We start from the raw sequence: 57671 nt of genomic DNA on the forward strand, positions 1-57671 counted from the left end.
GCCCCAGCAGCTCAAAACCGCCCTGCCAGCTGCCATTCAGCCCGGCCAGCACCCACAGCAAGGAGGACTTGCCGCAGCCGGAAGGCCCCACCAGCCCGAAACACTCACCCGGTTCGATGTGCAGGTTAACCTCATGCACCACGGTGCGCAGCTCGTAGCCCTGGCGGTGACTGACGCTCAGGTTCTCCAGTGCAATTACGCTCATTTCAACGTCTCCAACAGCGCGCGGTCCAGCACCGGCAGCGGTTTGCCGCGCGTCTCGCGGCTCGGCCGGCACGCCCACAGCGTGCGAGTATAAGGATGCGTGGCCTGCGCCAGCTCTGCTGCCGGCAGTTGATCCAACAGCTCGCCTTTGTACATCACCAGCACCCGCTCGCAGTGGTGCGCCACCTGCTGCAAATCGTGGCTGATCAGGATCAGCCCCATGTTGCGTTGCGCCACCAGATTGTCTATCAGTTGCAGCACCTGATCGCGCATTTGGTGATCCAGCGCCGAAGTCGGTTCATCGGCAATCAACAGCTGCGGATCGTTGATCAACGCAATGGCCAGCATCACCCGCTGCCCCATGCCGCCGGAGAGCTGATGCGGATAACGGCCGCACAGCGCCGCCGGATCGGGCAATCCCACCGCCGCCAGCATCTCCAGCACTTTTTCACGCCGCTCGGCGCGGCTCAGCTTGGCATGCAACACCAGCGGTTCCTCCACCTGACGGCCGATCGGCTGATTGGGATTCAACGCATGCTTGGGATCTTGCATCACCATCGCCACCCGGTCGCCGCGCAGGCGGCTCCACTGGCGCTCGCTCAGGCGCGTCAAGTCTTCGTCGCCCAGCGTCAGGCGCTGCGCCTGCAGCTGCAACGGCGGCGGCAATAGCCCCATCAGCGCGCGCGCGGTCAACGATTTGCCGGAGCCGGACTCGCCGACCAGCGCCAGCCGCTCCCGCCCCATGCTGAACGAGATATTCTTCACCAGCGCCGCCGGCTGCGGCCCCGGCACGCCGATCGCCAGCCGTTCAACGGTCAATAACGTGTTATCAGTGCCCATGACGAGGATCCATTTTGTCGCGCAGGCCATCGCCCAGCAGGTTAAACGCCAGGCTGGCGAACAGGATCGCCCCGCCTGGTGCGGCGGCGACCCACCATTGGTCGAAAATCACTTTACTGCCTTCGGCCACCATCGACCCCCATTCGGCGGTCGGCGGCGCGACGCCCATGCCGAGGAACCCCAGACCGGCGGCGGACAGGATGATGCCGCCCAGGCTCAGCGCCGCACGCACCACCGCGCTCGGCAGGCATAAAGGCAAAATGTGGCCGACCATCAGCCGCAACCCGTTGATGCCCTGCATGCGCGCCGCCGCCAGGTAGTCACTGCGGCGCAGCGCCAGGGTTTCGGCCCGCGCCTGGCGGGCAAAGGCCGGCCAGCTGGTCAATGCCAGCGCCAGCGCGCCGTTCATCAGCCCCGGTCCCATGACCGCCACGAACGCCAGCGCGATCACCAGACTCGGCAGCGACAGGAAAATGTCGGTCAGACGCATCAAAATGCGCTCGACCCAGCCGCCGAGGTAACCGGCGCAAATGCCGACCAGCAGGCCGATGGGAATGGTCAACACCAGAATCAGCGACACCAGGATCAGCGTCGGCCGCGCGCCGTAAATCACGCGGGAGAGCAAATCGCGGCCAAAGCCGTCGGTGCCCAGCCAATGTGCAGCCGAAGGCGGCAGTAACCGCAGCTCGATATGCTGCAGATTGGGATCGAAAGGCGCCAGCCACGGAGCCAGCAGCGCGGTGACGATCAGGATCGCCACCAGCGCCGCGCCCAGCGTCAGCGTGGTCAGACGTCGACCGCGGCGGTAACCGACGGCCGGCTCGCTTTGCGGTTCGTGTTCAGAGAGATATTGGCTCATCGGGTTCGCGGATCCACTAAATAGGTCAAGGCGTCGGCCAGCGCATTCAACAGCACGAAACAGGTGCCGATCAGCAGCGTGGCGCCGAGGATCGCCGGCGTGTCGGCGGCAAACAGCGCCGAGGTCAGGTAACGCCCGACGCCGGGCCAGGCGAACACCGTTTCGGTCAATACCGCGCCCTCCAGCAGGCTGGCGTAGGAGAGAGACAGTACGGTGATCAGCGTGCCCAACACGTTGGGGAACACATGGCGCAGCAGAATGCGCAGGCGGCCAGCGCCCTTGGAACGCGCCAGCGTCACGTATTCCTTGTTGCACTCTTCCAGCATCGCCGCCCGCAGCAGCCGGGTGATGCCCGCCATCGACAGCAGCGCCAACGCCACCACCGGCAGCCACAGGTGGCCGATGGTGTCGTAGAACATTTCACGATCGCCGGACAGCCAGCTGTCGATCAACACGAAACCGCTGCGCGGCTCCATGCTGTACAAGTAAATGTCGTCCAGCCGCCCCGGCCCCGCCGACCAATGCAGCGTGGCGTAGAACAGCAACAGCCCGAGCAGGCTCAGCCAGAAAATCGGCACCGAATAACCGATCAGCGACAGCAGACGCGCCGCGTTATCCAGCCAGCTGCCCGGTTTGAGCACCGCCAGAAACGCCAGCGTAATGCCGCCGAGGGCGCCGAGGATAATGGCGCAGGTGGCCAGCTCCACCGTCGCCGGGAAGGTGCGCAACAGATCGCTCAACACCGGCTGCGCGGTAATACGCGAAATGCCCAAATCGCCGTGCGCCAGGTGCACCAGGTAACGCCAAAATTGCACCGGCAGCGGCTGATCCAACCCCAGCTCGTGCCGCACCTGTGCATAGGTGGCTTCGCTGGCGTGATCGCCCGCCACCTGCAGCGCCGGATCGATCGGCGCCAGGTGCGACAGCATGAAGGTGAACAGCAGCAGGCCAAGCAACGTCAGCGCCAGAGACAGCGCGCCGCCGAGCAGCCGCCCGCCCCAGCGCCAATACCGCCGGGCCGCCCCGGCGGACAGGTCAGCGGCCATTACTTGCTGACCTTGCTGTAGAACACCATGTCAGGGTTGATGCCCTGCACATAGCCCTTGAGGTTGTCACGCACCGCAATCAGGCTGCGCGCCTGCAGGCCGATGACAAACGGCGAGCTTTGCTGCACCTGTTTTTGCAGTTGCTGGTAGTCTGCCACCCGTTTGGCGGTGTCATTTTCCGCGGTGGCGGCCAGCGTCAGCTTGCTCAGCGCCGGGATCTGCCAGTTGGCGCGCCAGGCCAGCGTCTTGCTGCCGTCTTCCGGGTTGTAGGCGAAGGCGGCGGCGTTGGTGTTAGGGTCGAAGTAATCCGGCCCCCAGGAGGTCAGCGTCGCATCGTAGTTAAGCGCTTTCACCTTGGTGGAGACCTGCGAACTGATGCCCGGCACCAGTTCGACCTTCACGCCGCCTTGGGCAAAACTGGCCTGCAGCGCCTGGGCGATATCCAGATACGGCGGCTGGTTGTTGACGTCCAGGCGGAAACTGACGTTGCTCAGCCCCGCTTTGGCCAGTATTTCTTTGGCTTTCTGCGGATTGAAGCTGTACGGCTGATCCTTGAGCGCGCCCAGATAACCGTCCGGCAGGAATGCCTGATGGCTCTGGAATTGCCCTTTCAGCAGATCGTCAGCGATGCCTTGGTAATCGAACAGCCAGCGCGCCGCCTCCCAGAACGCCGGATTGCCGAGCGCCGGCGACGCCTTGGCGTTGAACTGCAGGAAATAAAGCGAGGCGTAAGGAATGGCCAACGGTTTGACGCCCGGCTTGCCCTTCAGGGCCGCCATCTGGTCCGCCCCCAGGTTGCGGGCGATATCGGCATCGCCCTGCTCGATCAGCAAACGCCGCGCCGCCGGATCGGGCACGTTTTTGATCAGGATGGTTTTCAGCGTCGGCGCCCCTTCCGGCGAGCCGGGATTGGCGTCCAGCACCACCACTTCATGCGGCACATAGGTGCGGATTTTGTAAGGGCCGCTGCCGGCGGAGTGGCTGTTCAACCATTGGTGCCCCAGATCGTCGCCCTGCTGGTGCGCCAGCGCCTCTTTGGCGTCGACGATCGAGGATACCGGCGCCGACAGCAGGCTGAGCACGAAGGCCGGGCTGACGTTCTCACTCCAGCTGATTTTTACCGTGTGCTCGTCCACCTTGCTCAGGTGTTGCTCCACGTTCTTCGCGTTCCAGCCCAGCTGCGTCAGGATAAACGACGGTTCGAGATTGAGTTTAACCACCCGTGAAAGCGAGAAGATCACGTCTTCCGGCCGCAGCGGATTGCCGCTGGCGAACGTGGCGTCCGGGCGCAGGCTGAAAGTCAGGCTGCGGTCGTCGGCGCCGGCCTGCCAGCTGCTGGCCAGGGTTGGTTTAAGATCGATGGGATTGTGCGGATCTGACTGGATCAGACGTTGATACAGGCTGTTGAACGACTGCACCGTGGTTAACTCAAATCCCTGGGCCGGGTCAAAGCTGACCACGTCATCGATAGATTGCGCGATCACCAGCGTGTTGGCCGGCGTCGCCGCCTGTGCGTTTACGCTGGCCGCCACGGCCAAAAACAGCAAAGAAGGAACGAGCGCTTTCATCTGAAACTCTCCAAGCGGATGGAATTTATAATAATTTTGCGAGTGTATGCGAGCACGATCGGCAGCTGAAGGTACTTAAATCACTATAGATATTCTTTTTATGTATATAGATGGGATTTTGATTATTAGGCAGGCGATGCAGCATGTGCGGCAGGCATTGCCTGCCGCTATCGATTAAATCTGGTAGTCAATCACCGCATCCAGCTGCGACGAGAAGACCTTGTCTTTGATTTCGGTCAGCGACAACGTCGGGTTGCACAGCTGAATAAAGCGCCAGGCATAGTTGCGCTGCAGCTGGCTGCGTTTCAGGCCCAGCCAGACCGTATTGGGTTCAAACAAATGCTCGGCGTTGAGGCTGACCAAGCCGCGATCGCGCTCTTTTTCATACGACATGTCCGCCAGCACGCCCACGCCCAACCCCAGCTCGACATAGGTTTTAATCACGTCGGAATCTTGCGCGCTGAGCGCGATGTCCGGCGTCAGGCCCGCCGATTTGAACGCCGCATCCAGCTTCGCGCGGCCGGTAATGCCCTGGCGGTAAGTGATCAGCGGCAAGGTGCTGAGCATCTCCAGCGTCACCTGCGGCTGCCGCGTCAACTCGTGCCCTTCCGGCACCAGAATGGTGTGATGCCAGCGGTAGTAAGGGAACGCCGCCAGCGACTCGTCGCTCATCAGCCGTTCGCTGGCAATGCCGATATCGGCTTCACCGGCGGCCAGCATCGAGACGATCTCCTCCGGGCTACCCTGATTGAGCACCACCCGCACCCGTGGGTAAAGCGCGCGAAACTCTTTGATCACCCCCGGCAGGCTATAGCGCGCCTGGGTGTGCGTCGTCGCGATATGCAGCTGCCCCGAATCGTTGCTGCTGAAGACATCCGCCAGGCGACGGATGTTGTTCGCGTCGTTAAGAATGCGCTCCGCCACCACCAGCAGCTCTTTGCCGGGCTCGGTCATGCCCAGCAGCCGTTTGCCGCGGCGAATGAATATTTCGATGCCCAGCTCTTCTTCCAACTCGCGAATATGCCGGCTAACGCCGGACTGCGAAGTAAATAAGGTATTGGCGACCTCGGTCAGGTTGTAGTTGCAGCGCGCCGATTCGCGAATAATTTTTAATTGTTGAAAGTTCATCCCCGTCTCCCTGTTTCTTGCAGTAGCGTCTGCCATATTGATACGGAGTCCTGCGGGGCTGAACAAATAAGAAATAACCTTTACTTATGCAATTTAATACTAAGTGAATTATTTATCGTGGCTCTCGGGGGATGAGGACGGGGGAAAATGATGAATGGCTTTAAAAATAAAGAGATAAATAACCACACAAATAAAGCAACTTAAGTCATCATGCAGAATAAAGTTATTAAATAGAGGCATTAGATATAAAAAAGGGCCCAGCATGCTGAGCCCCTCACCGTTCGCATTCCCGCAGCAGCCTCAGGCGGTGGCCTCGCTGCCGATGCCGCCGGTGCGGTTCTGCTGCAACCATTGCTGTACATAGCACACCAGATCGCCGATGCAATCATCCTGCATGCCGTGGTGCTTCAGCTCGTTATCCAGCGCAAACAGGTATTGCGCGTTGGTGCCCAGCGGGCCGCTGGCGCTGGCGATCAATGGCGCGATCACCTGGTGGCTGGTGTCTGCTTCAAACAGCGGGTGCTGCGCGTTCATCACGAACACCAGCGCCGTGACGGTCTCTCCGCCATCCAACTGCAGTTCACACCAGGTCGGCACGTAGCAATCGGTCACCATTTCGCGCTTCCAAAGCAGCTCCAGCTCTTCTCGCAGCTTGCCTTCCGGCAGACGAAACGCCAATCCGGTGGTCTGGCCGCCCTCTTTCAGCGCCAGCATGCGCCCCGGCTGATGCAGCGTGCCGCGCCCGGCGGTCAAACGCATGCAGAACGCCCGATGCCAGCCCTGCAGCATGGCGGGCCGCACTTCTTCAGATTCGAAAACCGGATTCCACATCAGCGAACCGTAACCGAATACCCATACCGGGCTGTGATCCGGCCGGCGCGATAGCGTGCATTCCAACGAGGCTGCGCGCTGTTCAGGCGTCAGCAACAGCGACTCCTCAATAGCGCCAAAGGCGGTTTTGCAATCCGCTTTTTGCAGAAAATCTCGCGTTAACACTGTTACAACCTCCCGGGAATACGATTTCTCGTCCTCCCTCGCCACTACTGAACCTTTGCAATTTTATTTTTTGGTGCGGAATTTTATTAATTCAATAACCGCGCCGATTAATAATGACCATATTCTTTTCCCGCCGCGCAATCAAGTTGCAAAGCGGCGTTAACGTGGAAAAGTATTTGTACTGAGCAGCAACAATATTAATTGCCGAGGTCAGCATAACGTCTGCGCGATTCTTACCGGGGCATAGAGGCGTTACTTTTTATGCCAGCGTTCGTCGTCGCCCTTGCGATAGCTTTGCTTGACCGCCGCCCAGGCCACTTTGTGCGCCGTCTCCTCCCGGCTGTCGTCACCACGCCGATCGTCGGGATCCCGGTATTGTTGCCAGGCGCTGTTAAACGCTTCTTTATAGATCGCCTGCGCATGTTCCGGCAGCACATGCTTCACATTGTCCGGCAAGTCGTTCGTGTCTTGGTATGGCATCACATCCTCCCGTGCGTATTGCGTGAACCTTAAGCCTAGCCCACACGCGGTTACGCCTCAATGAGCAAACAATTCTCATTATCAAACGGCATGGTATACTCACCGCCAAACGACCTATAAGGAGATCCCCGTGACTACCGAAGCCCCTCGCTCACGCGCCCCCTACCTGATCGCCGTCAGCGCCGTACAGGACATTACGCCGCACCTGCGCCGCATCACCTTTACCGCGCCCGATCTGCGCTACTACCCGGCCAACGCCGCCGCCGCGCACATCAAGGTCTTTTTGCCGCTCGCCGGCCAAACGCAGCCGGATCTGCCGACGCTGACCGAAAACGGCCCGCGCTGGGCTGCCGATGCCGTGCGCCCGATCGTGCGCACCTATTCCATTCGCGCCGTGCGCCCGGAACAGGCGGAAGTGGACATCGAATTCGCCATTCACGATCACCAGGGACCGGCGGTCGACTTCGCGCGCCAGGCGAAAATCGGCGATAAAATCGGCATCAGCAATCCAGGCGGCCCCAAACCGATGCTGCCGGCCGCCGACTTCTACTGCCTGGCGGGCGATCCTTCTTCGCTGCCGGCGTTGGCCGCGCTGCTGGAAAACCTGCCGCCGCACGGCGCCGGGCGCGCTTTCGTCCGCGTCGATAGCACTGCCGACGTGATTGACCTGAAAAAGCCTGCCGGCGTTGAGGTGAATTGGGTCGTCGGCGGCACAGAGAAAACCGACGAATTGGTCGCTCGGTTCCGCGCGCAGTCCGTGCCGCAGGGTGAAGCGCATTTCTGGCTCGCCGGTGAAGATCGCCTGGTAGTAGAGTTGCGCCGTTACCTACGGCGCGAACGTCAATGCGATCGTAATCGTCTTTATGCCGTGCCTTACTGGCGTGAGGGGCTAAATGAAGAGGGTTACCACAATAAACGGCATGAAATCATGGATAATATTGACGACTGACCGTCTCATTCTCCTTGATTAACCGAGCAGTAAACAAGTAAACACGACTTTTCTCAAATCTAACGTTAAAAATTAGCGTTATTGCGTAAAAGTAAGTAAATAAAACCGCACCCCGTGCGGTTTTTTTGTTACCCTGATCACATAAAGCAAGCAATTGCTTTCTCAGATAAAAACAACATCACACCGGCGCCGCGGGTGTATCCTAATATAAAATACCTACTGGAAACGCAGAGTTGCCGCATCACGGCGACCGGCGCTGACGGGCTACGCTGTTTGAGAAGGAGTGCCACCCTCATGAAGTCGCAACACGATCCTGGCCGATCCACCAAGTCTCGCCACACCGAATACTCGCTGATCTTCCCCATCGCCGCGCTGGTGGTGTTGAATTTATGGGGCAGCACCGCTAACTTTCCGCTGATTGTCGGCATCAATATTCTCGCGCTGGTGGGGATCCTCAGCAGCGCCTTCAGCGTGGTGCGCCACGCCGACGTGCTGGCCCACCGATTGGGCGAACCCTACGGCTCGCTGATCCTCAGCCTGTCGGTGGTGATCCTCGAAGTCAGCCTGATCTCGGCGTTGATGGCCACCGGCGACGCCGCGCCGGCGCTGATGCGCGACACGCTGTACTCCATCATCATGATCGTTTCCGCCGGCCTGGTCGGCTTCGCGCTGCTGCTCGGCGGGCGCAAGTTCGCCACCCAGTACGTCAACCTGGGCGGCATCAAACAGTATCTGATGGCGATTTTCCCGCTGGCGGTGATCGTGCTGGTGTTCCCGAGCGCGCTGCCAGGCGGCAACTTCAGCACCGGGCAAGCACTGCTGGTGGCGCTGATTTCCGCCGCCATGTATGGCGTGTTCCTGGTGATCCAGACCAAAACCCACCAGAGCCTGTTCGTGTACGAGCATGAAGACGACGATGGCGACCCGCACCACGGCAAGCCTTCTTCGCACAGCAGCGCCTGGCACGCCGCCTGGCTCATCGTGCACCTGATCGCGGTTATCGCCGTCACCAAGTTCAATGCCAATCCGCTGGAAGGCCTGCTGACCAAGATGAATGCGCCGGCGCAGTTCACCGGTTTCCTGGTGGCGCTGCTTATCCTGTCGCCGGAAGGGTTGGGCGCGCTGCGCGCCGTGTTGAACAATCAGGTGCAACGCGCCATGAACCTGTTCTTCGGTTCGGTGCTGGCGACCATCTCCCTGACGGTGCCGGCGGTGACCATCATCGCTACCCTGACCGGGCAGACGCTGATCTTCGGCCTGCAAACGCCGCATATCGTGGTGATGTTGACGGTGTTGCTGCTGTGCCAGCTGTCGTTCTCGACCGGCCGCACCAACGTGCTGAACGGCACCGCCCACCTGGCGCTGTTCGCCGCCTACATGATGACGATCTTCGCCTGATCAAAAAGGGGCGCACTCTGTGCGCCCCTGCCTGCGTTATACCGAGAAGAATATCGCCGCGGCGATCCCCCCGAACAAAATCCACTTGATGATGTAATAACCGGTGCGGTTCCAGGCCTTCAGGCGTTTCCCCACCCGGCGTATCGCATAGATGTATTTGAACATCTTGTTGACGCCGCCGGTGCGATCGCCCTCTTCATTCGGCGCGGTGGCGGCGCTCATCAGATTGCGCCCCAGCCAGTGGTTAACCGCCTGCGCCCAGCGGTAGCGCATCGGCCGTTCGATATCGCAGAACAGGATCAGGCGATTCTGCCCGCTCTGGTTTTCCGCATAGTGCAGATAGGTTTCATCGAACATCACCCCTTCACCGTCACGCCAGCTGTAGCGCTCACCGTCCACCTCAATGAAGCAGCGGTCATCATTGGGGGTAATCAGCCCCAGGTGATAACGCAGCGAACCGGCGTAAGGGTCACGGTGGCGCGGCAACCGGCTGCCGTCCGGCAGTTCGGCGAACATCGCCGCCTTGACCGAAGGCAAGCTGCGCAGCAGTTCCGTGGTCTGCGGGCACAGGGTCATGGCGGAGGGATGGCTGTCCTCATACCATTTCAGATAAAAGCGTTTCCAACCGGTCTTGAAAAACGAGTTGAAGCCGGCGTCGTTGAATTGATCGGACGCCTTGATCTGCTGGATCTCCATCAGCTTCTGTCCTTCGTCGCGGATGGTTTCCCAGTTCTCCCGCAGTACCGCCAGCTCAGGAAACTGCTCCGGCTTCAGGTACGGCGTGGTCGGCACACGGGAAAACAGATACATGAAGACGTTCAGCGGTGCGGTAAAGGTGGAATGGTCAGACAGCTGACGCCACACGTTGTAGCGCACCCGCCCGCGGTAATGCACATAGACGACGCATAAAATAAGCAAAAGCAGAATGATGTATTTCATGTTTGAATCGCATCAAGGAACCCACACGCTATGCGCCGCGCGGCGCACACCCCAGAGAATGTCCTTTTGGCGGCACAGGCAAATTGCGCGCCAATCTGGAACCCATTAATCATTAACGCTAACTCAACGAAAATCTATACAGAAAACCACAATAATTTACACAAAGGTTAAACGAGAGGGGAAATTGCGGAGATAAAAAAGGCCGCCGAAGCGGCCTTTCCATTAGCGGATAGGTTAACTGTAAGCGTTGAGCGTGCGCTGGCACAGAGCGGAACGCACGCAGTCCTGTTTTTCAAAGCGGATAACGCCAATCATCTCGTCCTCCTCGAAGCGCTCCAGGGCATCGCTGAGGCCGGATTTCACGCCGCGCGGCAGGTCGCACTGGGTCACATCACCGTTAACGATAACCGTCACGTTTTCTCCCAGGCGGGTCAGGAACATTTTCATCTGGCTGGCGGTCACGTTCTGGGCTTCATCCAGGATAACGACCGCATTTTCGAAGGTGCGCCCGCGCATGTAAGCGAACGGCGCAATCTCTACCTTGCCGATTTCCGGGCGCAGGCAGTACTGCATAAAGGAAGATCCTAAACGGCGCACCAGAATGTCATACACCGGGCGGAAATAAGGCGCGAACTTCTCGGAGATATCCCCCGGCAAGAAACCGAGGTCTTCATCCGCCTGCAAAACAGGACGGGTAACGATAATCCGATCCACCTCTTTATGGATCAGCGCCTCCGCCGCCTTGGCGGCGCTGATAAATGTTTTGCCGCAGCCGGCTTCGCCAGTGGCGAAGATCAGCTGCTTATTCTCTATGGCTGATAAGTAATGACCCTGAGCTTCGGTTCTAGCCTCGATGGGTGAGCTATCGCGCTTGTCTCGCGCCATGCCGATAGACTCGACTCCCCCCATTTGCACCAGCGAGGTCACAGACTCTTCTTCCAGCTGGCGATGACTACGAGCGTCACGACGAATAACGCGTTTCGCTTCACGACGTGCTTTGATCACTGCTTTCTGTCTACCCATAGTGGCACCTTACAGTTTGTTTCACCTACCGCAACGGCCAGGCCGCGCGATTATGTTTCACACACGTATTAGGTTTTGGCCTCCTCCGAGCCAATAAGAGCCAAGGGACAAAGTGAATCGACGGCAACGCTTAAGCGCCGTGTCTTCACGGGACAACGCGGACTGCATCAATAAACGTGGAGTAAAAAGCGATGAGATTCGGTAGCGATAAGAGTGCGGAGTTGCCGGTAAAAGAGAGTCGGAGAGAGAACCCTCGTTACAACGAGAAATCAGGGGAGATGTGTTATTTTTTCTTTCCAGCCCAACCAAGGACTTTACCATTAGCGATCCCCGCAGTGATATTTACAGCTTCAAGCTGTGCACCGTGTGAAAACTACCGCCAGATGATTACAGTATAATGACATTCAATCCCACGGCGTTACTAAAATGTAAAAAAATTTAATATTTTTTGTTTTCAGTTAACGCAAAAACACTATATCACGCCCAAGACGTCATTCCATAGAAAATTATAATCAATAAATATCAATGTATTACAATTAAAACCCGCGAATGACACTTTGGTTTCCCGATTAAATTTTGCGCAATCAAAAACAGCATGACTGCGTGTTTTTTAATCTACCGGCAAAGCATTGAATTGCGTTTCATCGTTCACTGCCCCCTGCAGCGGGTAAGACAAACGTAAAACGAGGCGGAAGATCCCGCCTCGTCATTCCTGCTTCAGGCCTTGAGCAGGCCGCTGGCCAGATAATCGCCGCCCTCTTTCACGCCCGGCAACACGAAGAAATACCCGCCGCCAATCGGCTTGATGTATTCCTCCAGCGCTTCGCCGTTCAGCCTTTTTTGCACCGTCAGGAAGCCTTTCTCCAGATCGGCCTGATAGCAGACGAACAGCAGCCCCATTTCCAGCTGCCCGGCATTGGAGACGCCAAGGGAATAACTGTAGCCGCGCCGCAGCATCAGGTTGCTTTGGCTTTCCGGCGTGCGAGGGTTAGCCAGCCGGATGTGCGCATCCATCGGGATCACCTTGCCGTCGGGATCGTTCGCGTAGTCCGGCTCGTCATGTTCATGCTTCATGCCCAGCGGCGCCCCGCTGTGCTTCTCGCGGCCGAAGATGGTTTCCTGCTCCTGCAGCGGCGTGCGATCCCAAAACTCGACGCGAAAACGAATAATGCGCGCCGCCTGATAGCTGCCGCCGGCCGTCCACGCCGGCTCGCCGACGTTGTCGCCGACCCACACCACCTTATCCATCAGCGGTTTGTCGTCGGTTTTCGGGTTGGCGGTGCCGTCTTTGAAACCCAACAGGTTGATCGGCGTCTCTTTGCCTTTGCTGCGCGCCGCGTGCGCGGAGATGAACCCCTCCCGCTTCCAGCGCACGCTGAGCAGATCCGGCGAATGCTTAATGATGTCGCGCAGCGCGTGAATCACCGTTTCGTTGGTGTTGGCGCAGATCTGCAACAGCAGGTCGCCGTGGCAAAGCGCGGCGTCCAACGCATCGTTGGGGAAGCGGGTCATTTTCTGCAACCGCAGCGGTTTTTGCGCCTGCAGACCAAAGCGTTCATCGAACAGCGATGCGCCGACCGAGACGGTGATGGTCAGGTTGTCCGGGTAAATCTCCGGCCCCATGATGCCGGAATCGAGCGGCGGCAGCTTGGCGTCCACCTCCGGCGCCTTGCCACCGTGAGTCAGGAAGGCGATGCGATCGGTCAGCAGCCGGAACAGGCGCTCCAGCCCCGCTTTGTCGGTCGCCAGCACATCGAACGCCACCAGCATCATCGCCGCCTGTTGCGGCGTCAGCACCCCAGCCTGATGGCGGCCATAAAACGGCTGTTTCTGCCAGCGCTCATCCTGCGGCGTCGCCAACGGCTCCGCCGCGTTGCCCGCCGCCTGCGCCAGGCGGCTGCCGCCCAGCGCCAGCGCGCCCAGCCCCAGCCCTTGCAGCAAACGGCGTCGCGAAGGCGATGCCGCCCCCTGCGATTGCGGATGCGGCCCGTTATGCGGGCCTGCCTTGTTGCTCATAACCGTATGCCTCAGTCCAGACCCAATACGCCGCGCAGCTGGGAAAGATCTTCCGCCAGCGTGGTGATCGGCCCTTTCAACGCATTGCGATCGGCATCGGTCAGCTTCTCATAGGACTCATAACCCTCTTTGGTTTGGTACTTCGCCAAAATGGTGTCCACGGTTTTGAAGTTGGCGTCGATCTTGTCCAGCAGCGGCTTATTGGCCTTAACCAGCAGCGGGCGCAGCAGATTGATTATCTTTTGCGCGCCGTCGACGTTGGCCTGGAAGTCCCACAAATCGGTGCGGCTGTAACGGTCTTCTTCACCGCTGATCTTGCTGGCCGCCACTTCTTCGATCAGCCCGGCTGCGCCGCCCACCACCTTGCTCGGCGGGAAGGTCAGTTCACTCACGCGTTTTTGCAGCTCAACGGTGTCGTGATACAGACGATCGGCATATTTGCCCATGTCTTTGGTCGAGTTGTCGGCAAACAGCGCCTTCTCCAGACGGTGGAAGCCGGTGAAGTTCGGGTCCGCCGCTTTCTTCTCGTAGTCGTCTTCGCGGGCGTCGATGCTGCCGTCCAGATCGGAGAACAGCTCGGCGATCGGCTCGATGCGCTCATAGTGCTGGCGGGTCGGCGCATACAGCTTGCGCGCCTGCTCCACGTTGCCGGCCTTCACCGCGTCGGTAAACAGCTTGGTCTGTTTCACCAACCCATCGACTTCTTTGGTGACGTAAACCTTGTATTCGGCGATCGGGCCAACCAAGTCCAGCGCGTTCGGCTTGCCGTCGGTGGCGCCGTTGGCCGCTGCGGTGACGATCAGTTTGCCTTTCGGATTGCTCAGCAGCCCGCAGGTCATGTCATATTCGCCCGCTTCCAGCGTGGCGGTCATTTTCTGAGTAAAGCCCGGCGCGATGTTCTCGCGCTCTTCCACCACCATCACCCCTTTCAGGATTTCCCATTCGACGTTTTTCTGGCTGGTGTTGTGCACCACAAACTGCGTCTTGCCGGCCGGGACCGTCAGCTGCATCGGTTCGCACTGCTTGTCGTTAACCGTAACCTTGACCTGCGGCACGTCCGCCGCCAAGGCGTCGAGGCTCAGCGCAAACGCCGGGATAGCCAGTAATGCTGCGTGCAACGCCTTGCGGCGAAATAACGGAGTAGACATACGAGATTCCCTATTAAACATTAATGATTGATTTTACGTTGCGCCGGGGCCGCTGCCGGCTCCGCGCGCTGCGGCAGGAAAAAGAAAATCAGCGCCGGGATCAGATACAGGAAGTAGACCGCCACTTCGCTGACCGTCGGCGCTTCCTGGTAACCGAGAATGCCTTCCAGCAGGGTGCCGAACAGCGAATGGGTCGACAGGGTGCTGCTGAAATCGAAGGCGATGTCCTGGAAGTGGTTCCATAGACCGGCTTCGTGGAAGGCGCGGATCGCCCCGGCGGCCAGGCCGGCGGCGACGAACAGAATGAACAGGCTGGTCCATTTGAAGAATTTGGCCAGGTGCAACTTCACCCCGCCCCAGTAAATCATCATGCCCAGCACGATGGCGGCCACCAGGCCGAGCACCGCGCCGATCGGCGCCGCGGCGCCCACGTCTTGCTGAAACGCCGCCAGCAGGAAGAACACCGACTCCAGCCCTTCGCGCGCCACGGCGAAGAACACCATCGCCACCAGCGCCCATCCCTGCCCTTTACCGGCGCTGAGCGCCTGATCGATAGCCCCTTCCAGATGCACCTTGACCGATTTGGACACCTTACGCATCCAGAACACCATATAGGTGAGGATCAGCACCGCCACCACCGCCACGATGCCTTCGAACAGCTCCTGCTGCTTCTGCGGGAACTCGCCGGTGGTTTCATTGATGAAGATGCCGAGCGCCAGACACAGCGCCGCAGCGACAATTACGCCGATCCACACCGCGCCCAGCCATTGGCTGCGCTGCGTGCGCTTCAGGTAGCTGGCGATCAGGCTGACGATCAGCGCGGCCTCCAACCCCTCACGGAACATGATAAGAAAGGGAACGAACATAACTAATCACCCCTGAAAAGACCGCGGCGGCAGAGCAAACCGGCTCGAAATGAGCCGCGGCGAGTATGTAAAGAAACGTAAAATACAACGAGAGTGATTATCATTCTGGCAAAAAGAAATACAAGAGGCGCAAGCGTGATTTTTTCTAATCAAATGTCGCCAGGTGTTACAGCCGAATGACGGGCAAACAGGCAAAAAGAAGGGGCGCTCTGCGCGCCCCTTGCCGACTGACATCGAACGGCGTTATACCGTTTTGTATTCGGCTTCCGCCTGATCGAAACGTTCGGTCATGGTTGAGGATGGCTGGCGGCCCATCAGGCTCACCACCACGATAGCCAGGCAACCCAGGATGAAGCCAGGGATGATTTCGTACAGGCCCAACCATTCGTACTGTTTCCAGACGATCACCGTCACCGCACCGACCAGCATACCGGCCAACGCGCCGTTGCGGGTCATGCGCGACCACATTACCGAGATCAGCACAACCGGGCCGAAGGCGGCGCCGAAACCGGCCCAGGCATAGCTCACCAGGCCCAGTACGCGGTTCTCCGGGTTGGCCGCCAAGGCGATGGCGATCAACGCCACCACCAGCACCATCACGCGGCCGACCCACACCAGCTCACGCTGGCTGGCGCCCTTGCGCAGGAACGCCTTGTACAGGTCTTCGGTGATCGCGCTGGAGCACACCAGCAGTTGGCAGCTCAGGGTGCTCATGACCGCCGCCAGAATCGCCGACAGCAGCACGCCCGCCACCCATGGGTTGAACAGCAACATCGCCAGTTCGATGAACACGCGTTCGCCGTTCTGCGACACGTTGCCGGCCTGATCCGGGTTATTGGCGAAGTAAGCGATGCCGAAGAAACCGACGGCGATGGTCCCGGCCAGACACAGGATCATCCAGGTCATGCTGATGCGGCGCGCGCTGCGGATGGTGCGGTGAGAATCCGCCGCCATGAAGCGCGCCAGGATGTGCGGCTGGCCGAAGTAGCCCAGGCCCCAACCCAGCAGCGACAGGATGGCGACGAAGTTCAGCCCCTTCAGCATATCGAGGTTGGCCGGGTTCTTCGCCTGGATCACCAGCATCGACGTATCGATGCCGCCGACGGCGAAGATCACGATCACCGGCGTCAGGATCAGCGCGAAAATCATCAGGCTGGCCTGTACGGTGTCGGTCCAGCTCACCGCCAGGAAACCGCCGATAAAGGTATACAGGATGGTCGCCGCGGCGCCGGCCCACCGGGCGGTTTCGTAGCTCATGCCGAAGGTGCTTTCGAACAGGCGCGCGCCGGCCACGATGCCGGAGGCGCAGTAAATGGTGAAGAACACCAGAATGACGATGGCCGAGATCACCCGCAGCAGCTTGCTGTTGTCTTCAAAACGGCTGGTGAAATAGTCCGGCAGCGTCAGGGCGTTATTGTTGGCTTCGGTATGCACGCGCAGCCTTCCTGCCACCAGCTTCCAGTTCAGGTAAGCGCCGATGGTCAGGCCGATGGCGATCCAGCTTTCAGAGATGCCGGAGAGGAAGATGGCGCCCGGAAGGCCCATCAGCAACCAGCCGCTCATGTCGGAAGCGCCGGCGGACAGCGCGGTCACCACGCTGCCCAAACTGCGGCCGCCGAGAATATAGTCATCAAAGTTATTGGTTGCCCGGTAGGCAAGCAGGCCGATCAGCACCATCCCGAAAATGTACACCAGGAAGGTCACCAGCATAGGTGTGCTCATTGTCATTTAATTCTCCACTTTCATTATTATTCGCGTTTCGCTCCGGCCATGCCGGCGCCGGTAAACCCACGCGCAATGCATTTCACTGGCCGCCGCGCCGGAACGTGGCGCAGCCTGCTAGCGAGTGCAGGTAAAATAGTTTCTGCCCGTAATTGTTGACCGTCGGTTATCCTAGATGAGCCTTTCATCAACCAACAAGATATTTAACAACAAAGTTACACAAAGTTTACCCTGCGTCACATTTACCGGGCTCAAAGGTTGCACTCACGACAAGCAAAATGAGTTGCACCTTGCTATTACCCTTATATACCGCAAGGTAAAGCGCCTGCGGCATCATAAACCCCGCCGCATTCGCTCAATAACGCAACATTCATGCCAACTGCCCGTGTTAAAAAATCGATGAAACTCACACTTCGCTCATCAGCCTGATTTAACAAGGTTGCACAAAGTTGCAACATGCAGGATATTGTCTGCATTCTTAACCCACACATCTCACGAACCTATCCCAACAGGCTTTCCGGCCTGCTGTTTGTCTAGCCTGATGGGATAGGTTCTAAACACAGGAGTTGGACAGGCATGGGCACTACCACAATGGGCGTGAAACTCGACGAGGCAACACGCGACCGGATCAAGAGCGCCGCGCAGCGCATCGATCGCACGCCGCACTGGCTCATCAAGCAGGCCATCTTTAATTACCTCGAGCGTCTCGAGAGCGGTACCGATATTCCTGAAATTCCAGCGCTGGCCGCAGCGGGCCAGCCTGAAGCGGACGACATTATGCCGCAAGCGCAGGAAGAGTCACACCAGCCATTCCTCGATTTCGCCGAACAAATTCTGCCTCAGTCGGTGACCCGCGCCGCCATCACCGCCGCCTATCGCCGCCCAGAGACCGAAGCGGTGCCGATGTTGCTCGAACAGGCGCGATTACCCGCCGATCTTGCGCAGGCCACTCACAAAATGGCCTATGGCATCGCCGAGAAATTGCGTAACCAAAAAAGTGCAAACGGCCGCGCCGGCATGGTGCAAGGCCTGCTGCAAGAGTTCTCCCTCTCCTCGCAGGAAGGCGTGGCGCTGATGTGCCTGGCGGAAGCGCTGCTGCGCATTCCGGACAAACCGACCCGCGATGCCCTGATCCGCGACAAGATCAGCAACGGCAACTGGCATTCGCACCTGGGGCGCAGCCCGTCGCTGTTCGTCAACGCCGCGACCTGGGGTCTGCTGTTTACCGGCAAGCTGGTGTCCACGCATAACGAAGCCAATCTGTCCCGTTCGCTGAACCGCATTATCAGCAAGAGCGGCGAACCGCTGATCCGCAAAGGCGTGGACATGGCGATGCGCCTGATGGGTGAGCAGTTCGTGACCGGCGAAACCATCGCCGAAGCGCTGGCCAACGCGCGCAAGCTGGAAGAAAAAGGGTTCCGCTATTCCTACGACATGCTGGGCGAAGCCGCCCTGACCGAAGCCGACGCGCAGGCCTACCTGGTTTCCTACCAGCAGGCGATCCACGCCATCGGCAAAGCCTCCAACGGCCGCGGCATCTATGAAGGCCCCGGCATCTCCATCAAGCTGTCCGCCCTGCACCCGCGCTACAGCCGCGCGCAGTACGAACGCGTGATGGAAGAGCTTTATCCGCGCCTGCTGTCGCTGACCCTGCAAGCACGCCAGTATGATATCGGCATCAACATCGACGCCGAAGAGGCCGACCGCCTGGAAATCTCGCTCGATCTGCTGGAGAAGCTGTGCTTCGAGCCGCAGTTGGCCGGCTGGAACGGCATCGGCTTCGTGATCCAGGCCTATCAGAAACGTTGCCCGTTCGCCATCGACGCGGTGATCGACATGGCGCAACGCAGCCGCCGCCGCCTGATGATCCGTCTGGTGAAAGGCGCCTACTGGGACAGCGAAATCAAACGCGCCCAGATGGACGGCCTGGAAGGTTATCCGGTTTACACCCGCAAGGTGTACACCGACGTTTCCTACCTGGCCTGCGCCCGCAAACTGCTGTCGGTGCCGAACCTGATCTATCCGCAGTTCGCGACCCACAACGCCCATACCCTGAGCGCCATCTATCACCTGGCCGGCAACAACTACTACCCTGGCCAGTATGAATTCCAGTGCCTGCACGGCATGGGTGAGCCGTTGTACGAACAGGTGGTGGGTAAAGTGGCCGACGGCAAACTGAACCGCCCTTGCCGCATCTACGCACCGGTCGGCACCCATGAAACGCTGCTGGCTTACCTGGTGCGCCGCCTGCTGGAAAACGGCGCCAACACCTCGTTCGTCAACCGCATCGCCGACGCCACCCTGCCGCTCGACGAACTGGTGGCCGATCCGGTCAGCGCCGTGGAAGCGCTGGCGGCCAACGAAGGCCAGATTGGCCTGCCGCATCCGCGCATCCCGCTGCCGCGCGAGCTGTACGGCGAGAAACGCGTTAACTCCAGCGGTCTGGATCTGTCCAACGAACAGCGTCTGGCCTCGCTCTCCAGCGCCCTGCTCACCAGCGCCAGCCATCCGTGGCGCGCGGAACCGATTATCGACGCCGAATTGGATCAGGGCGTGGAGCAGCCGGTGATCAACCCGGCCGAGCCGGGCGATGTGGTCGGCTACGTGCGTGAAGCCACCGAAGGCGAAGTCAGCCGCGCGCTCGACGCCGCCGCGGCCGCCGGCCCAATTTGGTTCGCTACGCCGCCGACGGAACGCGCCGCGATCCTCGAACGCGCCGCCGAACTGATGGAAAGCCAGCTGCAAAGCCTGCTGGGCATTCTGGTGCGTGAAGCGGGTAAAACCTTCAACAACGCCATCGCCGAAGTGCGTGAAGCGGTCGACTTCCTGCACTACTACGCCGGCCAGGTGCGCGACGACTTCGCCAACGACAGCCACCGCCCGCTGGGCCCGGTGGTCTGCATCAGCCCGTGGAACTTCCCGCTGGCGATCTTCACCGGCCAAATCGCCGCCGCGCTGGCGGCGGGCAACAGCGTGCTGGCCAAACCGGCCGAGCAAACGCCGCTGGTGGCCGCGCAGGCGGTGCGCATCCTGCTGGAGGCCGGCATTCCGCAAGGCGTGCTGCAGCTGCTGCCGGGCCAGGGTGAAACCGTCGGCTCGACGCTGGTCAACGACGCCCGCGTCCGCGGCGTGATGTTCACCGGCTCCACCGACGTCGCCGGCATTCTGCAGCGCAGCATCGCCGGTCGTCTCGATCCGCAAGGCCGGCCGACGCCGCTGATCGCCGAAACCGGCGGCCTGAACGCCATGATCGTCGACTCTTCCGCCCTGACCGAACAGGTGGTGACCGATGTGGTGGCTTCCGCCTTCGACAGCGCCGGGCAGCGTTGCTCCGCGCTGCGTATCCTGTGCATTCAGGAAGACGTGGCCGAGCACACGCTGCAAATGCTGCGCGGCGCGATGGCCGAATGCCGCATGGGCAACCCGGAGCGCCTGTCCACCGACGTGGGCCCGGTGATCGACGCCGAAGCCAAAACCGGCATCGAACGCCACATCCAGGCAATGCGCGCCAAAGGCCGCAAGGTGTACCAGGCCGCCAAAGGCAGCGCGCAGGATGAAAAAGAGTGGGCGCGCGGCACCTTCATCAAGCCGACGCTGATCGAGCTCGACAGCTTCGACGAGCTGCAGAAAGAGATCTTCGGGCCGGTGCTGCACGTGGTGCGCTTCCAGCGCAACAATCTGGACGCGCTGGTCGATCAGATCAACGCCGCCGGTTACGGCCTGACGCTGGGCATTCACACCCGTATCGATGAAACCATCGCCCGGGTGACCGAACGCGCCAAGGTCGGCAACCTGTACGTCAACCGCAACATGGTCGGCGCAGTGGTCGGCGTGCAGCCGTTCGGCGGCGAAGGCCTGTCGGGCACCGGCCCGAAAGCCGGCGGCCCGCTGTACCTGTACCGTCTGCTGGCCAACCGTCCGGACGACGCGCTGCAACGTACGCTGCACCGCCAGGACGAAGAGCGCCCGATGGAAGCCACCGCGCGGCCGCAGCTGCTGGGCGCGTTGCAATCGCTGGAGAAGTGGGCGGTCACCAGCCAGCACGGCGAACTGGCGGCATTGGCGCAACGTTATGCGGAACTGGGCCAGGGCGGCACCGTACGTCCGCTGCCGGGCCCGACCGGCGAGCGCAACACCTATGCCCTGCTGCCGCGTGAACGCGTGCTGTGCCTGGCGGATAACGAAACCGACGCGCTGATCCAGCTGGCCGCCGTGCTGGCGGTTGGCAGCTGCGCGCTGTGGCCGGAAGCGGAACTGCAACGCAATCTGTTCCGCCGCTTGCCGAACGATGTGCAGGCGCGCATCGCCTTCAGCAAAGACTGGCAGCAGGACAAGGTCGAGTTCGACGCCGCCATCTACCACGGTGATGCCGACCAGTTGCGCACCCTGTGCGAGCAGATCGCGCAGCGCGGCGGCGCCATCGTCTCGGTGCAGGGCTTCGCCCACGGTGAAACCAACATTCTGTTGGAACGCCTGCTGATCGAACGTTCGCTGAGCGTCAACACCGCCGCCGCCGGCGGTAACGCCAGCCTGATGACCATCGGTTAACGCATCCTCAAGGCTGCACGCGTTGCAGCCTGATGGGCTTACCGCTACGCAAACCCTGCACGAGTGCAGGGTTTTTTATTGTCCGCAGGCCGATCGGCCGTTAGCGCCTTATTATCCTTACAGGGTGGGGCGTCGCTCATGGACGATAACAACATAGACGGATTACTCTGCTTGAAAGCCGCGTCAGAGCGCTACGAGACGTATTGACTTTCGGGTTCGGTAATATCCGGGATACGGCAGCCGCAGCGGATTTCTCGCCGCCGCCGCGCGCAATGAATTGTTGAAAGCGCAGTGAATGCGGTCGGGGGAAACGCCCCCGACGCCTTATTGATTCCGGAACTTATCGAGGAATTGCTGGGTACGCTGATGCTGCGGATTGGCGAACAGCGCTTTGGCCGGGCCCTGTTCGACGATGCGGCCGTGATCCATAAAGATAACCCGATCGGCCACGTCGCGAGCGAAGCTCATCTCATGGGTGACGATCACCATGGTGCGTTTCTCTTCCGCCAGTGAACGCATGGTATTGAGCACTTCCCCCACCAGCTCGGGATCGAGCGCCGACGTCGGCTCATCGAACAAAATCACCTCCGGCTGCATCGCCAGCGCGCGCGCGATCGCCACCCGCTGCTGCTGCCCGCCGGACAGCCGACGCGGATAAGCCGCCTCTTTGCCGCTCAGCCCCACCTTGGCCAGCAACGCACGAGCGCGCTGTTCGGCGCTGGCTTTCGCCTCGCCTTTAACGATAACCGGCCCTTCGATGATGTTTTCCAGCACCGAACGGTGCGGAAACAGGTTGAAGTTCTGGAACACGAAACCGACCTGCTGGCGCAGCGCGCGCACCTGACTTTTCTGTTTGCTCAGCGGCTTGCTGCCGTCGATCAGGATATCGCCAACGCGAATGGTGCCGGAATCCGGCTCCTCCAGCAGGTTGATGCAGCGCAACAAGGTGGTTTTCCCGGAACCGCTCGGGCCGATGATCGCCACCACTTCACCGGCGTCCACCGCCAGATCGATCCCATGCAGCACCGTCTGACCTTTGAACTGCTTGGTCAATTGCTTAACTTCAATGGCACTCATGCGTTACTCCTGATCCTGGCGATTAACGTGGGCTTCCAGACGGTTTTGCAGTGCGGAAAGCAGGGTCGCCATCACCCAGTAAATCAGCGATGCCGCCAGGTACATGGTGAACACTTCCAGCGTGCGCGAGGTGATGAGCTGCGCCTGGCGGAACAGTTCCGGCACCTGAATGGTGGCGGCCAGCGAGGTGTCCTTCACCAGGCCGATAAAACTGTTGCCCAGCGGCGGCAAGGCGGTGCGCGCCGCCTGCGGCAGGATCACCCGGCGCAGGGTTTGCCAACGGGTCATGCCGATGCTGGCGGCGGCTTCCCACTGCCCTTTGTCGATCGACGAAATCGCCGCGCGCAGCGTTTCTGAGGTGTAGGCGGCGGTATTGAGCGACAGGCCAATCAGCGCCGCCGGGAAGGGATCGAATTCAACGCCGAACTGCGGCAGACCGTAGTAGATCATAAACAGCTGGGCGATCAACGGCGTGCCGCGGAACAGCGACACGTAAATGCGCGACAGCCACGACAGCGGCCACAGCGGCGAAAGGCGCATCAGCGCCAACAGAAAACCGAGCAACAAGCCTAGCGCCATACCGCCCAGGCTAAGCTGCAGCGTCAGTATGGCGCCCTTCAATAAAAATGGCGCTGAATCCAGCGCCAGTTGAATACTTTCGTGCATTATTTAGTTACGTCCGCGCCAAACCATTTTTCGGAGATCTTCGCCAGCGTGCCGTCTTTTTGCATCTCGGCGATCGCCTGGTCAATCGCGGCCAGCAGTTCTGGGTTATTTTTGCGCAGCGCCACACCGGACTCCTGGCGGGAGAATGCCGGGCCGGCCACCGCCAGCGTATCGCCGGTTTTCTTCACCAGATCCAACGCCGCCAGGCGATCCACCAGGATGGCATTGATGCGGCCGACGCGCAGATCCTGATACTTTGTCGGGTCGTCGTCGTAGGTACGCACGTCCACGCCCTGCACATTCTCGCGCAGCCATTGCTCATAGTTGGTGCCCAGGCCAACGCCGACCTTTTTGCCCTTCAGGTCTTCCGGCTTGGTAATGGTGCCTTCGTTGCCTTTTTTCACCAGCGCCTGAATACCGGAAACGGTGTAAGGGGTGGAGAAGTCATATTTCTTCTTGCGCTCATCGGAGAGCGTCACCTGATTGATGACCACGTCGATGCGCTTCGAATCCAGCGAAGCCAGCATACCGTCCCACTTGGTCGGGTTCAGCTTGGCTTTCACGCCCAGATGTTCCGCCAGCGCGTTGGCGAAATCCACTTCGAAACCGGTCAATTTACCGTCTTCCCCCTGGAAACTGAACGGCGGATAGGTGCCTTCCAGCCCGACGATCAGCGTGCCGCGCTGCTTCACCTGCTGCAGCAGATTGTCGGCGGCGTAGGTTTGAGTCGTCAAACCGGCGGCCAACGCAACGCCCACCACGCCCAACAACCATTGGCGACGAACTTTTGCAAACATCATAAACACCCCTGTATGTTGTTTATCTTTTTTGATATCAGCACTTTAACAGTGCAACCGCCCGCATAAAGGAATATAACCTTATAAATATAGTTCAAAATGGAATAACAAGCGGTATTTACACCTGCGGATGGTAGGCGAACAGCGCCGGCGCACCGCCGGTGTGAACGAACAGGATGGGCCCTTCGTCGCGGAAACGCCGCTGGGCAATGCCGTCGATCAAACCGGCCATCGCTTTGCCGGTGTATACCGGATCCAGCAACACGCCCTCCTGCTGCGCCAGCAGCTGCACCGCCGCCATGCCCTCTTCGTTCGGCATGCCGTACTGCGGCGCGAAATAATCGTCCCACAGCGCGATCGGCGCCAGTTCGTCGATATTCAGCGAACAGGCCAGGGCTTTCTGGATCTGCTCCACCTTCGGCAGTTGATCGATCACGGTGCGCGAGACCGTCACGCCAATCAGCTCGGTTTCCGGCAGCAGCTGTTGCAGCCCCACCGCCAGCCCAGCGTGAGTGCCGGCGCTGCCGGACGCCACCACCACCGAACTGAACGCCACGTTGCTGCGCCGGCTCTGTTCGGCGATTTCCAATGCGCACTGCACGTATCCCAGCGCGCCCAGGGCATTGGAGCCGCCCACCGGCACCACGTAAGGCCGGAAGCCCTGCGCCTCGAGGCGCGTCGCCAGTTCCGCCAGTTGCTGCTGCGGATCGTGCAGCGCTTCGCACATCACCACCTCGGCGTTGAACAGGCCGAGCAACAGGCGGTTGCCGTTGGTCAGGTAGTTTTCCGCACGGGTATCGATGGGGTTTTCCAGCAGCGCGACGCAGTGCAGGCCCAGTTTCGCCGCCACCGCCGCCGTCTGGCGCACGTGGTTGGATTGAATGGCGCCGGCGGTGACCAGCGTATCGGCGCCTTGTCGCAGCGCATCGGCGGCCAAAAACTCAAGCTTTCTCAGCTTGTTGCCGCCCATCGCCATAGGCGTGACATCGTCACGTTTAAGGTAAATTTCACGGCCGAGGTAATCGGAGAGACGGGACAGTTTTTCCAGCGGTGTGGCGACGCCAACCAGATCCAGACGCGGAAATTGCGCCAGTTGTTGTTGCAGGTTCACTACTTCCCCCCAGGGAATCGAATATCAACATCTGATAACCGATAGATTTAGCAGATGTGAACTGAATAATCATCCTTTATCACGGGGGGATACGGCAGACCCCGGCCCAGCGGCCGGGGAAAATCTCAGTAGCTGCGCTGCCAGGCGAGATACTGATCGTACTTGCGCAGCGCAATGCGGTAGTTGTTGTGCGCCGCGGTAGGCAGATCGTCGATGATGCGCTGATGACTGGCGCTGTTGGCGAATTTGTCCGCCGGGTAATTCCGCGCCACCAGCATTTCATCCAGCCGGCGCAACCGCACCACGTACTCGCGAATGGTGCTGTGGCTCATCTCGGTCTGTTCGAACAGATACTGCTTGAACGCCATAATGTCGAAATAACTCGGGTGGCTGTTGCAGGAAATCTCACTGCAAAAGCGGCACAGCGCGGTCAGTTCGTGCTGCACGTTTTGCCAGACCGCATCGTCGATCGGCTGATCCATGCGCGCGATGGCTTCTTTATTGATTATCTTGCCGCGAAACACCAGCGCCATGCGGTCCAACAGTTTGCCGCACTGGGAGCAATGGGTCTGGCTGTGCTTGTAATCTTTCAGGTAACGGCTAAGCGGCCGTTTCTTCAACAGTATTCCTGGCATAAGGGGCAGTCCGATTGTCGCATGAGTCATCGAGTTGGGGGCGGCGCTCCGCCGTCAGGTATCGTTCGCCAGCCGCGCACGCAGCCGTTTGATCGCCTGACTGTGCAGTTGGCTGACGCGGGATTCCCCGACGTCCAGCACGGCGCCGATCTCTTTGAGATTCAACTCTTCCTGGTAATACAGCGTCAGCACCATTTTTTCGCGCTCCGGCAACGCCTCGATGGCGTCGATCACCCGCTGGCGCAGGCTGCCTTCCAACAGGTGATGCAGCGGGTTGGCCTCCTCATGCCCTTCCAGCATCGGTTCCGCGCTCTCGCCATGCTCCTCGCGCCATTCGTCGTAGGAGAAAAGCTGGCTGTTATTGGTGTCCAACAGAATTTGACGGTACTCATCCAGCGAGATGTTCAGCGTCTGCGCCACTTCCGTTTCGCTCGCCGGGCGGCCGTAACGCTGTTCCAGTTGCCGCATCACCTGCGCGACCTCGCGCGCGTGGCGCCGCACGCTGCGCGGCACCCAGTCGCGGCTGCGCAACTCGTCGAGCATCGCGCCGCGAATGCGCTGCACCGCATAGGTGGTAAAGGCGGTTCCCTGTAGGGCGTCATAACGCTCAACGGCGTTTAATAGCCCGATTCCCCCGGCCTGCAGCAGGTCGTCAAGCTCCACGCTGGCGGGCAGCCTGACCTGCAGGCGCAACGCCTCGTGGCGCACTAACGGCACGTAGCGCAACCAGAGAGAATTTTTGTCCATCACGCCTTCGGCGGTATACAGATCGCTCACTATGTCTTAAACCTGCGGATAAGAGAGTCAGCGCTATTATGCGTAGGGGGCGAAATGCCAATCGGCAGAACAGTCGCACAAAACGGGCTTTATTTGCGCCATGTAATAACCGCGCGGTGCGCGAGCATAAAAAAACCCCGCCGAAGCGGGGTTTCTTTGCGACAGTTAATCGGGAGAGACGATTAACGCAGCAGGGACAGAACGTTCTGAGTAGACTGGTTAGCCTGTGCCAGAACAGAGGTGCCAGCCTGTTGCAGGATGTTGGCACGGCTCATGTTGGACACTTCGGTCGCGTAGTCAGCATCCTGGATACGGGACTGAGAAGCGGACAGGTTGTTCACGGTGCTGTTCAGGTTGTTGATAACAGAATCGAAACGGTTCTGTACCGCACCCAGGGAAGAACGCAGGCCGTCAACCTGTGCCAGCGCTTTGTCCAGAGTGTCCAGTGGCGTTTGTTTCAGATCGGCATCTGCACCAGCAGTCACTTTACCATCATCAGCGATGGTTGCGGCTTTATAAGTTTTAGCACCATCTGAAGCGGTGGTTTGGACATAGAAAGCTTCCTTGCCGTCTTTATCTTTGGCAGTTACTAAAGCTTCGCCATCTTTCAGACCCGATGTTTTAGAATCGTAAGTGATGTCTTTAGTACCGTTATTGATTGTAGCGCCGTCAGCGATAGCCACTGGTTTTGCAGTTACATCAAATTTTTCCAGACCCAGTTGCTTAGCGTCGATTTTTTTCAGGTCGATATCGATGGTTTCACCGTCGTTAGCGCCAACCTGAATGGTCAGTTTCTGATCGCTGCTCAGCACTTTCACGCCGTTGAAGTCAGTTTGTTCGGAGATACGGTTGATCTCTTTCAGGCGCTGAGTGATTTCGTCCTGGATGGAGTTCAGGTCGCTGGTGGAGTTAGAACCGTTCTGCGCCTGTACGGTCAGACGACGGATGTTCTGCAGGTTGTCGTTAACTTCGTTCAGTGCGCCTTCAGTGGTCTGCGCCAGAGAGATACCGTCGTTGGCGTTGCGGGAAGCCTGAGTCAGGCCTTTGATGTTAGCGGTGAAACGGTTGGAGATCGCCTGACCCGCAGCATCGTCTTTCGCGCTGTTGATACGCAGACCGGAAGACAGACGCTCAATCGCAGTGCCCAGAGAAGACTGAGATTTGTTCAGGTTGTTCTGCGCCATCAGAGACAGGCTGTTAGTGTTGATTACTTGTGCCATTGTTTGCTTTCCTTACGAGTCAGTTGCGTTCTTCGCAACACGGTTAAAAGGTTCGGGCTTGTTTGCCCACGGCGTCAACCACCGTCCCCTCAGGTATCGGCCCTCCCCTAACAACCTTTAGCAATTTTTTAAAATTTTTTGCGCCCGCTGCAATGGCGGAAATAACGCGGTTTTTCCCTCCTCTATTGCGCCATCGTTTTTTTGTTTTTTTCGGTAAACTTTTTCACCACTGGGCCGATAACGCGTAAAGCGAATAAAGTCATCATCAAGGAGAATTACTCATGGCAACGATCAGTTCATTAGGTCTCGGCTCAGGGCTTGACCTCAATGGCTTGCTGGATAAGCTGACCAAAGCGGAACAACAGCGTCTGACCCCTTACACCACCAAGCAATCCAGCTACAACGCCCAGCTGACCGGTTACGGCACGTTGAAAGGCGCGCTGGAAAAATTCGACAATCTCAGCAAAGAGATGGCGAAAGAAGATTTCTTCAAGGCCACCACCGCCACCGAACACGACGCCTTCAAGATCACCACCAACGCCAAGGCGGTGCCGGGCAACTACGTGGTGGAAGTGAAAAACCTGGCGCAGGCGCAAACGCTGACCACGCAGGCGAAAGTCAGCGATCAAGGCGCTAAATTAGGCGCTGAAGGCGTCACCGACCGCTCCCTGACCATCACCGCCGGCAACCCGCCGAAAGAAACCAAAATCCCGCTCAGCGACGATCAAACCTCACTGGTTGAGCTGCGTGACGCCATCAACGGCGCCAAAGCCGGCGTCACCGCCAGCATCATGCGCGTTGGCGACAACGATTATCAATTGGCGGTCAGTTCCTCCACCACCGGCGAAAACAACAAGATTTCCCTCCAGGTCGACAATGACGACAAACTGGGCGATATCCTGAACTACAACGCCACGCGCGGCACCTCCACCGCCATGAAGCAGACGGTCGCGCCGCAGGATGCGGAGCTGATGGTGAACGGCACCGCTATCAAACGCAGCACCAACTCGATCAGCGATGCCCTGCAGGGCGTCACCATCGATTTGAAAACCAAAACCAAAACCGATGAACCGCAGCATCTGGTAATCAGCACCAACACCGCCGGCACCACCGACAAGATCAAAGAGTGGGTCGACAGCTATAACTCCCTGCTGGACACCTTCAACGCATTGTCCAAGTTCACCCCGGTTAAAACCGGCGAAGCGCCAAATCCCAGCAACGGTCCGCTGCTGGGCGACAACACCCTGCGCGGCGTTCAGTCGTCGATCAAAAGCGCGCTGAGCGCAGCCCAGGACAACCCGGAGTTGAAAGGCCTGGGCAACCTCGGCATTTCCACCAACACCAAAACCGGCAAGTTGGAAATCGACAGCGCCAAGCTGAAGAAAGCGATGGATGAGAAGCCGGATCAAGTCAGCAACTTCTTCGTCGGTAACGGCAAAGACACCGGCATGGCCACCGAGATCCACAACGAGATCCAGAGCTACATCAAATCCGGCGGCATCATCGAAAACTCGACCAAAAGCATCAACACCAACCTCGATCGCCTGAACAGCCAGATCACGACGGTCACCGCCAGCATTCAGAACACTATCGATCGTTATAAACAACAGTTCGTTCAGCTGGATACCATGATGTCGAAAATGAACGGCACCAGTAACTATTTGGCTCAACAGTTCAAGTAACCCTTTAACAAGGTAAAGAAAACAGCATGTATAACCGTAGCGGCACTCAGGCCTATGCACAGGTCAGTCTGGAAAGCGGCGCCATGAGCGCCAGCCCGCACCAGTTAATCGTGATGTTGTTCGACGGGGCGCTCAGCGCCCTGCTTCGCGCACGCATCCTGATGAACCAGGGCGATATCGCCGGCAAAGGCATGGCGCTGTCCAAAGCCATCAATATCATCGACAACGGCCTGAAAAGCGGCCTCGACCCTCAACAGGGCGGCGAGATCGCCGAAAATCTGGCGGCATTGTACGACTACATGAAGCGTCGGCTGATGCAGGCCAATCTGCACAACGACGAAGCGGCGATCGCCGAAGTGGTTAAACTGCTGGAAAACATCGCCGACGCCTGGCGCCAGATCGGCCCTAACTACCAACCTTCGCAGGACGCCGTGTAATGGAACGTCAACAGCAGCTGTTAGCCGCTTATCAACAAATTTACAGCCTGAGCAGCCAGATGATCGCGCTGGCGCAAACCGGGCGCTGGGAGGAGCTCGTCGAGCTCGAATTCGCTTACGTGACGGCGGTGGAAAAAACCGCCGCCTTTACCGGGCAAGCCGGCCCGTCCATGGCGCTGCAGGAGATGTTGCGCAATAAGCTGCAACAGATCCTCGACAACGAAACCGAACTCAAACGTCTGTTACAGCAGCGTATGGATGAGCTGAAAATGTTGATCGAACAGTCCACGCGCCAGAACGTGGTCAACAATGCCTACGGCCAGTTTCATGATCGTGCGCTGTTGCTGGGGGAACCACAGGTCCGATAAGATCGACAATACTGACGAAAATGGATTAAATAGCACTATGCGCTATTACTCTCGGGTTACGTTAGGATATTAATCTATGGCATTTGAATTATTCAGCTTATGGGTAATTGGTAAAATGCGCGCTTCGAGCCTGGCTCTCACTTTAATGGATAAACATCATCCCGACACGGACGTTTTCTGTTCAGCAGGAAATTGATTTTTGATAGATAAAACTCGCCGCTGTGTTTCACGGCCCATGGAAAAATGTTGCTCCAGCGCGGATCAAAGCGTAAAGATATTCCCAGATAATGGCTGCGAAATGAATATCGATGGAACGTACAATTAATCTCTGTCCTGGAATTGGCGCCTCAGCGCACATCATTCAGTATACTGAATTATTATTCCCTTCAGTCTATTTTGAGCAACCACATCTGTATCTGATACAACAAGGCCATAAGCGCGTACGCTGGCAACAACACGAAGTGGTCGCTCATCCCGGCGAGCTGTTGATTATCGACGGCGGGCAAACGGTGGACATTATTAACGGCCCGTCCGAAGACGGCGTATTCAGTTGCCAGCTGCTAACCTGCGATCCCCTGTTGCTCACCGTCCAACCTCCGGCCGAGGAAACGCCGGCGCCGATGCCGTTCGATGCCGTCCTGGCGCTGCGCAACCTGCCCTGCGCCCTAAAGCACAGTTTTGAAACCACCGGCCTGGCGCTGACGCTGCGGCAACGCTTTCCCACCATCATCGTGCGGCACAAAATGCTGGAAATTCTGTTGTGGCTGGCCCAATTCGGCATTCGCTTTATTCACAACGAAGCCAAGGATCTGACGCAGCGCGTGCGCCGCTGCCTGGCGACCGATCCGCACAGCATTTGGACGGCGGCCAAAGTCGCGGAGAGCCTGTCGATGAGTGAAGTGATGTTGCGCCGCAAACTGTCGATGGAAAACACCGCGTTGCGCAACCTGATGATTGACGTGCGCATGAGCAGCGCGCTGGCCCTGCTGCAGTCGACCGACTGGCCGATCTCCGCCATCGCGCAACATGTGGGTTATGAAAGCGCCTCGCGTTTCGCCGAACGTTTTCGCAAACGCTTCGGTTTCGCCCCTACCGCCATTCGCGGTCATCAGAGAATAATGGAACCTGCCTTTGAACAGCATTACGGTTCCGGCTAATCAATGGCGGCAAACACTGCAATTTAGCCCGGATAAACGATGGCATCGCAATGATGTGGGCGTGCCGAGCAACCTATCTTGACGTATCCGCCAGCGACCGCTGGCACCTTTTCCTGGTTGTTCTCTTCCTGCCGCTGGCTATTTATCCCGCACAACCCACTGCTCGGTTCTCCACCAAAGCATTAAGTATTTTCCTATTTTGACCGACGCCTAAAATTTGCTTGCTATACTGCTTTTCTATCTGACTGTCTAAAGCGAGAACGTAAAAATGCGGCAAAGAAACAACGTTAAAGCCAAGCTTAAGCAAGCTGGTGAAAAGCTGGTGCTTGCCAGCTGTCTCTTGTTGCTGCTTTATTACGCATTGCAATGGTCGTTGCTCCTCGGTGATTTTTAATTAATTTTATTTATTTATTTTATTGCTGAATTAATTGCACCGGTGGCCTGTTTCCTGCTGCCACGGCAAATTCCGAGGGCCAATCGTCACTATCCCAAACGCAAAACCCGCGCGACTTAATTAGCTCGTTAATTATAAGAATGGCATATACTTGCAGTCTAATTCTATAACCCCATGAATATACTACCCTTGCAGCTAGACCATCCCACCTTCTTATTGTATGATAGCGCGCGGAAATGCGCTGGTTTTTTATAACTACTTTAATCTGAAGCCAGACGATGCCATATAGGATAAGTAACTTAGGGAATATAATGTGAATATATTAAGTTTTGTTTGGCTAGCTCTCGCTTTCGCCACTTTTTTCCTACACCACAGAACCATTTTCGCCCTGTTGATTCTCGCATCCATCTTTCAATCAAGCGCTATTATTAACACAGGGAGTAATAGCCTACCTATATTTTACTTTATCGAGCTGGTTTTAATAACCCGGTTTTTTTTCACTTCAAAAAACAGCACATCCGTCTGGAACTTAAAACACCGGGTATTTCTGCAATCGCTGGTAATAATTGTTCTTTTTTGGTTCTTCACCTATGCGTTAACCCACCTATTTGAAGGGGTAAGAGTTTATTCACCGGCTTATAGCTTTGAAAATAATTACGCCAAAAAAGGTATCTCGCTTGTGTGGGGCAATAACAACATCAAGCAACTGATTCTAATCACGCTGAACCTGATAACGCTGTATGTCATTTACGTCAAGCGGCGTGAAATCACGCCTGAATATGCACTGAAAACCATCATTTTCACGACGCTGGTTTTCTCCGCTTACTGTCTGATTTGGCTCCTTGCCAGGCCGCTGGCGAATGCGATTCAGATTTTGATGTATAACAGCATGCATAACGCCAATGCCATTTTTGAATCCAGACTGAGCGGTACCTTCGGTGAACCGTCATTCGCCGGTATCTTTATTGGCGCAACCATCGTGCCTCTTTTGGTTGCCAAGGGGTTGCGACTGAAGCTAGTGGCCCTATTGATGGTGCTGCTCTTGGTTAAAAACGGCTCTACATCGGGCTATTTCACCCTGCTTACGTCGCTGTGCGGCACATTCATTTTCAGTACGCGTTTTAGCCTGATACAGAAAGCTCTATTTTCTCTGGCTTTGGTCATCGTATCAAAGCTCACATTTATCTTTTTCCTGGAGAAAATAACCGATTACGCGGATAAAAAAGCGCAAACGATCTCTCACCTCGTGCGCTCCGCCTCCAACTACAATGCCCTTGAAATTATGTATAATACCTTTGGCTTGGGCGTCGGTATCGGTAGCGCAAGAATATCTTCTCTGCCTCTGTCCCTACTTGCTAACTTCGGAATATTGGGGACGATACTGTTAGTCGGTTTTATCGTATCCAAGCTTATTCGTTCGCAATATAACGTCGCCGGCAACGAAGCCCATTCCATGCTTAAATTTATGCTTTTCTCCGCATTTTTGGGCTCCTGCGCCGCCAACCCCGATTACTCTTACGGGTTCATTTGGGTTCTTATTTTCAGTTGCCTGTTGACAGGGAAAACACAGCCGTCACTGCCACGATCAACGCAACAGCGCGCGCTCTGACATCGGCAAGCGTCCCTTGGACCGCTTGCCACCACATACACGCTCAGGCCGACGCGAACCGCGTCAGCCTGCCAGGCAGCTCCGCCACCAGTTTGTCTACCGCCAGCCGCACCTTGAGCGGCTGGTAAGGCATATAGGGCCACACGACGTTCACCGGGAAACTGAGGCTGGACCCACCGCGCATGATCTCCACCAACGTCCCCGCCATCAAGCGCTCGCGCACCAGCCACTCTGGCAGCCAGGCAATACCGGCGCCGGCGGACACCGCATCGACAATCCCCTGCATGTCATCCATCATCATCTTGGCCGGTGGCCTGAACGGCTGCAGCTCGCCGTTTTCGCCGCGAAGCTGCCAGGGCAGCACGGCGCCGGCGTGCAGATACCCCACCGCCTGATGTCGGCTTAACGTCTCTACCGTTCTCGGCTCGCCGCAGCGCTGCAGATAATCGGGCGAGGCGCACAGCAGCATGCCGTGTTCGCCCAAGCGCCGGGCAACCAGGCTGCCGCTGTCCGCCAGCTCGCCAATGCGAACCGCCAGATCGAACCCCTCGTCGATCAGATCGATCCTGCGGTCGCTGAATGAAATTTCCAGCGTCAGCAAGGGATGTTCATTCGCCAGCGCCGTCAACACGGGCGCAATGCACAAATGGCCGAACAGCACCGGCACCGAGACTCTGAGCCGGCCGCTGACCTGCATCTTGCCGCTGTCGAGCTGGTTTTCCGCCGCCTGAACGTTTGCCAACGCCTGCCGGCAGTGCTCATAGTACAGCGCCCCTTCATCCGTCAGGCTCAGGCTGCGCGTGGTGCGCATAAACAACATCACGCCAAGCCGAGCCTCGAGACGCGATACGATTTTGCTGACCGCAGAGCGCGTCAGATGCAGTTTCTCTGCGGCGGCGGCGAAACTGCCGCCTTCCGCCACGGCGACAAACGCCGGCAGTGCGCTGAGATCGCTTTTCATCTTAATGCTTCCAAATTGGAATCAATTTAGTGAAAACCTATCACCACTGGTGAACATCAAGCAATGATAACCTGCAGTCATTCCGAATCCCCGGTGAAAACCACAGATGACCGTCAGAGGACAACAGCATGAAAAAAATACTGGTACTCAAATCCAGCATTATGGGAAATGACTCGCAGACCAATAACCTGATTGACCGCTATCTGGCGGCGCGTAAGGCGAAAGGACACGAAGATCGGATCGTCGAACACGATCTGACGGCGTTGGATCTGCCGGTATTGGACGGCGAGCTGTTCGGTGCGCTGCGCGGCGCGGAAAACATCAGCCCACGCGCCAAAGCGGCGGTGGCGCTCTCCGACCGGCTGATTGCCGAACTGAAAGAGAGCGATCTGCTGCTGCTCGGCGCGCCAATGTACAACCTCAACGTCCCGACCCAGCTGAAAAACTGGTTCGATCTGGTGGCCCGCGCCCGGATGACCTTCAACTATACCGCCACCTACCCGGTGGGGCTGGTGGAAGGCGTCAATGCGCTGGTATTCAGTTCACGCGGCGGCATGCACGCCGGGCATCCGACCGATGCCGTAACGCCCTACCTGCGTTCGGTGCTGGGGTTGATGGGGATCGGCGACGTGCAATTTATCTATGCCGAAGGGCTGGATATGAGACCGCACGGCCTCGCGCAGGGGCTGGCGAATGCCCACCAGCGGATCGCAGAATTGGCGGGCTGAAGCAAACGCACGGCAGCATTGATTTGTTATAACATAACAAATATGATAATCGCGTTGACGCCCCCTCGAGCGGCTGTCGACGCTCCTACATGACATAAATGTTTTATCGCACCTTCAACCAGCTATTTCGATAGCTGGTTTTTTTTCCTCGGCTGGCGCTGCGGCTTCAGCATTGTCGGACTGGCCGTCACTCTAAGGTAACAGCGCCGAGCCAAATTTCACTGAAAAATAGTCGGCACGTTCATCACACCGGCATATTCATGATGTCCTGGTAGGCCGCCACCAGCTTGTTGCGCACCTGCACGCCCAGCTGCAAAGACACCGACGATTTCTGCAGATCGACCATCACATCGTTCAGGCTGATGCCTGGCGCGCCCAGCTCGAAATCCTGCGCCTGCTTGCGCGCCGTTTGCTGGGTCTCGCTGATTTTGCCGAGCGCCGCGGTCAGTTCGCTGGCGAAGCTGACGCCCTGCGGCGCCGCGTTCTGCCCCATCTTGCCGGCCTGAACCGCCATGGTCTGCATCTGCTGCAGCACCCCTTCAATGCCCTGAATCGCCATCTGGTCCTCAATCATCTCGTCTCGCCGGGTGACGTTTTCACCCTGCACTTCTCCAATGATGCACACCCTAGCACAGCGTTTTCGGACCTAAAGCGGTTAATTAACTGCAAAAAACCCGGCTTATCGGGCAATCGGAATTGTCTGATAAGGCGAATAATGGCCTGCCCAGAAATGGGAGCGCCGCTATTTAGAAGATATGTGTATCAGGGAGTCTGTTTTGTCACACAACGCTAACCATACCGTTCATCAGCCTGGCAGGGAGCTGCTCAGCGGCCCGTACGGGATCGTGAGCGCCATTGAAGGACGAGACCTAAAATGAGTGCTTCGATAACCGCCGGCGAAAGCCGCGACAACGGCCTGCAGGCCATCTGGAACCGTCTGCGCGCCAACCCGAAAATTCCGTTGCTGGTCGCCGCTTCCGCCGCGATCGCGATCGTCGTCGCGCTGCTGTTGTGGGTGAAAAGCCCCGACTACCGCGTGCTGTACAGCAATCTGAACGACCGCGACGGCGGCGCCATCGTCACCCAACTGACGCAGATGAACATCCCTTACCGCTTTGCCGAGAATGGCGCGGCGCTGCTGATCCCGGCGGAAAAGGTGCATGAAACCCGTCTGCGTCTGGCGCAGCAAGGGCTGCCGAAAGGCGGCGCCGTCGGCTTCGAACTGCTGGACCAGGAAAAATTCGGCATCAGCCAGTTCAGCGAGCAGATTAACTATCAGCGCGCCCTCGAGGGCGAGCTGTCGCGCACCATCGAATCGCTGGGGCCGGTGCAAAACGCCCGCGTTCACCTGGCGCTGCCTAAACCTTCGCTGTTCGTGCGCGAACAGAAATCCCCTTCCGCCTCGGTAACGCTCACCCTGCAACCCGGCCGTGCGCTGGACGACGGCCAGATCAACGCCATCGTTTATATGGTGTCGAGCAGCGTCGCCGGCCTGCCGCCGGGCAACGTGACCGTGGTCGATCAGGCCGGCCGCCTGCTGACCCAGTCCGACGGCACCGGGCGCGATCTCAACGCTTCGCAGCTGAAATACGCCAACGAAGTGGAAAACGGCTTCCAGCGCCGCATCGAAGCGATCCTCGCTCCGGTGGTCGGCAGCGCCAACGTGCGTGCGCAGGTCACAGCGCAGATCGACTTCGCCACGCGCGAGCAAACCGATGAACAATACCAGCCGAACCAGCAGCCGGACAAAGCCGCTATCCGCTCCCAGCAAACCAGCCTGAGCGAACAGATCGGCGGGCCGCAGGTGGGTGGCGTGCCAGGCGCGCTGTCCAACCAACCGAGCGCGCCGGCCACCGCGCCGATTGAAACCGCCAAGCCCGCGGCAGGCAACAATGCCAACGCCACCGCGCAAAACGCCGCAACCACCCGCAGCGCGGCGGCCAGCGGCGTGCCGCAAAATACCCGACGCGACGCGACCACCAACTACGAGCTCGATCGCACCATCCGCCATACCCAGCACAAAGCCGGCACCGTGCAGCGTCTGTCGGTCGCCGTGGTGGTCAACTACCTGGGCACCGGTAAAGACGGCAAACCGCAGCCGATGGGCAAAGAGCAGTTGGCGCAGATCGAAGCGCTGGTGCGTGAAGCGATGGGCTACTCCAGCAGCCGTGGCGATACCCTGAACGTGGTCAATACGCCGTTTACCGACACTCAGGTGACCGGTGGCGAACTGCCGTTCTGGCAAAGCCAGTCGTTTATCGATCGCCTGATCGACGCGGGCCGCTATCTGCTGGTGCTGCTGGTGGCCTGGCTGCTGTGGCGCAAACTGGTGCGGCCGCAGCTGCAACAGCGCCAGGCTGCGCAACAGGCCGCCATCGCCGCCGCCAACGCCCCTGCCGCCAAAGCGGTCGACAGCAACAAACCGAGCAACGAGGAGCTGGCGCAGCGTCGCAAATCGCAGCAGCGCGTCAGCGCAGAAGTCCAGAGCCAGCGGATCCGCGATCTGGCTGACAAAGACCCGCGCGTGGTCGCTCTGGTAATCCGCCAATGGATGAGTAACGAGATATGAGCCTGACCGGAACCGACAAAAGCGCCATCTTGCTGATGACGCTGGGTGAAGATCGCGCGGCGGAGGTGTTCAAACACCTCTCCTCGCGCGAAGTACAGCTGCTGAGCGGCACCATGGCCGGCATGAGCCAGGTTTCACACAAACAGCTCGGCGAAATACTGACCGAGTTTGAAGACGACGCCGAGCAATACGCGGCGCTGAGCGTCAACGCCAGCGACTACCTGCGCTCGGTGCTGGTCAAGGCGCTGGGCGAAGAGCGCGCCGCCAGCCTGCTGGAAGACATTCTCGAATCGCGCGAGACCACCACCGGCATGGAAACGCTCAACTTTATGGAGCCGCAGAGCGCCGCCGATCTGATCCGCGACGAACACCCGCAGATCATCGCCACTATTTTGGTGCACCTCAAACGCGGCCAGGCGGCGGACATCCTGGCCCTGTTCGACGAACGCCTGCGCAACGACGTGATGCTGCGTATCGCCACCTTCGGCGGCGTGCAGCCGGCGGCGTTGGCAGAGCTGACCGAAGTGCTGAACAACCTGCTCGACGGCCAGAACCTCAAGCGCAGCAAAATGGGCGGGGTGCGCACCGCCGCCGAGATCATCAACCTGATGAAAACCCAGCAGGAAGAAGCGGTCATCGACGCGATGCGCGAATACGACGGCGAGCTGGCGCAGAAGATCATCGACGAGATGTTCCTGTTCGAAAACCTGGTGGAAGTCGACGATCGCAGCATCCAGCGCCTGCTGCAGGAAGTGGAAGGCGAGTCGCTGCTGATCGCGTTGAAAGGCGCCGAACAGCCGCTGCGCGAGAAGTTCCTCAAGAACATGTCGCAACGCGCCGCCGACATCCTGCGCGACGATCTGGCCAACCGTGGGCCGGTGCGTATGTCGCAGGTGGAGAACGAGCAGAAAGCCATCCTGTTGGTGGTAAGACGCCTGGCGGAAACCGGCGAAATGATCATCGGCGGCGGCGAGGACACCTATGTCTGATCGCATTAACACCCTGCCCTGGCAGCCCTGGTCGCTCAACGATTTGGGCGAACAGAAACCGGCGTTCGAACTGCCGCCGCTGCCGGATCTCGAACAAAGCGATCCGTCGCCGGACGCGCAGGCCGAATTGCAGCAGCAGTTGGCGACGCTGCGGCTGCAGGCCGAGCAACAGGGCCAGCAGTTGGGCTATGCCGACGGCCAGCAAAAAGGCTATGAAGCCGGTTTTCAGTCCGGTCTGGAAGAAGGCCGTCAGCAAGGGCTGTTGGAAGCTCAGCAGCAGCAACAGCCGCTGACCGCCCACTGGCAGCAGTTGGTTACCGAATTCCAGCACACGCTGGACGCGCTCGACAGCGTGATCGCTTCGCGGCTGATGCAACTGGCGTTGACCGCCGCCAAACAGGTGCTGGGCCAGCCGCCGGTGTGCGACGGCACCGCCCTGCTCGCGCAGATCCAACAGCTGATTCAACAGGAGCCGATGTTCAACGGCAAGCCGCAGCTGCGGGTCCACCCGGACGACTATCCACGCGTCGAGCAGCAGTTGGGGGTTACCCTCAGCCTGCACGGCTGGCGCCTGTTGGCGGACGGCGAACTGCATCCGGGCGGCTGCAAGGTCAGCGCCGAGGAAGGCGATCTCGACGCCAGCCTGGCGACGCGCTGGCATGAACTGTGCCGCCTGGCGGCACCGGGAGAAGTCTGATGACCGCGCGTCTCGGCCGCTGGCTGAGTTCTCTGGATACGCTGGAAAAACGCATCGCCCGCGCGCCGACGGTGCGCCGCTACGGTCGCCTGACCCGCGCCACCGGGTTGGTGCTGGAGGCTACCGGCCTGCAGCTGCCGCTCGGGGCGACCTGCCTCATCGAACGGCACGACGCCGGTGAGGTGCAGGAAGTGGAAAGCGAAGTGGTCGGCTTCAACGGCCAACGGCTGTTCCTGATGCCGCTGGAAGAAGTCGAAGGCATCGTGCCGGGCGCGCGGGTTTACGCCCGCATCGCGCCGGAAGGCCAAAGCGCCGGCAAACAGCTGCCGCTCGGCCCGGCGCTGCTGGGGCGCGTGCTGGACGGCAGCGCCAAACCGCTCGACGGCCTGCCTTCGCCGGAAACCGGTTACCGCGCGCCGCTGATCACCGCGCCGTTCAACCCCTTGCAGCGCACGCCGATCGAGCAGGTGCTGGACGTGGGGGTGCGCACCATCAACGGTCTGCTGACCGTCGGTCGCGGCCAGCGCATGGGCCTGTTCGCCGGCTCCGGCGTCGGCAAGAGCGTGTTGCTCGGCATGATGGCCCGTTATACCCAGGCGGATGTGATCGTCGTTGGCCTGATCGGCGAGCGCGGCCGCGAGGTCAAAGACTTTATCGAGAACATTCTCGGCGCCGAAGGCCGGGCGCGCTCGGTGGTGATCGCTGCGCCGGCGGACGTGTCGCCGCTGCTGCGCATGCAGGGGGCGGCCTACGCCACCCGCATCGCCGAAGATTTCCGCGATCGCGGGCAGCACGTGTTGCTGATCATGGACTCCCTTACCCGCTACGCCATGGCGCAGCGTGAGATCGCCCTGGCCATCGGCGAACCGCCGGCGACCAAAGGCTATCCGCCTTCAGTCTTCGCCAAGCTGCCTGCGCTGGTGGAACGCGCGGGCAACGGCATCAGCGGCGGCGGCTCCATCACCGCCTTCTACACCGTGTTGACCGAAGGGGACGATCAGCAAGATCCGATCGCCGACTCGGCGCGCGCCATCCTCGACGGCCACGTGGTGCTGTCGCGGCGGCTGGCGGAGGCCGGCCACTACCCGGCGATCGACATCGAAGCGTCAATCAGCCGCGCCATGACATCGCTGATCGACGAAGAGCATTACCGCCGGGTACGCACCTTCAAGCAGATGCTGGCCAGCTATCAGCGCAACCGCGATCTGATCAGCGTCGGCGCCTACGCGGCGGGCAGCGATCCGTTGCTGGACAAAGCGATGACGCTGTACCCGCAGATGGAAGCGTACCTGCAACAGGGCATCTTTGAACGCAGCGGCTACGATGAAGCCTGTCAACAGCTGCAGCAGTTGATTGTTTAACGTCACCAGAGGCGCACAGCGATGAAATCACAATCCCCCCTGATTACCCTGCGCGATCTGGCGCAGGATGCGGTGGAACAGGCCGCGCAACAGCTTGGCCAGGTGCGGCAGGCGCAGCAGGCGGCGGAGCAACAGCTGTCGATGCTGCTCAACTATCAGGACGAATATCGCCAGAAGCTGAATCATACGCTTTGCGACGGCATGGACAGCTCTCGCTGGCAAAACTACCAGCAGTTTATCGGCACGCTGGAACAGGCCATCGACCAGCACCGCCAGCAGCTGCTGCAGTGGGGGCAGAAAGTGGATCATGCGGTGAAGCAATGGCAAGACAAACAACAGCGGCTGAATGCTTTCGAGACTCTGCATACCCGCGCCATAAATGCGGAGCAGCAGCAGGAGAATAAACGGGATCAAAAACTGATGGATGAGTTCGCTCAACGCAGTGCACAAAGGAATATCAACCCATGAATCTGAACGCCCTGCCCGGCCTGGCCTTACCCGGCGATGCCGGCGGTCTGGCCGAACTGACGTCGGCGCTGGATGAGAGCCAGCTGTCATCCGCTTTCGCCCAACTGCTCGGCGCACGTTTTGCGCCCGCCGCCGACGGCAAACAGCCGCCGGTCGCGCTGAGCGCGGACGATGAACGCGCCCCGGCCCTGAGCCGCAATCAGCTCAATCAACTGCTGGCCACCTTCGGCGAGCGCGGCGGCCTGCTGCCGGGTCTGGCAACCCCAGCCGACGCGCTTTCACCTGAAGGCGCCGAGAGCGAAACGCTCGTGGCCGGCGATAAACCGGCGCAGCCGCCGATCGCCGCCGCCAAAGAGCTGGATGCCGCGTCGCTGCAGGCGCTGTATGCCATGCTGCCGGCCGCGATCGTCGCCCAGCCTCAGCCAGCCGATGGCCAACGGCCGCTGCCGGTGGAAAACGCTGACGATGCGGCCGCGCTGCAGACCGGCAATGGCCTGCTGAACATTGCGGCGGCCGGTGATAACACCGCCGCGCGTTCATCGGCATCCCCTGCTCCGACAGGAACAGGCACGAAAACGCCTGCAGCCGATGGCGATAATGCCACGGCGGCGCTCCCGCAATCGACCAGCGGCGAGCGCGCAAGTGCCGCACAGCCGCTGCCGGCGGGCGATACCCAGCAGCAGCCGACGCTCAATCACGCCGTCGCCCTGGCCGCCGCCAGCCCAACGCAAACGGCCGCCCCGGCCGGCTCACTGGTGACGGCGCCGCCTACGCCGCAGTTAAACGCGCAGTTGGGTAGCCCGGAATGGCAGCAGGCGTTGAACCAACAGGTGCTGATGTTCCATCGCAACGGCCAGCAAAGCGCCGAGCTGCGTCTGCATCCGCAGGAGCTGGGCGCCTTGCAGATCACGTTGAAACTGGACGATCAGCAGGCGCAACTGCACATCGCCTCCGCTCACGGCCAGGTGCGCGCGGCGGTGGAAGCGGCGATGCCGCAGCTGCGCCACGCGCTGGCGGAGAGCGGCATCAACCTGGGGCAGAGCAGCGTGGGCGGCGAGTCCACGCCACAATGGCAACAGGCGCAGCAGCAGGCCTCCAACAGCCAGGGGCGTTCCAGCTATGCTGAACACCCTGGCGATGAGGCTGCGGCCGCCGATGGCGTCAGCGCGCCGATGGCGCTGCAGCGCATGGCCAGCGCGGTCAACGGCGTCGATATTTTCGCCTGAGCCGCCGCAAACGCCCAAGCTGGCACCCATTTGCGCGTCTATTCAGGCTATTGCACGCCGCGATAGACGCGATAATACCTTTACATGTCATGCGTGCGGCTTTGCCGCGCGCCATGCCCGCCGCCTCGCCGGCCGCGGGTGGAACAACAGGAATTAGATTTGGCTATGTCTCAGAACACCCTTCCGGCAGCACCGAAACGCTCCCTTCTGGTCATCCTGCTGGTGTTGATCAGCGTCGTCGCCTGTGGCGCCGCGGGCTACAGCTGGTGGCTGCTGCAACAGCATAAAAACGGAGCCGAACCGGCCGCCGCCAAACAGCAACCGCCGGCCGCGCCGGTGTTCATGCCGCTCGACACCTTTACCGTCAACCTGGTGACGCCGGACAACAACCCGGATCGCGTGCTGTACATCGGCCTCACGCTGCGTCTGCCGGACGAAAGTACCCGCCGTCAGCTGAACGATTTTCTGCCGGAAGTGCGCAGCCGCTTGCTGATGCTGCTCTCCCGCCAGGAAGCGAGCCAGTTGGCCAATGAACAAGGGAAGCAACAGCTGGTGGCGCAGATTAAGGACGTGCTCAGCCCGCCGCTGGTTAAGGGACAACCGAAGCAGGTGGTCAGCGACGTGCTGTTCACCGCCTTCATACTGCGGTAATCACTATGGGCGATAGCATTCTTTCACAGGCAGAGATCGACGCCTTGCTCAACGGCGACAGCGCGGGTGATGAACCCGAGGCGGTGGTCGGCAAAGAGAGCGAGGTCAAGCCTTACGATCCGAACACCCAGCGCCGCGTGGTGCGCGAGCGTCTGCACGCGCTGGAAATCATCAACGAACGTTTTGCCCGGCAGTTCCGCATGGGGTTGTTCAACCTGCTGCGCCGCAGCCCGGACATTACCGTCGGCCCGATCAAAATCCAGCCGTATCACGAGTTCGCCCGCAACCTGCCGGTGCCGACCAACCTGAACCTGGTGCATCTGAATCCGCTGCGCGGCACTGCCCTGTTCGTGTTCGCGCCGAGTCTGGTGTTCATCGCCGTCGACAACCTGTTCGGCGGCGACGGCCGCTTCCCGACCAAGGTCGAAGGCCGCGAATTCACTCCGACCGAACAGCGGGTGATCAAACGCATGCTGCGCCTGGCGCTGGACGCCTATGGCGACGCCTGGAGCGCCATCTACAAAATCGACGTGGAATACGTGCGCGCCGAAATGCAGGTGAAGTTCACCAACATCACCACCTCGCCGAACGACATCGTGGTCACCACGCCGTTCCAGGTGGAGATCGGCGCGCTGACCGGCGAGTTCAACATCTGCATTCCGTTCGCGATGATCGAACCGCTGCGCGAGCTGTTGACCAACCCGCCGCTGGAAAACTCGCGGCAGGAAGACAGCCACTGGCGCGAAACCCTGGTGAAGCAGGTGCAGCATTCCGAACTGGAACTGATCGCCAACTTCGTCGATATCCCGATGCGGCTGTCGAAAGTCCTGAAGCTGCAACCGGGCGATGTATTACCGATAGACAAGCCGGAACGCCTGATCGCCCATGTGGACGGCGTACCGGTTCTGACCAGCCAATACGGCACGTTGAACGGGCAATACGCCCTGCGTGTTGAACATTTGATTAACCCTATTTTGAATGCTCTGAGTGAGGAACAGCCCAATGAGTGATCCTAAGCAACCGTCTGGCGAAGGAAAGGAATCCGTAGACGATCTGTGGGCTGATGCGTTTAACGAGCAGCAGTCTTCAGAGAAATCCGGCGCGAGCACCGAAGGGGTGTTCAAGTCGCTGGAAGCTCAGGATGCGCTCGGCAGCCTGCAGGATATCGACCTGATCCTGGATATTCCGGTCAAGCTGACCGTGGAACTGGGGCGCACCAAGATGACCATCAAAGAGCTGCTGCGCCTGTCGCAAGGCTCGGTGGTGGCGCTGGACGGCCTGGCCGGCGAACCGCTGGATATCCTGATCAACGGTTACCTGATCGCGCAAGGTGAAGTGGTGGTGGTGGCCGACAAGTTCGGCGTGCGCATCACCGACATCATCACCCCCTCCGAACGCATGCGTCGACTGAGCCGCTGATGACCGCCGCGGCGCCCGTTACCGTCCAAAGCACCCACCCCCCCGCCGCGCCGGCCTTGCCGGCCGGTTCGGTGTTGATGCAGGTCAGCAGCGCGCTCGGCGGCATTCTGCTGCTGATCCTGCTGGCCGGTTGGCTGTTCCGTCGGCTGGGTTTCGCCCCGCAGGCGCGCAACAACAAACTGCTCAACCTGCGCGCCAGTTGCCAGGTCGGGCAGCGCGAACGCGTGGTGGTGGTGGAAGTCGACGACACCTTGCTGGTATTGGGCGTCACCGCCCAGCAGATCACCCCGCTGCACACCCTGCCCGCCCCGCCGAAAGACGAGGGCGCGGCCGACGCGGCGACACCGGCGGACTTCCGTCAACTGATGCAAAAAGTTATGAAACGCCCGGAAAAATCGGCATGACCTCGACTCTTCATACCCTCGTCCGCCGCCCGGCGGTTTGGCTCCCCGCCGCCCTGCTGCTGATCAGCCCGGCGGCTTTTGCACAACTGCCGGGGCTGATCAGCCAACCGCTGGCCAATGGCGGCCAAAGCTGGTCGCTGCCGGTGCAGACGCTGGTGCTGTTGACTTCACTGACCTTCCTGCCGGCCATGCTGCTGATGATGACCAGCTTCACCCGCATCATCATCGTGCTCGGCCTGCTGCGCAACGCGCTGGGCACGCCTTCGGCGCCGCCGAACCAGGTGATGCTGGGGCTGGCGCTGTTCCTGACCTTCTTCATCATGTCGCCGGTGTTCGACAAGGTTTATCAGGACGCCTATCTGCCGTTCAGCCAGGACAAGATCGGGCTGGAGGTCGCACTGGATAAAGGCGCGCAGCCGCTGCGCGAATTCATGCTGCGGCAAACGCGCGAAACCGATCTCGCGCTGTACGCCAGACTGGCCAATCAGCCGCCGCTGGCCGGCCCGGAAGCGGTGCCGATGCGCATCCTGCTGCCCGCCTACGTCACCAGTGAACTGAAAACCGCCTTCCAGATCGGCTTTACGGTGTTTATTCCGTTCTTGATCATCGACCTGGTGGTCGCCAGCGTGCTGATGGCGCTGGGGATGATGATGGTGCCGCCCGCCACCATCTCGCTGCCGTTCAAGCTGATGCTGTTCGTGCTGGTCGATGGCTGGCAGCTGCTGCTCGGCTCGCTGGCGCAGAGCTTCTATTCGTAACCCCTGACCGGAGAAAGCGAGATGACACCTGAATCGGTTATGGCGCTCGGCACCGAGGCGATGAAAGTCGCGCTGGCGCTGGCCGCCCCGCTGCTGCTGGCGGCGCTGATCAGCGGCCTGGTCGTCAGCCTGCTGCAGGCCGCCACCCAGATCAACGAAATGACGCTGTCGTTCATCCCTAAAATTCTGGCGGTGGTGGCCACCATCATCATCGCCGGCCCCTGGATGTTGAACCTGCTGCTGGACTACATGCGCACCCTGTTCAGCAACCTGCCAACCCTGATCGGCTGACCGTGCTCGCCTTCGACAGCGCCCAACTCACCGTTTGGCTCAGCCACTATTTTTGGCCGCTGCTGCGCATTCTGGCGCTGATCGGCACCGCGCCGATATTCAGCGAAAAGCAGATCAGCAAAAAGGTCAAAATCGGCCTTGGCGGGCTGATCGTCATCCTGATCGCGCCGACGCTGCCCGCCAGCAATATCCCTATCTTCTCCGCCGCCGGCCTGTGGCTGGCGATCCAACAGATTCTGATCGGCGTGGCGCTGGGATTGACCATGCAGTTCGCCTTCGCGGCGGTGCGCCTGGCGGGCGAAGTGATCGGCATGCAGATGGGCCTGTCGTTCGCCACCTTCTTCGATCCCAGCGGCGGCCCGAACATGCCGGTGCTGGCGCGCCTGCTCAACCTGCTGGCGATGCTGCTGTTCCTCAGCTTTGACGGCCATCTGTGGCTGATTTCGCTGCTGGCGGACAGCTTCCACACCCTGCCTGTCCAAACGCAGCCGCTGAACGGCAACGGCTTCCTGGTGCTGACTCAGGTCGGCTCGCTGATCTTCATCAACGGCATGATGCTGGCGCTGCCGCTGATCTGCCTGCTGCTGACGCTCAACATGGCGCTCGGCCTGCTCAACCGCATGACGCCGCAGCTGTCGGTCTTCGTGATCGGCTTCCCGGTCACCATGACCTTCGGCATCATGACGCTGGGCATGATGATGCCGATGCTGGCGCCGTTCTGCGAACACCTGTTCGGCGAAGTGTTCGATCGATTGGCGGCGGTGATCGGCGGCATGACCTTCTGAATCCGGCGGCCCCTTCCTTCCCCCTCTTCCGCCTAAGACAAAATGGCAATAAAAACGCTTTCTTGGGACAAAAGCCTGAGAAACGGCTTTTATCCGGATTAAGGTTCAAATGTCTCCGGCGGCTTGAATAAATAAAACCCCGACCTAGAATAGACCCGGTAACAGAAATATCGCTTGTACCACGCTAGCCATCAGCGGCGATAAAAACGTTGACTCCCAAGTGAAAATAAAAAATAACGCAGTCACGCAGGGTTAAATGCGCGACAGATAACTTACACCCTGAATAAATGCGTCCGGCGCCCGCCGGCTGCAGGGCGCAGCATCGACCTTTGCTAACCACAGGAGCGAATTCATGATTAAAGCGAAAAGCAACCGAAAAGCACGCCGGTTATTCGGTTTGACCCACTGGAAAAGCAACAAGTTTAGAGTTTCGTTTACCGAGACGGCCGACGGCGGAAAATGGAAAGTGGAGAAGAAAAAGAAATAGCAGCGCTATTTATCGTCAGGGAAATAATATCTATCGCGATTTTTCCGCCACTGATTTCAATAATGCCGTTACGCATTAAACAGGGGTGACAATCTTATTATTACTTTCCTGATGAAAAAAAGGCGCGTCACTCAGTCAGTAGTGGGAGAACGAGTGACGCGCCAAACGAGTGCGCCCGGTTTCAAGAAGCCTCCCTCCCCGCGGGGCGGAGAAGGCGTTTTCTAAGCGCACTAAAGGGAAACCCGTCGCGGTCAGGCAACGGGGTATTGCTCTTAACGATTCATCTGGAACAGCGACATGCCCTGCATATCGCTGAAGGTTTTATACGACGCCTGCAGCGCCGCCTGCTGCATGAAATAAGACGAGATAGACTCGGCCAGGTCGGCATCCGTCAACGCGCTCATCTGGATCTGGTTGGTCATGTCACGCTCTTTACCGATGCTGTCCAGCTGATCCATCTCCTGCAGCTGGCTGCCCAGCTCGGCGCGCACGCTCAGCACGTTGTTGTAAGAGTTGTCCAGGCCGCGGTTGGCTTTCGCCAGCGCATCGTTCACCTGCTGCTTGGTGGCCTCGTCGGCGCCCTGCAGCGGGGTTTTCAGCGCGTTCAGCGCGATATCGATGCTCTCGAATACGTTGCTGACCGGCGCGCTGCCGTCCGGCTCGGGCTTAGGGTTGCTGGTCAACGACATGAACACCGCGTTGCCGGTATGGCCGATGGTCATGGTGCGGTTGGCGTCCACTTTCTGCTGAACCGTCTTGTCGCCGCCCTGATAGCTGACGGTGCCGCCGTTATCGACGAACGGCGCCTTGTCGTTCACATACCCGCCGAACATATAGCGGCCGTTGCCGTCGGTGCTGTTGGCCTGATTCAGCAGCTGATCTTTCAGCCCCTGCAGCTGGGTGGCCAGCGACTGGCGATCGTTATCGCTTTCGGTGCCGCCAGCGTTGACGATCAGCGCCTTCATGTCCGCGATGGTGGAGGTCGCGCCGGCCAATACCGTTTCTTCCATCGACACGTTCTGACGAGCGAAGGTGCGCGCCAGCGTGTACTGGCTGTTTTCCGCCTGCGATTGCGACAACATCACCGCGCGCGACGCCGCCAGCGGATCGTCGGACGGGTTGATCACCCGCTTGCCCGAAGAAAGCTGCTCGGCCGCCTTCATGAACAGCGACTGGTTGCCCGTGATGCCGTTCATGTTCTGTTGGTACATCATGCTGGTGCTCATGCGCATGCTGTGGGTTCCTTACTCTGAGCGACCGGCGCCGTTATCGGCGCCGATTAACAATGAAATCAACGAATATTCAGCAGCGCGTCGAACAGCGAGCTGGCGGTCTGAATCACCTGCGCGTTGGCCATGTAGTACTGCTGGAAACGCAGCAGCTCGCCATACTCTTCGTCAAGGTTGACGCCGGACATCGACTGCTGTTGCGCGCCCAGTTGCGTGACGATCTTGGCCTGCGACGTGGCGATGGCCTTGGCGGCAGCGGTCTGGTTGCCGACGCCGCTGACGATGCCGGCGTAAGCGCCGCTCAGGGTCGCCTTGCCGTCCACCAGGTTTTTGGTCTGCAGATCCAGCAGCTTCTTGGCGTTTTCGTTATCGCCGCGCCCGCTGTCGTCTTTACCGGCGGCGGCGATCTTGGACGAATCGGTGATGGCCACTTTCAGGTTGCCCGCCACGTCGCTGACCGGCTTCACGGTGAAGCTGTCTTTGGCTTGCGCATTGCCGTCGATGCTCACTTCCAACCCGTCGAAGTTCAGCGTCGGTTTGCCGTCAGCGCTGGTGCCCGGCGTCGCGTTGACTTTCACGTTGTCCGGCAGGCGGCTGACCTGCCAGTTGCTGCCGTCGAACTCGACGCGATAATCGTTGGCTTTCACCTTGCCGGTATCGGTGTAAGCGACCGACAGCGACGCGTCGCCGGTGTTGCGGGTGTTATCCACCACCCGGCCGCCGCTGAAGCTGAAGAAGTCGCCGCCCGCATCGCCGTTCAGATCGAAGCCGGCGCGATGCTGTTGGTTAAAGCTGTCCGCCATCGCCAGCGCCAACTGGCCCAGTTGATTGCGCACGCCGTCCAGCGTTTCGCTGCGGAATTTCAGCACGCCGCTCAGCGTGCCGCTGGTGATCTGGCCTTCCGGCACTTCGCTGGCGCCGTTGCCGCGGTTATAGCCGATGGTCAGACGGGAAGGATCGCTGCTGGAAGGCACGGCTTCCACCTGATAGGTGTTGCTGCCCTGCACCAGCGTCAAGCCGTTGGCGAAGGAGACGGTATAAGCGTCGCCGTCCTGCTGCGTGACCTGTACGCCCACCAGCTGGTTCAATTCTGTGACCAGCTGATCGCGCTGATCCAGCAACGCATTCGGCTCGCCGGCGGCGCTGCCGCGCAAACGGGTGATCTCGTCGTTCAGCTTGGCGATCTGTTGGCCGTAGCTGTTGATCTGCTGCGCCGTATCGCTGATCTGCTGATTAACGCCGTTATCCATATCGCGCAGGAATTTATCGGTGTTGTTGAACTGGTTCACCAGGCCGTTAGCCTTGCCCAGCACCGTCTGGCGCGCGGCGTCGTCACCGGCGTTGCTCACCAGGTTCTGCAGGTTGGTGAAGAAATCCTGCATGTTGGTCGACAGCGGGTTGGTCTTGCTCGCCAACAGGTTGTCGATCTGCGAAATCTTCTCGTAATAGGCGTTTTGCGCCCCGAACGCGCTTTGCGCGCCGCGCAGCTGGTTGGTGATGAACTGGTTGTATTCGCGGTTGACGCTGGTGACGGTCACGCCGTTGCCGATAAAGCCGCTCATGGTGGCCATGCCGCCATTCTGCGCCAGGATCGCGGTCTGGCGGTTGTAGCCCGCCACGTTGTAGTTGGAGATGTTGTTGCTGACGGTACTGAGCGCCACCTGAGCCGCATTCAGCCCGCTCATCGCGGTATTGATTAAGCTATTGGACATCGGAATTCCTTATGCTGCGGCGCCGGTGGCCCACAGGGTTCTTAATTGAGCTGCTGAGCCTGTTCGCTCAGCCTGTTTCGGTTATCGGCAAAAATGAGAAGAACTTGAGGAAAAAAAGCGGCAATGCGGTCAGCATCCAGCGAGCCTCCATTACCGCCTATCCCCTAAATAATTGGCGCCGCAGCAAGACGACAAGCAAGGGAGCCCCCGGGAGCTTGATTAAGCCAAGTGACCGGGGCGAGCTTGTGCAATCAACGCCGCTGCAGCGTCAAGAATGACGGGGGATTTAGAACAAATCGTTCAGATCGTGGGTATAGGCTTTCACCGCCTGCTCCCCCGCGTTCTTCATCTGCTGAATCACGCTGACCAGTTTGCTGGCGTACTGCGGGTCGGTGGCGTACCCGGCGCGTTGCAGCGCATGCGCCGCCTGCTCCGGGCTGCGCGCAGCGGCCACATCGGCGTAGCGCGGGTTGTTGGTCAACAGCTTGACGTAATCGACGATCGCTTCCACATAGGAACCGTAGACGCGGAACTTCGCCTTCACCTTCTTCGCCGCACCCTGTTCGAACTCGGTGGTGGTGATCTCCGTCACCGGTCCGCTCCAGCTGCCGCCGGCCTTGATGCCGAACAGGTTGTAGCTCGGCGTGCCGTCTGATGTCGGGATCTCGCGCTGCCCCCAACCGGACTCCAGCGCCGCCTGCGCGACGATCAGCTGATGCGGAATGCCGCTCTGCTGGCTGGCGACCTTCGCCGGTATCGACAGGCGAGCGACGAAGTTGCCGTTGTTGAGCGACAGCGGCGCGGCGGCCGGCGGGGCCTTCGGCATCGCCCGGCGCACCATTTGCTCCAGCGCCTGGTTCGGCAGCGTTTGCAGCACCTCGTTGTCCAGCGCCATCGGCGACAGGCCCGCCGTTTCGCTCGGCACCGCGTTGGCGTTGCTCATCTGCTTGACCATCATGTCGGCCAGCCCCAGCCCTTTTTGCGACATCTGCTGGGCGATTTGCTGGTCGTACATCGAGGTATACAGCCGCGTTTGGTCGCTGCTCAACACCCCGTCCTGCGGCAAGGCGGAACGCATGCTTTTCAGCATCATCTGCACGAACATGCCTTCTACCTGCTGCGCCACCTGCTTGAGGTTGCCCTGCGGGTCGGCCGCCGCGTCGCGCTTCAGGCCGTTCAGCGCCTGGGCGTCATAGGCCGCGCCCGACATCGCCATCAGATCGCCGGCCATCAGATGATTTCCAGCTTGGCGCGCAGGCAGCCGGCGCTCTGCATCGCCTGCAAGATCGACATCAGATCGATCGGCGTGGCGCCCAGCGCGTTCAGCGCCCGGATCACGTTGTTCAGGTTGGCGCTGGCGTTCACTTTCTGCAGCGATCCGCCCTGCTGTTGCACCGAGATCTGGGTGTTAGGCGTCACCACCGTCTGGCCGCCGCCGAACGGCGTCGTCGGTTGGCTGACGGTGTTCTGCCGATCGACCACCACCGACAGATTGCCCTGGGCGACGGCGCAAGAATCGAGGATCACATCGCGGTTCATCACCACCGACCCGGTGCGCGAGTTGATGATCACTTTGGCGTCCATCGCCCCGACGTTGACGGTGATGTTTTGAATCTCCGCCAGGAAGCGCACCTGAGAGCTGTTGCCCTGCGGCACCAGCACCTGGATCGTGCGGGCGTCGAGCGGCGTCGCGGTGCCGCCGCCGCGTTGGCGGTTGATGGCGTCGCTGATCTGCTGCGCCAGCGTGAAATCCTCGTCGTTCAGCTGAAGGTTGAGAACGCCGCCGCTGCCGAAGGTGGTCGGCAGCTCGCGCTCGATGGTGGCGCCGTTGCTGATGCGCCCGCCCGCCAGCTGGTTGACCTGCACGCTGCTGCCGCCGGCCGCCGCGCCCGCGCCGCCGACCAGCACGTTGCCCTGCGCCAGGGCATAGACCTGATTATCCACGCCTTTGAGCGGCGTCATCAGCAAAGTGCCGCCGCGCAGGCTCTTGGCGTTGCCCATCGAAGAAACCACCACGTCGATATTCTGCCCGGCGCGTGAGAACGGCGGCAGTTTGGCGGTCACCATCACCGCCGCCACGTTTTTCAGCTGCATGTTGGTGCCCGGCGGCACGGTGATGCCCAGCTGCGACAGCATGTTGCTCAAGCTTTGGGTGGTGAACGGCGTCTGCATGGTCTGGTCGCCGGAGCCGTCCAGCCCCACCACCAGGCCGTAGCCGATCAGGGCGTTGTCTCGCACGCCCTGCACCGTCACCAGATCGCGGATGCGCTCCGCCGCCGCCGGCAAGCACACCAGCCCGACGCACAGCGCGATAAACCATTTTTTCAGCATCAGTCAATCCTTAGAACGGTGAAACATTTAAGAAGAAGCGCTGCAGCCAGCCCATGGTCTGCGCTTCGTTGATATAGCCATTGCCGACGTATTCGATACGCGCGTCCGCCACCTGCGTCGAGGTCACCGAGTTGTTGCCGCTGATGGTGCGCGGGTTGACGACGCCGGAGAAGCGGATGAATTCGGTGCCCTGGTTGATGGCGATCTGCTTTTCCCCCACCACGTGCAGGTTGCCGTTGGCCAGCACCTGGTTGACCGTCACCGTGATGGTGCCGTTGAAGGTGTTGTTGGCGTTGGCGCCGCCCTTGCCGCCGAAGGTGCTGTCGCCGGAAATGTCCATATCGGCGCGCGCATTGCCCAACAGGCCGTCGAGGTAACGCGGCGAGGTGGCGACGCCGAACTTGCTGGCGCCGTTGCGGCTGGCATTGGCGGAGGAGCTTTTGCTGGCGCTGACGTTTTCCTGCAGCACGATGGTCAGGGTGTCGCCGACGTTGCGCGGCCGGCGGTCTTCGAACAGCGGCTGATAGCCGTAGTTCATCGGCTGCACCGTCTGGAAGATCGAGCCGTTCGGCATCGGCGCGCTGGCCGGCGCGGGTTGCGCCGTGGTCGCGCCGTCCACCAGCGGTTTGTGCGGAATATAAGCGCAGCCGCTCAGCGTCAGCATCACCATTCCCGCCAGCCAGCGTTGTCCCTGCCGCGGCAGGATTGCCATCGAATATGTGGTTACCACGGGTATCGCCTTTGTTTCACGAAAGAGAATGACGGGCGCGGCATGCCGGGCCCGTCAAGGACAGATTACAGTTGCGTCAGCTTTTGCAGCATCTGATCGGAGGTCGATACCGCTTTGCTGTTGATCTCATAAGCGCGCTGAGTCTGGATCATGTTGACCAGCTCTTCCGCCACGTTGACGTTGGAGGTTTCCACGTAGCCCTGATACAGCAGACCGGCGCCGTTCAGCCCCGGCGTGCTCTCGTTCGGCGCGCCCGAGCTTTCGGTTTCCTGATACAGATTCTCGCCCACGCTCTCCAGACCGCTGTCGTTGACAAAGGTCGTCAGCGTCAGTTGGCCCACCTGCTGGGCGGCGGTTTGCCCCTGCTGGGTGACGCTGACGATGCCATCGCGGCCGACGGTGATGGACAGCGCGTTCGCCGGAATGGTGATCGCCGGCTGCACCTGGAAACCGCTGGAGGTGACCAACTGGCCGTTCTGATCGATCTGGAACGACCCGTCGCGGGTGTAGGCCTGGGTGCCGTCCGGCAGCATCACCTGGAAGAAACCCTGCCCCTTGATGGCAACGTCTTTGCTGTTGTTGGTCTGCGACAGGTTGCCCTGGCTGTGCAGCCGCTCGGTCGCCACCGGACGCACGCCGGTGCCGATCTGCAGACCGGAAGGCAGCGTAGTCTGCTCGGAGGACTGCGCGCCCGGCTGACGCATGGTCTGGTACAGCAGATCTTCAAATACCGCACGCTGGCGCTTGAAGCCGTTGGTGCTGACGTTCGCCAGGTTGTTGGCGATCACGTCCATGTTGGTCTGCTGCGCGTCCAGACCGGTTTTGGCAATCCATAAGGATGGAATCATCGGTTATTTCCTTGCTGCTTAGCTCACTGAGAGCAGTGAGTTGGCACGCTGTTCGTTTTCATCCACGCTGTGGATGACCTTCATTTGCATTTCAAAACGGCGGGCGTTGGCGATCATGTCGACCATGGTCTCCATCGGCTTGACGTTGCTGCCTTCCAGCACCCCGGGCATCACCCGCACCTGCGGATCGTTTTGCAACTGATTGCCGCGCAGCTGTTGGGTTTCCGGCGTCAGGCGGAACAGCCCGTCGTCACCGCGCATCACTTCGCGCGCGTCGGCTTTCACCAGCTTCAGGCGGCCAATCTGCGCGATGGTGTTCGGCGGATCGCCGGCGTTCAGCGCCGAAATGGTGCCGTCGGCCGCGATGGTGATCTCCGCAGACGGCGGCACCTCGATCGGGCCGCCGTCGCCCATCAGCGGCATCCCCTGCACCGTCAACTGCCCGGTGGAGGAGATCTGAATGTTGCCGTTGCGGGTGTAAGCTTCACCGCCGCCCGGCAGACTCACCGCCAGGAAACCGTCCTGCTGCAGCGCCACGTCCAGCGGACGCGCCGTGTAGTTCAGCGCGCCCTGGCTCATGTCGGCGCCCGGCGTCGAGGCAGTCACCAAGGTGCGGGTCGCCATACTCGGCCCGTCGACCGGCACCGCGCGCAACGCGGCAAGCTGGGCGCGAAAGCCCGGCGTCGACGCGTTGGCCAAGTTGTTGGCGGTAATGGATTGCTGTTCCAGCGTTTGGCGCGCCGCGCCCATCGCGGTATAAATCGCGTGATCCATAACTCGGCCCTATCAGCGCAGGCTAACCAGCGTCTGCAGGATGGAGTCCTGCGTCTTGATGGTCTGGGCGTTGGACTGGTAGTTACGCTGCGCGACGATCATGTTCACCAGCTCCTGGCTCAGATCGACGTTGGAAGATTCCAGCGCGCCGCTGGTCAGCTTACCGAAGCCGCCACCGCCCGACAGACCGACGCGCGGCTGGCCGGACGCGCCGGTTTCCTGCCACACGTTATCACCCTGCGACGCCAGCCCTTCCGGGTTGGAGAAGTTGGCCATGACGATCTGGCCCAGCACCTGGGTCTGTTGGTTGGAGTAGATGCCCACCACCGTGCCGTCGTTGTTGATCTGGAAGTTGGTGTATTCGCCGGCGGCATAGCCGTCCTGCGCCACTTTGCTCACCGAGTCGCTGCCTACGTTCTGCTGCATGCTGCCGGCGAAGCTCAGGGTGAAATCTTGCGCCGGCGCGCCGTCTTTGGCGGTCATCGGGATCACCATGCTGAACTCGCCCGGCGCGCCGTTGGTGCTGGTGGTTTTCACCAGGTTGCCGCTGGTGCTGAACTCCATGGTGCCGGCGTTCACTGGCGCTGCGCTGCCGTCCTGGGTGTACACCTGCCACTTGTTGTCTTCTGTCTTGACGAAGTAGGCGTTGATATTGTGCGCGTTGCCCAGCGAGTCGTAAGCGGTGATGGTGTTGACGTAGTTGTAGCTGTCCTGCTTGGCCGGATCGAACTTATGATCATCCGGCACCTTATGGGTGGACTTCAGGTTGGCCACCATCTCGCCGGAGGTGGACGCCTTGGCGTTCATCATGCCTTCGGGAATGCTCAGCGGCACCGGGTTGGCGCCCTGCTGGATGGTCGGCGGGGAACCGGCCGCCGGGTAGCCGGTCAGCTGCAGGCCCTGCATGTTGGTCAGGTTGCGGTTCTCGTCCAGCTTGAACTGGCCATTGCGGGTATAGAAGATGCCGCCGTCTTTATCCTGCATGCGGAAAAAGCCGTTGCCGTTGATGGCGACGTCCAGCGCACGGCTGGTGCCGGTGGTGGTGCCGCCCTTGAAGTTCTGGGTGATGCCGGACACTTTGACGCCCAGCCCGACCTGCGAACCGGCAAACATGTCGGCGAAGGACACGCTGCCGGATTTGAAGCCCGCAGTCGCGGAGTTGGCGATGTTGTTACCGATCACGTCCAGGTTGGTTGCTGCCGCGTTCAAGCCGCTGACTGCCTGAGAAAAGGCCATGTTATTCTCCGAATAGTGGTCAGGCTATCGTCCGATTGAACCTGACGCTGAGGGTTATAAGATCTGTCGCACGTCTTCCAGGGTGGCGTTGCCCGCCAGGCCGAGATCCAGCTTGGCGCCGTTGCCGTCGCGGATCACGCCGTTCACCAGCCCGAAGTGCAGGCTGCGCGCCACCAGTTGCTCGCCGTTGCCTTTGGCGTTGATGGCCACTTTGTAGGCGCCGTCGGGCGCGGTGGTGCCGTCATCCAGCGAGCCGTCCCAGGTGAAGGCGTGCACGCCGGCGGTCAAGCCGCCGATTTCAATGGTGCGCACCACCTGCCCGCTGGCGTTGGTGATGGTGGCGGTCACCTGATCGGCGGCGCGCTCCAGTTCCACGCCGAACGGCGTGGTGCTGACCTTGCCATCCTTGCTGCCGACCAGAATGTTGTTGCCCGGCACCATCACGCCGTGACCGATCAGCGCGGTGGCCTGCAGCGACTGGTTGCTGTTGATCTGGCCGGAGATCGACCCCAGCGTGGTGTTAAGCTTTTCGATACCCTGAACGGTATTGATCTGCGCCAGCTGCGACGTCAGCTCGTTGTTCTGCATCGGATTGGTCGGATCCTGGTTTTTCAACTGTGCCACCAGCAGCGTCAGGAAGCTGTTGTGCAGATCCTGGCTGTTGGTATTTTTGCTGTTGTTACCGATGACGGTGTTATCCAACGACTCGTTGGTGGTTGCGGCAATAGCCATGGGAAGCTCCGGTTACTGACCCAGCGTCAGGGTCTTCATCATCATCGACTTGGTGGTGTTGAGCACCTCGACGTTGGCCTGGTAGCTGCGGGAAGCGGAGATGGTGTTGACCATTTCCCCTACCACGTCGACATTCGGCATGCGCACATACCCCTTGGCGTCCGCCAGCGGGTTGCCCGGCTGATACACCAGACGCTCGGGCGCCGGATCGTCCACCACCTGGGCGACGCGCACGCCGCCGGTCGGTTGCCCCGGCGCCGCCGCGACCTGGAACACCACCTGCTTGGCGCGGTAAGGTTCGCCGTCCGGGCCGGTCACGCTGTCGGCATTGGCCATGTTGCTGGCGCTGACGTTCATGCGCTGGGATTGCGCCGATAACGCCGAGCCGGAGATATCAAAAATATTCAGTAAAGACATGCGCCTTATCCTTGTTGCAGCACGGACATCATCCCTTTGATCTGCCCATTGAGCAGCGTCAGGTCGGTCTGATATTTCAGGCTGTTATCGGCAAAGTTGGTGCGTTCGCGATCCATGTCCACCGTGTTGCCGTCCATCGACGGCTGGTCCGGCACTCGGAACAGCAGATCGAGCTGTGGCGGCTGCAGGGTCTGCGCCGGGATGTGGC

57 protein-coding genes (2 of these 57 only partly in view) are annotated in these 57671 nt (G+C 59.8%); 23 read left to right on the plus strand and 34 right to left on the minus strand.

Annotation, left to right across the window (positions count from 1 at the left end):
* From IT763_RS13800 to chaB, 8 genes are all read right to left on the minus strand, one after another.
* A protein-coding gene (locus tag IT763_RS13800) for an ABC transporter ATP-binding protein (RefSeq protein WP_016927341.1) crosses the window boundary here: on the minus strand, positions 1–205 show its 5' end (the start). It extends 467 nt beyond the left edge of the window; 205 of the gene's 672 nt are visible here — the first part of the coding sequence; its start codon is at positions 203–205; its stop codon lies off the left edge, out of view.
* A complete protein-coding gene (locus tag IT763_RS13805; protein ID WP_016927340.1) occupies positions 202–1044 on the minus strand; it encodes an ABC transporter ATP-binding protein in 843 nt (280 codons plus the stop codon). Before IT763_RS13805 ends, IT763_RS13800 begins: the two co-directional genes overlap by 4 nt.
* Entirely contained in the window at positions 1034–1903 is an 870-nt protein-coding gene (locus IT763_RS13810) for an ABC transporter permease (RefSeq protein ID WP_016927339.1), read from the minus strand. The genes IT763_RS13805 and IT763_RS13810 overlap by 11 nt, the downstream gene beginning before the upstream one ends.
* The gene (locus IT763_RS13815) at positions 1900–2949 is read right to left on the minus strand and encodes an ABC transporter permease (protein WP_206194778.1); all 1050 of its coding nucleotides are present in this window, start codon (positions 2947–2949) and stop codon (positions 1900–1902) included. Before IT763_RS13815 ends, IT763_RS13810 begins: the two co-directional genes overlap by 4 nt.
* Complete coding sequence (locus IT763_RS13820) at positions 2949–4517, minus strand: ABC transporter substrate-binding protein (RefSeq protein ID WP_016927337.1); 1569 nt, start codon at positions 4515–4517, stop codon at positions 2949–2951. The genes IT763_RS13815 and IT763_RS13820 overlap by 1 nt, the downstream gene beginning before the upstream one ends.
* Positions 4518–4691: 174 nt before the next feature.
* The gene (gene cbl / locus IT763_RS13825) at positions 4692–5645 is read right to left on the minus strand and encodes an HTH-type transcriptional regulator Cbl (protein WP_004934716.1); all 954 of its coding nucleotides are present in this window, start codon (positions 5643–5645) and stop codon (positions 4692–4694) included.
* Positions 5646–5945: 300 nt separating this feature from the next.
* Positions 5946–6641, minus strand: a complete 696-nt coding sequence (locus IT763_RS13830; RefSeq protein ID WP_164052456.1) for a gamma-glutamylcyclotransferase — start codon at positions 6639–6641, stop codon at positions 5946–5948.
* Between the two features lie 252 nt (positions 6642–6893).
* Complete coding sequence (gene chaB / locus IT763_RS13835; RefSeq protein WP_016927335.1) at positions 6894–7121, minus strand: putative cation transport regulator ChaB; 228 nt, start codon at positions 7119–7121, stop codon at positions 6894–6896.
* Between the two features lie 130 nt (positions 7122–7251).
* Here chaB and IT763_RS13840 point away from each other — a divergent pair, with 130 nt between their 5' ends.
* Positions 7252–8070, plus strand: a complete 819-nt coding sequence (locus tag IT763_RS13840; protein WP_033640040.1) for a siderophore-interacting protein — start codon at positions 7252–7254, stop codon at positions 8068–8070.
* Between the two features lie 294 nt (positions 8071–8364).
* Entirely contained in the window at positions 8365–9468 is a 1104-nt protein-coding gene (gene chaA / locus IT763_RS13845) for a sodium-potassium/proton antiporter ChaA (RefSeq protein WP_004934723.1), read from the plus strand.
* Between the two features lie 36 nt (positions 9469–9504).
* On the opposite strand, the gene lpxO is transcribed toward chaA, so the two are convergent.
* The 6 genes from lpxO to putP form a co-directional block, all read right to left on the minus strand.
* Positions 9505–10407, minus strand: coding sequence for a lipid A hydroxylase LpxO (gene lpxO / locus IT763_RS13850; RefSeq protein WP_015378219.1), 903 nt, complete (start codon positions 10405–10407; stop codon positions 9505–9507).
* Between the two features lie 234 nt (positions 10408–10641).
* Positions 10642–11430 (minus strand): phosphate starvation-inducible protein PhoH, encoded by a 789-nt coding sequence (gene phoH, locus IT763_RS13855; protein WP_015378226.1) that lies wholly within the window; start codon positions 11428–11430, stop codon positions 10642–10644.
* A gap of 717 nt (positions 11431–12147) precedes the next feature.
* Positions 12148–13446, minus strand: coding sequence for an iron uptake transporter deferrochelatase/peroxidase subunit (gene efeB / locus IT763_RS13860; RefSeq protein ID WP_033640038.1), 1299 nt, complete (start codon positions 13444–13446; stop codon positions 12148–12150).
* An 11-nt stretch (positions 13447–13457) separates the two neighbouring features.
* Entirely contained in the window at positions 13458–14594 is a 1137-nt protein-coding gene (gene efeO / locus IT763_RS13865) for an iron uptake system protein EfeO (protein ID WP_049299139.1), read from the minus strand.
* 20 nt (positions 14595–14614) lie between these two features.
* The gene (efeU, locus tag IT763_RS13870; protein WP_016927330.1) at positions 14615–15460 is read right to left on the minus strand and encodes an iron uptake transporter permease EfeU; all 846 of its coding nucleotides are present in this window, start codon (positions 15458–15460) and stop codon (positions 14615–14617) included.
* Positions 15461–15703: 243 nt separating this feature from the next.
* On the minus strand, positions 15704–17188 hold the full coding sequence (gene putP / locus IT763_RS13875; protein ID WP_206194779.1) for a sodium/proline symporter PutP: 1485 nt from the start codon (positions 17186–17188) through the stop codon (positions 15704–15706).
* Between the two features lie 570 nt (positions 17189–17758).
* On the opposite strand from putP, the gene putA reads away from it, so the two are divergent.
* On the plus strand, positions 17759–21730 hold the full coding sequence (gene putA / locus IT763_RS13880) for a trifunctional transcriptional regulator/proline dehydrogenase/L-glutamate gamma-semialdehyde dehydrogenase (RefSeq protein ID WP_049299138.1): 3972 nt from the start codon (positions 17759–17761) through the stop codon (positions 21728–21730).
* A gap of 324 nt (positions 21731–22054) precedes the next feature.
* Here putA and tcyN read toward each other — a convergent pair whose 3' ends face one another.
* The 7 genes from tcyN to IT763_RS13915 all read right to left on the minus strand — a co-directional run bounded on the left by tcyN (position 22055) and on the right by IT763_RS13915 (position 28013).
* The gene (gene tcyN, locus IT763_RS13885) at positions 22055–22807 is read right to left on the minus strand and encodes an L-cystine ABC transporter ATP-binding protein TcyN (RefSeq protein WP_049299137.1); all 753 of its coding nucleotides are present in this window, start codon (positions 22805–22807) and stop codon (positions 22055–22057) included.
* Positions 22808–22810: 3 nt separating this feature from the next.
* Positions 22811–23473 (minus strand): cystine ABC transporter permease, encoded by a 663-nt coding sequence (tcyL, locus tag IT763_RS13890; RefSeq protein ID WP_016927326.1) that lies wholly within the window; start codon positions 23471–23473, stop codon positions 22811–22813.
* A complete protein-coding gene (gene tcyJ, locus IT763_RS13895; RefSeq protein WP_016927325.1) occupies positions 23473–24273 on the minus strand; it encodes a cystine ABC transporter substrate-binding protein in 801 nt (266 codons plus the stop codon). Before tcyJ ends, tcyL begins: the two co-directional genes overlap by 1 nt.
* Before the next feature lie 115 nt (positions 24274–24388).
* Entirely contained in the window at positions 24389–25381 is a 993-nt protein-coding gene (locus IT763_RS13900; protein ID WP_016927324.1) for a D-cysteine desulfhydrase, read from the minus strand.
* A gap of 125 nt (positions 25382–25506) precedes the next feature.
* The gene (fliZ, locus tag IT763_RS13905) at positions 25507–26016 is read right to left on the minus strand and encodes a flagella biosynthesis regulatory protein FliZ (protein ID WP_004934751.1); all 510 of its coding nucleotides are present in this window, start codon (positions 26014–26016) and stop codon (positions 25507–25509) included.
* A 54-nt stretch (positions 26017–26070) separates the two neighbouring features.
* The gene (locus tag IT763_RS13910) at positions 26071–26793 is read right to left on the minus strand and encodes an RNA polymerase sigma factor FliA (RefSeq protein WP_016927322.1); all 723 of its coding nucleotides are present in this window, start codon (positions 26791–26793) and stop codon (positions 26071–26073) included.
* Between the two features lie 182 nt (positions 26794–26975).
* Positions 26976–28013, minus strand: a complete 1038-nt coding sequence (locus IT763_RS13915) for a flagellin FliC (RefSeq protein ID WP_025303241.1) — start codon at positions 28011–28013, stop codon at positions 26976–26978.
* 281 nt (positions 28014–28294) lie between these two features.
* Here IT763_RS13915 and fliD point away from each other — a divergent pair, with 281 nt between their 5' ends.
* The 5 genes from fliD (at position 28295) to IT763_RS13940 (ending at position 33660) form a co-directional block, all read left to right on the plus strand.
* Entirely contained in the window at positions 28295–29695 is a 1401-nt protein-coding gene (gene fliD / locus IT763_RS13920; RefSeq protein WP_016927320.1) for a flagellar filament capping protein FliD, read from the plus strand.
* A 26-nt stretch (positions 29696–29721) separates the two neighbouring features.
* A complete protein-coding gene (fliS, locus tag IT763_RS13925; RefSeq protein ID WP_004934758.1) occupies positions 29722–30132 on the plus strand; it encodes a flagellar export chaperone FliS in 411 nt (136 codons plus the stop codon).
* Entirely contained in the window at positions 30132–30500 is a 369-nt protein-coding gene (fliT, locus tag IT763_RS13930; RefSeq protein WP_016927319.1) for a flagella biosynthesis regulatory protein FliT, read from the plus strand. The genes fliS and fliT overlap by 1 nt, the downstream gene beginning before the upstream one ends.
* A gap of 308 nt (positions 30501–30808) precedes the next feature.
* Positions 30809–31657, plus strand: coding sequence for a helix-turn-helix transcriptional regulator (locus tag IT763_RS13935; protein ID WP_028128106.1), 849 nt, complete (start codon positions 30809–30811; stop codon positions 31655–31657).
* 707 nt (positions 31658–32364) lie between these two features.
* On the plus strand, positions 32365–33660 hold the full coding sequence (locus tag IT763_RS13940) for a hypothetical protein (RefSeq protein ID WP_049299135.1): 1296 nt from the start codon (positions 32365–32367) through the stop codon (positions 33658–33660).
* Between the two features lie 43 nt (positions 33661–33703).
* Here IT763_RS13940 and IT763_RS13945 read toward each other — a convergent pair whose 3' ends face one another.
* Positions 33704–34621 carry a LysR family transcriptional regulator gene (locus IT763_RS13945; RefSeq protein WP_164052459.1) on the minus strand — a complete coding sequence of 306 codons (918 nt, stop codon included), beginning with the start codon at positions 34619–34621 and terminating at the stop codon, positions 33704–33706.
* Positions 34622–34749: 128 nt separating this feature from the next.
* Between IT763_RS13945 and IT763_RS13950 the strand changes: the two genes are divergently transcribed.
* Positions 34750–35349: an FMN-dependent NADH-azoreductase gene (locus tag IT763_RS13950; RefSeq protein ID WP_048794698.1), complete on the plus strand. Its 600-nt coding sequence runs from the start codon at positions 34750–34752 to the stop codon at positions 35347–35349.
* 244 nt (positions 35350–35593) lie between these two features.
* On the opposite strand, the gene fliE is transcribed toward IT763_RS13950, so the two are convergent.
* Positions 35594–35908: a flagellar hook-basal body complex protein FliE gene (fliE, locus tag IT763_RS13955; RefSeq protein ID WP_004934773.1), complete on the minus strand. Its 315-nt coding sequence runs from the start codon at positions 35906–35908 to the stop codon at positions 35594–35596.
* Between the two features lie 315 nt (positions 35909–36223).
* On the opposite strand from fliE, the gene fliF reads away from it, so the two are divergent.
* The 14 genes from fliF to sra all read left to right on the plus strand — a co-directional run bounded on the left by fliF (position 36224) and on the right by sra (position 47454).
* Entirely contained in the window at positions 36224–37918 is a 1695-nt protein-coding gene (gene fliF / locus IT763_RS13960) for a flagellar basal-body MS-ring/collar protein FliF (RefSeq protein ID WP_048794699.1), read from the plus strand.
* Positions 37915–38907 (plus strand): flagellar motor switch protein FliG, encoded by a 993-nt coding sequence (fliG, locus tag IT763_RS13965; protein ID WP_004934775.1) that lies wholly within the window; start codon positions 37915–37917, stop codon positions 38905–38907. Before fliF ends, fliG begins: the two co-directional genes overlap by 4 nt.
* Positions 38900–39604: a flagellar assembly protein FliH gene (fliH, locus tag IT763_RS13970; protein ID WP_016927310.1), complete on the plus strand. Its 705-nt coding sequence runs from the start codon at positions 38900–38902 to the stop codon at positions 39602–39604. The genes fliG and fliH overlap by 8 nt, the downstream gene beginning before the upstream one ends.
* On the plus strand, positions 39604–40965 hold the full coding sequence (fliI, locus tag IT763_RS13975; protein ID WP_004934781.1) for a flagellar protein export ATPase FliI: 1362 nt from the start codon (positions 39604–39606) through the stop codon (positions 40963–40965). The genes fliH and fliI overlap by 1 nt, the downstream gene beginning before the upstream one ends.
* A 21-nt stretch (positions 40966–40986) precedes the next feature.
* Positions 40987–41433: a flagellar export protein FliJ gene (gene fliJ / locus IT763_RS13980; protein ID WP_016927309.1), complete on the plus strand. Its 447-nt coding sequence runs from the start codon at positions 40987–40989 to the stop codon at positions 41431–41433.
* Complete coding sequence (locus IT763_RS13985) at positions 41430–42659, plus strand: flagellar hook-length control protein FliK (protein ID WP_206194780.1); 1230 nt, start codon at positions 41430–41432, stop codon at positions 42657–42659. Before fliJ ends, IT763_RS13985 begins: the two co-directional genes overlap by 4 nt.
* Positions 42660–42824: 165 nt before the next feature.
* A complete protein-coding gene (gene fliL, locus IT763_RS13990; protein ID WP_016927307.1) occupies positions 42825–43310 on the plus strand; it encodes a flagellar basal body-associated protein FliL in 486 nt (161 codons plus the stop codon).
* 5 nt (positions 43311–43315) lie between these two features.
* Complete coding sequence (gene fliM / locus IT763_RS13995) at positions 43316–44320, plus strand: flagellar motor switch protein FliM (protein ID WP_004934798.1); 1005 nt, start codon at positions 43316–43318, stop codon at positions 44318–44320.
* Positions 44313–44729, plus strand: a complete 417-nt coding sequence (gene fliN, locus IT763_RS14000; protein WP_004934799.1) for a flagellar motor switch protein FliN — start codon at positions 44313–44315, stop codon at positions 44727–44729. The genes fliM and fliN overlap by 8 nt, the downstream gene beginning before the upstream one ends.
* Positions 44729–45133, plus strand: coding sequence for a flagellar biosynthetic protein FliO (fliO, locus tag IT763_RS14005; protein ID WP_097101832.1), 405 nt, complete (start codon positions 44729–44731; stop codon positions 45131–45133). The genes fliN and fliO overlap by 1 nt, the downstream gene beginning before the upstream one ends.
* The gene (gene fliP, locus IT763_RS14010) at positions 45130–45891 is read left to right on the plus strand and encodes a flagellar type III secretion system pore protein FliP (protein WP_004934802.1); all 762 of its coding nucleotides are present in this window, start codon (positions 45130–45132) and stop codon (positions 45889–45891) included. The genes fliO and fliP overlap by 4 nt, the downstream gene beginning before the upstream one ends.
* A gap of 21 nt (positions 45892–45912) precedes the next feature.
* Positions 45913–46182 (plus strand): flagellar biosynthesis protein FliQ, encoded by a 270-nt coding sequence (gene fliQ / locus IT763_RS14015; RefSeq protein WP_004934803.1) that lies wholly within the window; start codon positions 45913–45915, stop codon positions 46180–46182.
* A gap of 2 nt (positions 46183–46184) precedes the next feature.
* The gene (gene fliR, locus IT763_RS14020) at positions 46185–46967 is read left to right on the plus strand and encodes a flagellar biosynthetic protein FliR (protein WP_033640028.1); all 783 of its coding nucleotides are present in this window, start codon (positions 46185–46187) and stop codon (positions 46965–46967) included.
* Between the two features lie 352 nt (positions 46968–47319).
* Positions 47320–47454: a stationary-phase-induced ribosome-associated protein gene (gene sra, locus IT763_RS14025; RefSeq protein WP_087763075.1), complete on the plus strand. Its 135-nt coding sequence runs from the start codon at positions 47320–47322 to the stop codon at positions 47452–47454.
* Between the two features lie 272 nt (positions 47455–47726).
* On the opposite strand, the gene flgL is transcribed toward sra, so the two are convergent.
* From flgL to flgB, 11 genes are all read right to left on the minus strand, one after another.
* The gene (gene flgL / locus IT763_RS14030; protein WP_016927302.1) at positions 47727–48686 is read right to left on the minus strand and encodes a flagellar hook-associated protein FlgL; all 960 of its coding nucleotides are present in this window, start codon (positions 48684–48686) and stop codon (positions 47727–47729) included.
* A gap of 59 nt (positions 48687–48745) precedes the next feature.
* The gene (gene flgK / locus IT763_RS14035) at positions 48746–50395 is read right to left on the minus strand and encodes a flagellar hook-associated protein FlgK (RefSeq protein WP_016927301.1); all 1650 of its coding nucleotides are present in this window, start codon (positions 50393–50395) and stop codon (positions 48746–48748) included.
* A gap of 286 nt (positions 50396–50681) precedes the next feature.
* Positions 50682–51626, minus strand: coding sequence for a flagellar assembly peptidoglycan hydrolase FlgJ (flgJ, locus tag IT763_RS14040; RefSeq protein ID WP_016927300.1), 945 nt, complete (start codon positions 51624–51626; stop codon positions 50682–50684).
* Positions 51626–52726 carry a flagellar basal body P-ring protein FlgI gene (locus IT763_RS14045; RefSeq protein WP_004934816.1) on the minus strand — a complete coding sequence of 367 codons (1101 nt, stop codon included), beginning with the start codon at positions 52724–52726 and terminating at the stop codon, positions 51626–51628. The genes flgJ and IT763_RS14045 overlap by 1 nt, the downstream gene beginning before the upstream one ends.
* Before the next feature lie 10 nt (positions 52727–52736).
* On the minus strand, positions 52737–53438 hold the full coding sequence (gene flgH / locus IT763_RS14050) for a flagellar basal body L-ring protein FlgH (RefSeq protein ID WP_004934817.1): 702 nt from the start codon (positions 53436–53438) through the stop codon (positions 52737–52739).
* Between the two features lie 83 nt (positions 53439–53521).
* A complete protein-coding gene (gene flgG / locus IT763_RS14055) occupies positions 53522–54304 on the minus strand; it encodes a flagellar basal-body rod protein FlgG (RefSeq protein WP_004934819.1) in 783 nt (260 codons plus the stop codon).
* Positions 54305–54322: 18 nt separating this feature from the next.
* Entirely contained in the window at positions 54323–55078 is a 756-nt protein-coding gene (locus IT763_RS14060; protein ID WP_049240622.1) for a flagellar basal body rod protein FlgF, read from the minus strand.
* A gap of 12 nt (positions 55079–55090) precedes the next feature.
* Positions 55091–56314: a flagellar hook protein FlgE gene (gene flgE / locus IT763_RS14065; RefSeq protein ID WP_176063016.1), complete on the minus strand. Its 1224-nt coding sequence runs from the start codon at positions 56312–56314 to the stop codon at positions 55091–55093.
* A gap of 54 nt (positions 56315–56368) precedes the next feature.
* Positions 56369–57046 (minus strand): flagellar hook assembly protein FlgD, encoded by a 678-nt coding sequence (flgD, locus tag IT763_RS14070; RefSeq protein WP_206194781.1) that lies wholly within the window; start codon positions 57044–57046, stop codon positions 56369–56371.
* Between the two features lie 12 nt (positions 57047–57058).
* Positions 57059–57463, minus strand: a complete 405-nt coding sequence (gene flgC / locus IT763_RS14075; RefSeq protein WP_004934826.1) for a flagellar basal body rod protein FlgC — start codon at positions 57461–57463, stop codon at positions 57059–57061.
* Positions 57464–57468: 5 nt separating this feature from the next.
* Positions 57469–57671 carry the end of a flagellar basal body rod protein FlgB gene (gene flgB, locus IT763_RS14080; protein ID WP_015378256.1) on the minus strand. The gene runs 211 nt beyond the window's last position, so the window shows 203 of its 414 coding nt (coding positions 212–414); its start codon lies beyond the right edge, outside the window; it ends in the stop codon at positions 57469–57471.

It is taken from the genome of Serratia sp. CMO1 (assembly GCF_015689115.1).
GTDB lineage: Bacteria > Pseudomonadota > Gammaproteobacteria > Enterobacterales > Enterobacteriaceae > Serratia > Serratia marcescens.

Bases quoted from the DNA above. Each gene is read 5' to 3' on its own strand.
- IT763_RS13805 (WP_016927340.1), bottom strand. From the start codon at position 1,044: ATGGGCACTGATAACACGTTATTGACCGTTGAACGGCTGGCGATCGGC.
- IT763_RS13810 (WP_016927339.1), bottom strand. From the start codon at position 1,903: ATGAGCCAATATCTCTCTGAACACGAACCGCAAAGCGAGCCGGCCGTC.
- IT763_RS13815 (WP_206194778.1), bottom strand. From the start codon at position 2,949: ATGGCCGCTGACCTGTCCGCCGGGGCGGCCCGGCGGTATTGGCGCTGG.
- IT763_RS13820 (WP_016927337.1), bottom strand. From the start codon at position 4,517: ATGAAAGCGCTCGTTCCTTCTTTGCTGTTTTTGGCCGTGGCGGCCAGC.
- cbl (WP_004934716.1), bottom strand. From the start codon at position 5,645: ATGAACTTTCAACAATTAAAAATTATTCGCGAATCGGCGCGCTGCAAC.
- chaB (WP_016927335.1), bottom strand. From the start codon at position 7,121: ATGCCATACCAAGACACGAACGACTTGCCGGACAATGTGAAGCATGTG.
- chaA (WP_004934723.1), top strand. From the start codon at position 8,365: ATGAAGTCGCAACACGATCCTGGCCGATCCACCAAGTCTCGCCACACC.
- lpxO (WP_015378219.1), bottom strand. From the start codon at position 10,407: ATGAAATACATCATTCTGCTTTTGCTTATTTTATGCGTCGTCTATGTG.
- phoH (WP_015378226.1), bottom strand. From the start codon at position 11,430: ATGGGTAGACAGAAAGCAGTGATCAAAGCACGTCGTGAAGCGAAACGC.
- efeB (WP_033640038.1), bottom strand. From the start codon at position 13,446: ATGAGCAACAAGGCAGGCCCGCATAACGGGCCGCATCCGCAATCGCAG.
- efeO (WP_049299139.1), bottom strand. From the start codon at position 14,594: ATGTCTACTCCGTTATTTCGCCGCAAGGCGTTGCACGCAGCATTACTG.
- efeU (WP_016927330.1), bottom strand. From the start codon at position 15,460: ATGTTCGTTCCCTTTCTTATCATGTTCCGTGAGGGGTTGGAGGCCGCG.
- putP (WP_206194779.1), bottom strand. From the start codon at position 17,188: ATGACAATGAGCACACCTATGCTGGTGACCTTCCTGGTGTACATTTTC.
- putA (WP_049299138.1), top strand. From the start codon at position 17,759: ATGGGCACTACCACAATGGGCGTGAAACTCGACGAGGCAACACGCGAC.
- tcyN (WP_049299137.1), bottom strand. From the start codon at position 22,807: ATGAGTGCCATTGAAGTTAAGCAATTGACCAAGCAGTTCAAAGGTCAG.
- tcyL (WP_016927326.1), bottom strand. From the start codon at position 23,473: ATGCACGAAAGTATTCAACTGGCGCTGGATTCAGCGCCATTTTTATTG.
- tcyJ (WP_016927325.1), bottom strand. From the start codon at position 24,273: ATGATGTTTGCAAAAGTTCGTCGCCAATGGTTGTTGGGCGTGGTGGGC.
- fliZ (WP_004934751.1), bottom strand. From the start codon at position 26,016: ATGCCAGGAATACTGTTGAAGAAACGGCCGCTTAGCCGTTACCTGAAA.
- IT763_RS13915 (WP_025303241.1), bottom strand. From the start codon at position 28,013: ATGGCACAAGTAATCAACACTAACAGCCTGTCTCTGATGGCGCAGAAC.
- fliD (WP_016927320.1), top strand. From the start codon at position 28,295: ATGGCAACGATCAGTTCATTAGGTCTCGGCTCAGGGCTTGACCTCAAT.
- fliS (WP_004934758.1), top strand. From the start codon at position 29,722: ATGTATAACCGTAGCGGCACTCAGGCCTATGCACAGGTCAGTCTGGAA.
- fliT (WP_016927319.1), top strand. From the start codon at position 30,132: ATGGAACGTCAACAGCAGCTGTTAGCCGCTTATCAACAAATTTACAGC.
- IT763_RS13935 (WP_028128106.1), top strand. From the start codon at position 30,809: ATGGAACGTACAATTAATCTCTGTCCTGGAATTGGCGCCTCAGCGCAC.
- IT763_RS13945 (WP_164052459.1), bottom strand. From the start codon at position 34,621: ATGAAAAGCGATCTCAGCGCACTGCCGGCGTTTGTCGCCGTGGCGGAA.
- IT763_RS13950 (WP_048794698.1), top strand. From the start codon at position 34,750: ATGAAAAAAATACTGGTACTCAAATCCAGCATTATGGGAAATGACTCG.
- fliE (WP_004934773.1), bottom strand. From the start codon at position 35,908: ATGGCGATTCAGGGCATTGAAGGGGTGCTGCAGCAGATGCAGACCATG.
- fliF (WP_048794699.1), top strand. From the start codon at position 36,224: ATGAGTGCTTCGATAACCGCCGGCGAAAGCCGCGACAACGGCCTGCAG.
- fliG (WP_004934775.1), top strand. From the start codon at position 37,915: ATGAGCCTGACCGGAACCGACAAAAGCGCCATCTTGCTGATGACGCTG.
- fliH (WP_016927310.1), top strand. From the start codon at position 38,900: ATGTCTGATCGCATTAACACCCTGCCCTGGCAGCCCTGGTCGCTCAAC.
- fliI (WP_004934781.1), top strand. From the start codon at position 39,604: ATGACCGCGCGTCTCGGCCGCTGGCTGAGTTCTCTGGATACGCTGGAA.
- fliJ (WP_016927309.1), top strand. From the start codon at position 40,987: ATGAAATCACAATCCCCCCTGATTACCCTGCGCGATCTGGCGCAGGAT.
- IT763_RS13985 (WP_206194780.1), top strand. From the start codon at position 41,430: ATGAATCTGAACGCCCTGCCCGGCCTGGCCTTACCCGGCGATGCCGGC.
- fliL (WP_016927307.1), top strand. From the start codon at position 42,825: ATGTCTCAGAACACCCTTCCGGCAGCACCGAAACGCTCCCTTCTGGTC.
- fliM (WP_004934798.1), top strand. From the start codon at position 43,316: ATGGGCGATAGCATTCTTTCACAGGCAGAGATCGACGCCTTGCTCAAC.
- fliN (WP_004934799.1), top strand. From the start codon at position 44,313: ATGAGTGATCCTAAGCAACCGTCTGGCGAAGGAAAGGAATCCGTAGAC.
- fliO (WP_097101832.1), top strand. From the start codon at position 44,729: ATGACCGCCGCGGCGCCCGTTACCGTCCAAAGCACCCACCCCCCCGCC.
- fliP (WP_004934802.1), top strand. From the start codon at position 45,130: ATGACCTCGACTCTTCATACCCTCGTCCGCCGCCCGGCGGTTTGGCTC.
- fliQ (WP_004934803.1), top strand. From the start codon at position 45,913: ATGACACCTGAATCGGTTATGGCGCTCGGCACCGAGGCGATGAAAGTC.
- sra (WP_087763075.1), top strand. From the start codon at position 47,320: ATGATTAAAGCGAAAAGCAACCGAAAAGCACGCCGGTTATTCGGTTTG.
- flgL (WP_016927302.1), bottom strand. From the start codon at position 48,686: ATGCGCATGAGCACCAGCATGATGTACCAACAGAACATGAACGGCATC.
- flgK (WP_016927301.1), bottom strand. From the start codon at position 50,395: ATGTCCAATAGCTTAATCAATACCGCGATGAGCGGGCTGAATGCGGCT.
- flgJ (WP_016927300.1), bottom strand. From the start codon at position 51,626: ATGGCCGGCGATCTGATGGCGATGTCGGGCGCGGCCTATGACGCCCAG.
- IT763_RS14045 (WP_004934816.1), bottom strand. From the start codon at position 52,726: ATGCTGAAAAAATGGTTTATCGCGCTGTGCGTCGGGCTGGTGTGCTTG.
- flgH (WP_004934817.1), bottom strand. From the start codon at position 53,438: ATGGCAATCCTGCCGCGGCAGGGACAACGCTGGCTGGCGGGAATGGTG.
- flgG (WP_004934819.1), bottom strand. From the start codon at position 54,304: ATGATTCCATCCTTATGGATTGCCAAAACCGGTCTGGACGCGCAGCAG.
- IT763_RS14060 (WP_049240622.1), bottom strand. From the start codon at position 55,078: ATGGATCACGCGATTTATACCGCGATGGGCGCGGCGCGCCAAACGCTG.
- flgE (WP_176063016.1), bottom strand. From the start codon at position 56,314: ATGGCCTTTTCTCAGGCAGTCAGCGGCTTGAACGCGGCAGCAACCAAC.
- flgD (WP_206194781.1), bottom strand. From the start codon at position 57,046: ATGGCTATTGCCGCAACCACCAACGAGTCGTTGGATAACACCGTCATC.
- flgC (WP_004934826.1), bottom strand. From the start codon at position 57,463: ATGTCTTTACTGAATATTTTTGATATCTCCGGCTCGGCGTTATCGGCG.